The following is a 57,671-nucleotide window of genomic DNA, read 5'->3' as shown; positions in this document are numbered from 1 at the left end:
TCAGCAGGATGTACACCAGGTTTTTGGTAGGTGTGATTTTTTTGTCCTGCATGGTGACTACATCGCTGTGTGTAACTTTGGTGGCGGGTTCGGTTACCACTTTACCATTTACAGTTACTTTTCCTTCTTTGATGAGGTCTACCGCTTTTCTGCGGGAACATAAACCACAATGCGCCACAAATTTGTTCAGCGGCATTTCACCCGGGCCAAAAATGCTTTCTTTGGGTTCTTTATTATTTTTCGTTGACTCGTATTCGTTAGTATCTCTTACTTTGCCACCTTTTTTTCTGTCTTGTTTATCCGCGAAACGTTCATTTGTTTTGTCAAAGAACTTTTTGCGGTTAAAGCCACTGGGGGTTTCTTTCCCACCTTTTTTCTTCTCGCCGTGGAAGTGGAAGGCACTATCGTCGCTTTTTTTGGTAGCGCCGTAGGTACGTTTACGTAACGGTTTTTCGCCGTCTCTGTTTTCTTTATCAAAGCTGCGCGTACGTTCAGGGCGTTCGTCATCTTTTCTGAAGGCACTGAAAGAGCGTTCGCCGGCTGGTTTGTCTTTTTTATCTTTATCAAAGCCACCACGTTTGGAAGCCGGTTTTTCGTCACTGTCAAAGCGTTTGCGGGCGCCGGGTTTGTCATCACGTTTGTGACCGCCGAAAGAACGTTTTTCGTCGTTGTCACCGAAGCTACGCTTAGGTCTGTCTTCACTGTTACCGAAGCTACGCTTAGGTCTGTCTTCGCTGTTACCGAAGCTACGCTTAGGTCTGTCTTCACTGTTACCGAAGCTACGCTTAGGTCTGTCTTCACTGTTACCGAAGCTACGCTTAGGTCTGTCTTCGCTGTTACCGAAGCTACGCTTAGGTTTATCTTCACTATTGCCGCCGAAAGAACGTTTGCGCTGTGGTTTATCATTGCCAAAGCTGTCGGTAGCCGGTCCGTGTTTACGGGCTGGTCTGCCGTTACTGTCGAAGGTGCGTTTACGGAAAGCTGGTTGCTCATCGCCCGTTTTTCCACGGGAAAATGGTTTATCATCTCCGCTGCGGTTATCTTTTGCAGATGCTCTTCCTGGCCTTTCGCCATCGGCGGAGGAGCGAGTGCGGGGGCCTGCTGGTTTGTCGCTTTTACCAAACTTATTATCCCTTGATGGGCCAAACCCTTTTTTAGCAGGTTGTTTTTTCTTCATAAATTATTATTGATTGATGACCATGCGTACATGATCAATAGATATATTGTTTTGTAATGATCAGCCTTTATTAGCGAGTTGTCCACATGCAGCATCGATATCTTTACCGCGACTACGGCGCAGTCTTGCATTCACGCGATTTTTTGCAAGATATTCCATGAACTCTTCTGCAGTCTGCGAATCCGGTTTCTGGAAGCGGGCTGCATCAATGGGATTGTATTCGATAATGTTCACCAGGTCGGCAGGTACCTGCCGGTAAATTTTAATGAGTTCGTCCGCATCTTCTTTGGAGTCATTAAAATCTTTGAAGAGAATATATTCGAAAGAAATTTCATTTTCGGTAGCCTTGTAGAAGTAATTCAGTGCGGCGATCAATTCCTTCAGGTTATTGGAATCATTGATCGGCATGATTTCGCTGCGCTTTTTATCAGTAGCAGCGTGTAGGGACAGGGCCAGGTTAAAGCGTACTTTATCATCGCCCAGTTGCCGGATCATTTTGGCTACACCGGCAGTAGAAACGGTAATACGTTTAGGCGACATACCCAGACCATCCGGAGAGGTGATCTTTTCAATGGCCTGTAATACGTTTTTATAGTTCAACAGGGGTTCACCCATGCCCATAAACACAATATTGCTCAGTTTTTTGCCATAGGCTTCCTGGGCTTGTTGGTTGATCAGCGCTACTTCGTCATAAATTTCATCGTAATCGAGGTTACGGGCGCGGTCCATGTAGCCGGTAGCACAGAATTTACAACTCAGGCTGCAGCCTACCTGTGAAGACACACAGGCAGTTTGGCGGGAATCTGTGGGAATCAGTACACCTTCCACCAGGTGGTTATCATGCAGGCGGAAGCGGCTCTTAATGGTACCATCATTGCTCTGCTGTACGGTATCCACCTTTACGGCAGGCAGGGTAAAATGTTCTGCCAGTTTGGTTCTTAATTCTTTGGAGAGGTTGGTCATCGCTTCAAAGCTATCCGCATGACGCAGCCATAGCCACTCATACACTTGTTTTGCGCGGAAAGGCTTTTCGCCTATTGACCCGAAATATTCCTGTAAAGCCGGTAAACTTAAATGCCGGATGTTTTTATTGTCAGACTTCATTATTGACCATTAGTTGAGCAAATGGCTGCCTTCCGGCAGTCGAAAAGTAACTGCAAAGATAGGTAATATTGCCGTACTGACAGAATGTACCTTTAAAAGCAATGCCACAGCCGTTTCCAGCTGTGGCATGCGGGTTAGTTATGTATTCGGTTTATTTTGTCCATATGGCCGCAAAGTGGGAAGAGTTGTCGTATCCCTGTATGCGAAACAGTTGATAGCCCTGGGCAGTCAGGTCGGAAAATTTGGCCTGATAGTCGGCTGGACTCATATCCATATAGGAATAATATGCTTTGTTTCTGGGCCACCACAGGCCACCTACGCTGTTTTGACTACCGTTTTCCTCAATATTCACATTGATGGTCATTAGTCCGGCTTTATTCATTTCCTCAAATTTCTTAGTGAAATCATTGGTATTCAATCCATAATACATGTAAAAGCCTCCGGGGTTGTTGCTGCCAAACACGCCTGCATGATAGCGTTTACCACCTACATAGTAGGCAACATGCTCGGTTACCCGCATTTTGCCCTGTTCTACATAGGTCTTCCATTTCGCGGCATATACTTCATCTGTAGCGTTATGTACGGCGGCAAAATTCTCGCCTCCGCGTTGTTTCCAGATCACAGTAAAGAGTGGGTTGCCGCTATTATCGTTTGTAACGGAAATCTGGCGGGGAATATATCCTTTGCCGTAATACTCATCAAAGTATTGCTGGTACTGGGTAGCGTTCATATTGATCCGGCAATACCATTGTGACGGCAAGCCATATTGGAAAGAACCGGAAGCCAGGTACTGATTGCCTGATTTGTGTACACTCAGGGTTTGCAAAGCCATACCCATGCCGGTATAATAACCCCAGTAGCGGGTGATATGCTCTACCGGCACATTATGAAACGAAGGATAGAAAGGCGCAAAAAAGCGGTTGAAAGCACTGCTGGCACCTACTTCATAACAACTGGCGTTGCTGTCTTCAGATTTGGCGTATACACCATATGGATCCACTTCCATCCAATCCACGCCCGTAGCAGGATTAGGGGATTTTATCCATAGCATAAAGTGAAGGTGGTTGTTGCCGGTATTGGGGTTCATAGGAGTGCCATCCTGGTTAAGTCCCCAGCCTGCGCCACCAAAACCGGTATTACCAGCCCAGGCAATTTGCTGGCCTGCATATACGGGATCGCCCGCTTTTACTTTCAGCTTTTGGTCGTTGGTTCCCCATAATTGCTTGGAAGGATTGGGAAGATTGGCGAATTTTTTATACTTGGTATCGCGGGCATCTTTATTAGACGGGTCTGCAACCGGGGTGTTTTTGGCATTTTGTACATCATGGTCAAAGCCGCCACGGAGATGGAAGTACCCGGTACGGTACACGGTACCATCGGCAGCCGTGTGCTCAATAATCACCACATTGCCGAAGAAAGGATCCCACATAGCGGTAACTACTTTACCGGGAGCAGAAGCATACACGCCAAAAGTAGGGTCAATGCCGGGGCCATAGGCGTCGGCCGTTTTAAGAAAATCCACAGAGCCATGTCCCGCGCCACTATCATAAATCCAGGCACCTGCCGGGTATACTTTGGAATTTCTGAAGGGCAGGTAGAAAGGTAACTTGGGAGTAAGACTTTCTGCGTACGTCCGGGCATCGGTTTCGTTATTAAATACAGATGCCGGTGAGGCGTACAGTTGATTTTTATTGGCGGATTCGTCTTTGATATTGTAGCTGCAGCAACCGATAGTCACCGTTGGTGGTGTACAGAACGCCGGGGCATTTCCTTTCATCACGGTCATTTTGCCGGCAGGTAACAGCTGCGTATTATCAATACTGATCAGTGGTGTGCTGTTGTCGGCCACCCGGTTCCATTTAGGTGCCGCTCTCAGCGCCCGTACATTGACGTTGCTGCGCAAAGCAGGGTTGGCTACCGGCCTTTGCTGAATAGCCGGCTCTATGCCTTCCATTATCTTAGCGGTAGGTTTAATCGGCCGGTACAATAACTCGGACAGATTTGCATCATTTTCTCCCGGAGGAACTTGTGCTTTGGTAATCATAGTGACTGCGCACAGTAGGGCGGTAAGCCATAGGAGGCTACGTACTTGTTTCATTTTTTTTGGGGTTAATTTTTACAAAATGTGATAAAGATGGATGCAAAGCTAACTAACGGTGTAAATGGATCAAGTACCAATTACTAAAAGGCGGGAATAGGGGTATATCTGGCGGGTTTTGTATTTCCGTCGCAACCGGAGGTTTTAGTCGCTGGGTTACCGGTTATTATCTTTCTGTTGATTTTTCTGTCTGTTTATTATCGCTTGTAATTCTGACAGCAAAGCAGCGGTGGTATTTGTTTCCGGATGTATATCACTCACACGCTTTATTACCTGCCAAATCTCTTTTACATCTTCTGCGGGAACCAGTATATCAGGGTATTCGCCACTTACTTCCTGGTTATCAGATTTCAGGATGAGTTGTTGGGTTTCTTTGATTCTGTTAAATATGCGTTTTATGAGTACGCCTTCACTGCAGACTATCACACATAATTGGTTATCTTTTACATTTGATCTGCTGAGATATTGACAAACAACAGCATCTTTGTCATTGAAGGTAGGCCACATAGAGTCGCCACTCACCTCAAATATTCGATAATCTTTTTCCCTTGGAAGTTGCGGCAGGTGTGCCATTGGGAGGCTCCCAACATATTCGGGGTCGGCAAAGCCACTAAGGTAGCCTGCTCTTGCCTTTGCATTGATATATGCGATATTCTTTTTTTCGTGTTTATCTACTATAATGATAGCAGGTTCTGTTGGTAAATCCTTTAACATGGAACCTGTGCCATAAAGAAGCCAGTTACCATTCAAGGTATCGAAATGCCTAACGGTATTACCTAATATTTTGGACGATATACTTTTCGTTCTATTCGACACAATTTCGGTAATGGCAGAACTACTGACACCAATTTTTTTTGCAAAAGCATTCTGGTTGGCCACTTGGCCAGTTGAAGTGAGATGCTCGAAATATGTTAAAAACCTGGTGGTTAGGTCGTCCATTTAAATGTATACAGAATTCTGTATTTTTATTTTGCAGTTATTACAGAATTCTGTATATTTGTAATAGTTGCAAAAGGATGAATATTTATCAATCTTTTTGATTATAAAATTATCTATTAGATTGAATGATTCTCAAAGCGATATTACTAATAATTCTTTGATTGGGATGATCAATGGATAGAATAATTATTTTCAATTTGAGACTACGAAAAAATATTTCATAGTTTGGTAATCATTTTAGACTTTTGTAACGACAAAAGCACCAGGTAGAAACCCGGTGCCTAATTGCCTCAACTATTACTTCTTCTTCCACAAAGCCAGTAACAGTAGGGTGTTTCGAAACATCAGGGCAACCGCAAAAATAGGCCTTGTTACGTAAGGCCTTTTTTTAATTATTCCCATATATTAATTGCCACAAAGGAATGTTCGCTTTGCAAGCATCTTTCACTTTGCCATCTCGGCAAGGTTTATTGTTTTTAGCGATAAAACTGATGTATCCCAAAAATACTTATTAGGCATATAATTGCCAAATTATAAATGCGCAAAAATGTATAATAGGTAAGCTGAAAATAACTATTTATTATTTCTCTTGTAAACATGCCTGTGTTAAAGCTCTCTCCACTATTGATCATTACACAATACCAGCAGTACTCAAGTGCCTTTGAGATAAGCAACGACTTTTGCTATCCGGGTTACCGGGATGTGTTATATTGCAGATAAACCAAAACATTCTCATGCAAGTTGCTTACATAGTAGATGCGGTACGCACGCCCATAGGCCGCTATGGTGGCGCTCTAAGCACAGTCCGCCCGGACGATTTGCTGGCGCATCTGATTAAAGCATTAATGAAAAGAAATGCGACTTTAGATCCAAACGTTATTGAAGACCTGATTGCCGGCGCTGCTAACCAGGCAGGGGAGGACAACCGGAATGTGGCGCGTATGGCAGCATTACTGGCAGGATTGCCGGTAACGGTAGCCGGTAATACCGTAAATCGTTTATGCGCATCCGGTATGCAGGCGATTATGGATGCTTCCCGGGCAGTGATGTGTGGTGAGGGAGATGTATACCTCGCGGGAGGAGTGGAAAGTATGACCCGTGCGCCATTTGTAATGCCAAAATCAGAGGGTCCTTATAGCCGTAAAGCTGAAATATTTGACACCACTTTGGGGTGGCGGTTTATTAATCAGCGGTTATCGGAAATGTATCACCCGTATTCCATGGGAGAAACTGCGGAAAATGTGGCCAATCAATGGCATATCGGGAGAGAGCAGCAAGACCAGTTCGCCCTGCGTAGTCAAACGCTTTACAAACAAGCCTTAGACGCCGGAAAATGGCAGGATGAAATCATCCCCGTGGAAATAACAGCGAATAAAGACGAGAAAACAATATTTGCAAAGGATGAACATCCCCGGGAAACAACGTATGAAAAGCTTTCCAGCCTTCGCCCTGCGTTTGCAAAAAACGGTTCGGTAACAGCGGGTAATTCATCTGGTATCAATGATGGTGCTGCAGCAGTGTTGATTGTATCTGAAAAAGCATTGAAACGGTTTAATCTGCAGCCATTGGCACAAATAAAAAGTATGGCAGTGGCAGGAGTAGACCCAGCGATTATGGGTATAGGCCCTGTACCTGCTTCCAGGAAGGCTTTACAACGGGCCGGCATCACCGCAGATCAGTTGCACGTGGCCGAATTGAATGAGGCTTTTGCCTCGCAATCATTGGCCTGTATGCAAGACCTGGCATTGAACCCGGATATCGTGAATGTAAACGGGGGAGCGATTGCTATCGGGCATCCGTTGGGTTGTAGCGGGGTACGTATTACTACCACCTTACTGCATGAAATGAAGCGCAGACCTGGTGCGAAATATGGATTAGCTACGATGTGCGTGGGGGTAGGGCAAGGTGCTGCCATGATATTTGAAAAAATATAGACTTGCCCTAAAATAGCGAGCGGTCGGACATTACATCCGGCCGCTCGTTGCTGGCAAGCAAAAAAAAGGGTTCATCATAGACAGATTTGCTTCTCCGTCATCATTTTCCGGAGATTGATCAGACCATAACGCATCCGACCCAATGCTGTATTAATACTCACTTGCGTGAGATCTGCAATTTCTTTAAAACTCAACTCTGCGTAATGACGCAGAATAATTACTTCCCGTTGCTCTTCCGGCAGCATGTCCAACATTCTGCGAACGCGGTCATGGCTTTGACGGGTAATTATTTTTTCTTCCGCACAACTGTCACTGAATCCCAGTACATCAAAGATATCTTTGTCGTCACCAGTTCTGATCATCGGTGTGCGCTTGATCTTTCTGAAATGATCTACACACAGGTTATGTGCAATACGCATCGCCCAGGGTAAAAATTTCCCTTTCTCAGTATAGCGTTCAGCCCTGATGGTATCAATAATTTTAATGAAGGTATCCTGAAAAATATCCTCAGCGAGGAAAGAATCTTTCACCAGTAAAAGGATAGAAGTGAACACCTTGTCTTTGTGACGGTGTACCAACTCTTCTAATGCGGAAGAATGTCCCTTTTTAAAGAGAGTAATCAACTGCTCATCGCACAATTTGTACATTACTTGCATAAACTTCTACAACTAGGCGGGTTAGTAAATAAATTACAGAAATACAGCCAGTTTGGTTGTTTTTGTTAAGTAAAGTTTATGCGATATCGAACAGTTTAAGTTAAAGATAAATGTTGGTAAATCCAGCGAGATAGATCTGGTCTTATGCAAATATAAAAGAATTGTTCAATAAAACAAATAATAAAAAATAGCTTTTAGCCCATAGCTATTAGCTTATAGCGTATCCGGGACACCTAAAAAAAGGGATCTGCTCAACTAACATCTTTTCCCTTAAATTTGTTCTGTCATGGCAACAAAAGTAAAGAAACAAACGACTATTATTGATCCTCAGGAAGTTAGCCCGCAGGACCATATTTTTATAAAAGGCGCCAGGGTCCACAATCTCAAAAATGTAAGCGTATCTATCCCCCGTAGCAAACTGGTAGTAGTTACCGGTGTGTCCGGTTCCGGGAAGTCGTCGCTTACCATGGATACCCTCTATGCAGAAGGACAACGCAGATACGCGGAAAGTTTAAGTTCATATGCCCGTCAGTTCCTGATGCGTATGAATAAACCCGATGTAGATTATATCAAAGGTATTTGTCCGGCAATCGCTATAGAACAGAAAGTCATTACCCGTACGCCCCGTTCAACCGTGGGATCTATGACGGAAATTTATGACTATCTCCGGTTACTCTTTGGAAGAGTGGGTAAAACCTATTCTCCCATCTCCGGAAAACTGGTAAAAAAACATGAAGTAAGCGATGTAGTAGACTATATCACGAAACTGAAACATGGCGCCAAAGTATTGCTGCTGGCTCCTTTTCGCCGGCACGCAAAAAGAGAGGTAAAAGAGGAACTGAATATTCTCCTGCAAAAAGGCTTTTCCCGGTTATACGTACCCGGTGGCGAAGGCGCAGGCCTGCTACGTATCGAGGAATTGCTGGAACAGAAGAAAATAACCGTACCAGCTAATGCCTGGGTACTAATAGACCGCCTCGTAGTAAAGGATTTTGAGGAAGATGATAAACACCGGATTGCGGATAGCGTACAAACCGCATTTTATGAAAGTGAAGGCGACTGTTATGTAGAAGTAGACGGAAAAGAAAACATTCATTTCGCCAATCGCTTTGAACTGGATGGCATCACTTTCGAAGAACCGGTTCCCAATCTCTTCTCTTTCAACAACCCTTATGGCGCTTGTCCTACCTGTGAAGGATTTGGACAAACATTAGGTATTGATGCGGACCTGGTAATTCCAGATAAACGCCTCAGTGTTTTTGAAGGAGCCATCGCACCCTGGCGCGGAGAAAAAATGGGCGAATACAAAGAGGCGCTCATCAAAACTGCACGTAAATTTGGTTTCCCGGTACATAAGCCTGTTGCAGAACTCACCGACGAACAGGTGCAACTGCTCTGGACCGGAAATGAACATTTCTACGGTTTGAATGAGTTCTTCAAAATGGTGGAACAAAACCTGTACAAAGTACAATACCGTGTACTGCAGGCCCGCTACCGTGGCCGTACTACCTGCCCTGAATGTGGTGGTGGACGCCTGCGTAAAGAAGCGCTGTATATCAAAGTAGGAGAGCGCAACATCGCTCAACTGGTAGACTTACCAGTATCAGACCTGAAACAATGGTTCGATGAACTGCAACTCACTGAATACGAACAACAAATTGGGAAACGTATTCTCATTGAAATAAATCACCGTCTTAAAACCTTGCTGGACGTAGGTTTGGGGTATCTTACCCTCAACAGGGTGGCCAATACCCTCAGTGGCGGGGAAAGTCAGCGTATCCAACTGACCCGTACCCTGGGAAGTAACCTGACCAACTCCATGTACATCCTGGATGAGCCAAGCATCGGTTTGCATGCACGGGATACACACCGCCTGATTGCCGTGCTGAAAGAGTTGCGCGACCTGGGTAATACCGTGGTGGTAGTTGAGCACGACGAGCAGATGATGGAAGAAGCAGATTACATCATTGACATGGGCCCCCTGGCTAGTCACCTGGGAGGAGAAGTGATTTTTGCGGGTACTTATCCGCAGATTTTGAAAGATCCTAACAGCCTGACCGGCAAGTATCTCAGCGGTCAGTTTGCCATTGACCCGCCAGTGAAAGTGCGCAAGTGGAAAAAAGCAATTACCGTAGAAGGCGCCCGCCAGCATAATCTGAAAGATATCACTGTTGATTTTCCATTACAGGTATTAACCGTGATCAGTGGAGTGAGTGGGTCTGGTAAAACCACGCTGGTAAAGCAAATTCTGTATCCTGCGCTGATGAAGCTCAAAGGCGAATTTGCAGAAAGGGTAGGTAACCACAAAGCGCTTAAAGGTGCCCTGGATGATGTTACCCAGGTAGAAATGATTGACCAGAATCCTATCGGTAAATCATCCCGTTCCAACCCGGTTACTTATATCAAAGCGTACGATGAAATCAGGGACCTGTATTCCAGGCAGCCATTGAGTAAAATGCGCGGTTTCCAGCCTAAACATTTTTCTTTCAACGTAGATGGTGGACGCTGTGATGCATGTAAAGGAGAAGGGGAAGTAATTGTAGAAATGCAGTTCCTGGCCGATGTACATCTCACCTGCGAAAGCTGCGGTGGTAAAAGGTTTAAAGATGAAGTGCTGGAAGTTACCTACAAGAATAAAAATATCTACGAAGTATTGGAAATGGGAGTAGATGAAGCACTGGATTTCTTCAAAGAAGAAAAAGATGTGTGCAATAAAATACGTCCATTGAGTAGTGTAGGTTTAGGGTATGTGAAACTTGGACAAAGCAGTGATACCCTCAGTGGTGGAGAGGCGCAACGTGTAAAGCTGGCATCTTTCCTCGGTAAAGGAAAAGCGCAGGGACATATTTTGTTCATCTTCGATGAACCTACCACTGGTCTGCATTTCCATGATATCAAAAAGCTACTGGATTCCTTTAATGCGCTCATTGAACAAGGGCATACGGTGTTGGTGATTGAACACAACCTGGATGTGATTAAGAGTGCCGACTGGGTAATAGACCTGGGACCGGAAGGTGGTGTTGGCGGCGGTAATTTGTTATACGCCGGTGTGCCGGATGGATTGAAAAAAGTAAAAGAAAGTTATACAGGAAAGTACCTGTAAGGATATTAAAAGAACGGGCCGGAGTTGACTCCGGCCCGTTTAGTATTTTACGGTGCGTATGTATCCGTGCGGGTGCATAAATTCGGAATGCCTTCCCACCACCAGTCGTCCTTTACATCGTTATAAGATGTAAAAGTTACGTACTTATCTCAGCCTGTCCAGTGACTTGATCAGTTTCTCGTCTTTATAAATACCCCTTACCGCCAGGAATAAAAGGATGATAACGACAATAGGCAGGAAAGAGGCCGGCAGATAGGATGCCGAAACAATAGCTACTCCGCCGGTGCTCCATTTATTAGCGGTTTGCTGCACCACGTAGTATTGCCAAGCCAGTGCGGCAAAACCAAAAAGAATGTTAAAAATAGTCAGACGAAACTGGAGTTTACGCTTCTTAAAAAGGAAAATAGTAGCCAGCGAAACCAGTATAATGATGATATACAGTACGAACAGCAGGTAGTTGCTCGAGGCGTTTACATATTGAGGAGCGGGGTTATTGGTCAGCGTAGCTTTCCACAGATCGAAGGACAGGGCGGCAGCGCCTGCGGCGGCAGCCAATAGCAGATAGAGACTCTGGATGCGTTGTATCATGATATTTATGAATGTTTAACGCTGTAAAAGTAAGTAATTTTAATGGTTAGAATGCTTAATTATAGGTAGGAATCACACTATTTGGGTGGACGGCTTTAATACAATACTTCGTATATTGCACGCCCAATAACAATCTTAATATTTATATGGCAAAGAAACTGAATAAGCAGGATGCGTTAGACTATCATGCAAAGGGCAGGCCGGGTAAAATTGAAGTCATACCTACAAAAAACACTAAATCGCAATGGGATCTTTCATTGGCTTACTCTCCCGGAGTAGCAGAGCCATGCAAAGAAATTTTTAATGATGTAGAAAACGTTTATAAATATACCGCAAAAGGTAACCTGGTGGGCGTTATCAGCAATGGTACCGCTGTATTGGGTTTAGGAGATATAGGTCCGGAAGCCGGCAAACCGGTGATGGAAGGAAAAGCGGTATTGTTTAAGATATTCGCCGACATTGATGTTTTTGATATAGAACTGGATGCAAAAGATCCGGATACCTTCGTGGCAGCTGTAAAGGCCCTGGAGCCTACGTTTGGTGGTATTAACCTGGAAGATATCAAAAGCCCGGAGTGCTTTGAAATAGAAGAAAGGCTGCGGAAAGAGTTGAAAATTCCGATCATGCACGATGATCAGCATGGTACCGCCATCATTTCTTCTGCCGCGTTGTTGAACGCATTAGAGCTGGTAAAGAAAAAAATAGAGAAAGTAAAGATCGTAGTAAATGGCGCAGGAGCTGCTGCCATGGCCTGTGTAAAATTATATGTGGCGTTAGGCGCCAGGCCTGAAAACTTTATCATGTTTGATAAAGACGGCGTTTTAAACAAAGATCGTAAAGACCTTTCCGACAGACATAAACAGTTTGTTACCAATACCAAAATAACTACGCTGGCAGAAGCCATGAAAGGTGCAGATGTATTCCTGGGCCTTTCCGTAGGAAACGTAGTATCAGCAGAAATGGTGAAGAGCATGGCCAAGAACCCGATTGTATTCGCCATGGCTAACCCTGACCCTGAAATTGCCTACGATACAGCGATTGCTGCCCGTCCGGATATCATTATGGCCACCGGTCGTTCTGATTATCCTAACCAGGTAAACAACGTATTGGGTTTTCCTTACATTTTCCGTGGCGCCCTCGATGTGAGAGCTACCCAAATCAACGAGGAAATGAAGCTGGCAGCCGTAAGAGCATTGGCGGAAATGGCCAAGTCTCCGGTACCTGATATCGTGAACCTGGCCTATAACGAAAGAAATATTTTCTTCGGACCTAAATATATCATTCCAAAGCCGTTGGATCCACGCTTATTGAGCACCGTGGCGCCGGCGGTGGCTAAAGCAGCTATGGATAGCGGAGTAGCTCACCGTCCGATAACCGATTGGGAAGCCTACCGCAATGAGCTGAATCATCGTCTGGGACTGGATAACCAGTTATTCCGCGTAATAGGTACCAAAGCCCGCCGCGATCCAAGGAAAGTGGTGTTTGCGGAAGCCGACAACCTGAAGGTATTGAAAGCCGCACAGGTAGTGAATGACGAAGGAATCGCCTATCCGATCCTGTTGGGTAATGAAACACGTATCCGCGAACTGATGCTGGAAAATGCGATCGAAATTGATGATGTAAAAATCATTGATCCGAAAAGCGAAGAAATGAAAGAAATGCGTCATCGCTTCGGTGACCTGTTCTTCGAAAAGCGCAAGCGTAAAGGCCTGAACCTGTATGAAGCCCGTAAAATTATGCGGGAACGTAACTACTTCGGCTGTATGATGGTGGAAACCGGTGAAGCAGATGCCCTGATTTCGGGCCTGACCCGCAAATATCCTGATACCATTCGCCCTGCCCTGCAGGTAATTGGTATGGAAGAGGGAGCCAAACGTGTAGCGGGTATGTATATTATTGAAACCAAGCGCGGACCATTATTCCTGGCCGATACAACGGTTAACTTCAATCCTACTGCAGAAGAACTGGCAGATATTACCATGATGGTAGCGAAAGAAGTGAAGCACTTTAATATTACGCCACGTATTGCCATGCTGTCGTATTCCAACTTTGGCAGCAGCCAGACGCCGGAAGCACAAACCATGAGCAAGGCACGTGAAATTGTGAAGCAACGTGATCCTTCCCTCATTGTAGATGGCGAAATACAAGCAGCCATGGCCTTCAATAAGGAGATCCTGAAAGACAACTATCCGTTTACGGAACTGCTGGACGAAGAGGTAAATACCCTCATCTTCCCTAACCTGGCAGCTGGTAATATTGCCTATAACCTGTTACAGGAAGTTGCTGGTTTTGATGCCATCGGACCTATTTTGTTAGGTATGAAAAAGCCGGTACACATCCTGCAATTGGGTAGTACGGTAAGACAGATTGTTAACATGGTGAATATCGCCGTAGTAGATGCCCAGGAGAAATGCTGCAGAAATGCAGAAGAGAAAGGAAAGAAAAAGAAGAAAAAATAAGCGAAAAGCATAAAGGATAAAGCACAAAGCTATTTTAGCGAATGCCTGCTGCGGATATTGTATACGCGGTGATCATTCGCTAAAATAGCTTTGTGCTTTATCCTTTATGCTTTCCGCTTTTTCCATATATTTATCCTATGCAAACTATTTCCCGTAAGAAGATATTCTTTCCGATTAATGCTGCTTTCCGCAACTATCTCAAAATGTATGAGCGGGAAGTGAAATTGCCTTTATCTTATGAGGAGCTGCGGTATTATGATCAGTCTATTGCCGTGTATGATAAAGAAGGAAAAGATACTTTGTGGGAAACGGTGTTTTATCCCCAAAGCATGGTAGGATCTATTCATGCCGGCCTAAAGCGGGTGTATTCTATTCTGAAAGCAGGAGGAGATCAGGCCGCAGAGGAGCATCTGCATATTGAGCGGATCGACTATTGCACCTTTGGAAATTCTCATCCTTTTCGCATTAAAATTGTCAATAATTACAACGAGGTATACGACTATTTTTATATTAAGATAGCTGATGCATCCCGTATTTATGGCCTGGAACTGGAGCATATCCTGTCTCCCTACTGGATGACCTTCCTGGTAGATGGTAATACACTGGTAGAGGAACATATTGCCGGGGTACCTGGAGATCAGTTCATTTTACATTACCTGAACCGGCCGGAATTTAATCCCAAACGTATTGCCAAGGAATTTGTAAAATTCAACGAGCGCTGTTTTGTGCGACTGTTGGGAGATATGCGTTCCTACAATTTCATTTTTGACATTACGCCTGATTTTGATGATGTGCAGTTCCGTATCCGTGCCATCGATTTTGATCAGCAATTTTATGAGGGGCGGCGTACCTTGTATATGCCACAATATTTTAAAGAGAACCGGATATTTGTGGACCTGGCGATTAAACATCTCAACGCAGAGGTGGTGAAACAATATCAGCAGGAAGAGCGTGCGGTCATTGCACGGCGCTTAAAAGTGCAGCGGCATCGTATCAAAGACTTACGGGATGTGATTATGACCGACCGGGTTTCTTTTCCTGAAAAGATACAGCAGTTGGGCAATGAACTGGCTGAATATTATCATGATCCGGTTTTTGCCCGTTGTAAAACGATGGGGGAAATTATAGAACGCAGTTTAAAACGTTTGTTGGTAAGTAGTTTACGTTAACGCCTGTATTAAATCTTAATTTAGGATCTGATTGCAAAAATCCTTCCTATCTTTGATCAGTTATGGAGTTCAAATTCTTCTATCATTTCGGAAACTTCCTGCTCATGCTTAAAGGCATGTTTTCCCGCCCGGAGAACATGAAGATGTATTGGAAGCAGTTTATGCAGCAATGTGTGGATATCGGCGTAGGGTCGTTTGGGATAGTGTTTATTATTTCCCTGTTTATGGGAGGGGTAACTACTTTGCAAACAGCTTATCAGCTGGTAAGTCCTATCATACCTAAGAGTACCATCGCACAGGTGGTGCGTGATACCATTATCCTGGAATTTGCACCCACACTGACCTGTATCGTACTGGCCGGTGTAGTGGGTTCTAAAATAGCATCCGAACTGGGTAATATGCGGATATCTGAACAAATTGATGCCCTTGAAATTATGGGTATCAATACTAAAGGATACCTGATTGCGCCCAAGATCATGGCCGCTATATTAATGATACCTGTATTGGTAGCTATTGCCGGGTTCCTCGGTATTTACGGCGGTAAGGCAGCAGGCGAACTGTCTGGTGTTATTTCCGGCGAACAGTTCATGCAGGGGCTGCGACAACAATTCAGGGCTTACAACGTATTTTTTGCGATGGCCAAATCCTATACATTCGGATTTATTATTGCCAGTGTATCGGCCTATTACGGCTATAATGTGTCCGGTGGGGCACTGGAAATTGGTAAGGCCAGCACTACTTCCGTGGTAGTAAGTTGTGTGCTGATATTATTCATGGACTATGCGTTAACGGCGATATTACTGTAATCATGATTGAACTGCAAGACATAAGAAAGAGCTTTGGCGAAAAGGAAATACTCAAGGGCGTATCTACGGTTATGGAGCCCGGAAAAGTAAACCTGATCATCGGTTCCAGCGGTAGCGGTAAAACCGTGATGATGAAATGTATCGTAGGACTGATGGGCGTAGATAAAGGAAAAGTACTGTACGACAACCAGGACTTTACCGCCATGGACGAAAAAGAAAAGAAAATTATCCGCCAGGAAATAGGCATGCTGTTCCAGGGATCCGCCCTGTTCGATAGTATGACAGTAGAGCAAAACGTAATGTTTCCCCTGGAAATGTTTGGTACCGGTACCCTCAGAGAAAAGAAAGCCCGCGTGGCAGAGTGCCTGGAAAGGGTACAGCTGAAAGAAGCCGCCAAAAAATTTCCTGCTGAAATCAGCGGTGGTATGAAGAAAAGGGTGGGTATTGCCCGTGCCATTGTCCTCAATCCCAAGTACCTTTTCTGTGATGAACCTAACTCCGGTCTGGATCCGCAAACTTCCCTGCTCATCGATAAACTCATTACTGAGCTCACCAAAGAATACAATATCACCACCGTTATCAATACCCACGATATGAACACCGTAATGGAAAGCGGCGACCATATTGTATATATGTACCAGGGCCAAAAGCAATGGGAGGGTAGTAATAAAGACATCGTATTCTCAAAGGATCAAAAGTTAAACGACTTCATTTTTGCCTCTGAATTCCTCCGGGAAGCCAAGGAGATGCGTCAGCTGGAGATGTTTAAAGACGGTAAATGGCGGGATCAGTTGAAAAAGGAGCAGGACAGTGCTAAAAAGTAGCTCTTTTTTCAATGTGTTTCTGTGAAATGTATTGAAAATGAGTTTCTTATGATGTGAAGTGTGCCGAAAGTGGGATAGTCATGTATTTTGGTAGCTTTATCTTAAAGGTGCTAAATTGCAGAATTATAGAAATCGGCTTATTTTTGCCGTCCAGAAGAATCAGATATATAATATTAAACCAATAAAACAAGCGCGATGAGTGTTTTAGTTAATAAGGATAGCAAAGTGATTGTTCAGGGATTTACCGGTACTGAAGGTACATTCCATGCTACGCAGATGATTGAATATGGTACCCAGGTAGTGGGTGGTGTTACACCAGGAAAAGGTGGCAGCACGCACCTGGAGCGTCCGGTATTTAATACAGTGGCTGACGCGGTGAAAGCAACCGGTGCAAATGTTTCTATCATTTTTGTGCCTCCGGCTTTTGCAGCTGATGCAATCATGGAAGCTACCGAAGCAGGTATTGCGCTGGTGGTATGTATCACAGAAGGTATTCCTGTGCAGGATATGATTAAAGCAAAGAACTTCCTGCAAGGTACAACTACCCGTCTGATCGGACCAAACTGTCCGGGTGTAATCACTGCAGACGAAGCTAAAGTAGGTATCATGCCAGGCTTTATCTTCAAAAAAGGTAAAATCGGTATCGTTTCTAAATCAGGTACTTTAACTTACGAAGCTGCTGACCAGGTAGTTAAAGCTGGTTTAGGTGTTTCTACCGCTATCGGTATCGGTGGTGATCCAATCATCGGAACCCCTACTAAAGACGCAGTGGAACTGTTGATGAACGATCCTGAAACAGAAGGTATTATCATGATCGGTGAAATTGGTGGTAGCATGGAAGCGGATGCTGCTAAATGGATCAAAGAACACGGTACTAAACCTGTGGTAGGTTTCATCGCTGGCCAAACTGCTCCTCCGGGACGTCGTATGGGTCACGCAGGTGCCATCATTGGTGGTGCAGAAGATACTGCTGCCGCGAAAATGAAAATTATGGCTGAATGCGGCGTTACTGTTGTAGAAAGCCCGGCTAACATTGGTAAAACAATGGCGGAAGTACTGAGCAAGAAAGCTGCCCTGGTATAATTATCTGTCAGTAAAAGATATAAAGGTGAAAAGTGAAGCGGAGCCATTCCATCACTTTTCACCTTTTTTTGTACCCTGATTTATGGAAACCATGCGAAGGTCTGCATCCTCCCTAAAAGAAGTAACTTAATGTAAATAAATGATCCTATATGCGTTTATTCATCGGAATATTCATTGTTTTAATCTTTAGTAGCAACAAGATGATGGCCCAGTTTAATTATGATAACTCCTGGAAGAAAATAGCGGCACTGGAAGAAAAAGGATTGCCTAAGTCGGCCCTGGAGATCGCGAACGACATCTATGCACATGCTGTGAAAGACAAGGCTACAACCCAACAAATCAAAGCCCTGATCTATCAGCTGAAGTATAATGCGGAGATCAACGACAGCAGCACCCTGCAGAATATAGCTAAAATGGAGCAGCAGATTGCTGCGGCCTCCGGTGCCCAGAAGGCCATATTACAAAGTATCCGCGCAGAAATGCTGCTCCGGTATTTTGATGCCAACCGCTACCGGTTCTATAACCGTACCGCCATCGCCAACGATCAAAGTACGGATATCACCACCTGGACGGCAGACCGACTGCACCAGGAACTGATCCATGCTTATGGGGCGTCGCTGTCCGACAAAGCACTGCTGCAAAAAACAAGTCTCAGCGAGTTTGATCCCATTATCGTTAAAGGAAATACCCGTGCCTTACGAGGTACGCTATACGATTTGTTAGCGCACCGTGCACTGGAGTATTTCAAATCCGGTGAAGCAGGGATAACTAATCCGGCCAACCAGTTTGAATTGACCGATCCCGCCGCTTTTGCTCCCGCCAATACTTTTGCAGGACATTCATTTACTACCACCGACAGCACCTCCCTGCAATATCAGGCCCTGCTCATTCTCCAGGAACTGATCCGTCTGCATGCTGCTGATAAAGCTGCTTTGCTGGATATAGATGTAGAAAGAGTGTCGTACATGAACCAGGTGGCAGTAATGGAAAATAAAGAAGCCCTTTACCTGCAAGCCCTTGAACAGATGGAGCTGGCATATAACGGCCAGCCTGCTGTAACAGATGTATTGCAGTTGCAGGCCGACTATTACCTCCAGGAGGGTCGATCAGAAAAAGAAGGAAAGGGTGATGCCCTGAAAAAGGCGAAGGCCATCTGCGAAAAAGCCATACAACTGGCGCCCAAATCTCCCGGAGGCGCTGCCTGCGCTTACATACTGGACCAGATCAAAGAAATGTCGCTGGAACTGACAACAGAAGGGGTGAATGTGCCCGGACTTCCGTTCCGCGCCCTGGTGAAGTATCAGAACATTAATAAAATATACCTGCGCCTGGTAAAGGTGGACGAAGCATTTCTGCTGTCCTTACAGAAGGCGCAGAATGACTACACTGCCAGGGAAAATGCGTATTGGAAAATGGTGGTCGCCCGCCCGGCCTTAAAAGCATGGGAACAGGCTTTACCGGATCTTAAAGATTATATCACTCACAAGGCTGAAATCAAAATAGATGCCCTGCCAGCAGGGCATTACATGCTGCTGTCGAGCGTGGATCCGAAGTTTGCGTTGAAAGAGAATTTGATGGCCATGCAACTGACCTGGGTATCTGGTATCAGTTATATAGAAAATGACAGCACTTATTATGCCCTGGATCGTAGCAGCGGTAAGCCATTGAGCGGCGTGAAGGTAGACGTCATGAAGCAAAAAAGCGGTAACGAATATGATGCATGGACACTACATCAATCGCTGGTAACCGCGAAAGATGGCAGTGTGAGCATAACACCAACTAAAAATGGTGGCCGCTTGCGCCTGTACTGGAAAAAAGAGGGAGATGAACTGTATATCGATGAATACAAGTACTTCTATCGTTACAATAGCGAGAAGCCAACAGAACCCAAACCCGAAACCTTCCTTTTCGCAGACAGAAGCATTTATCGCCCCGGCCAAATCATCTACTTTAAAGGGATTGTACTGAGAAAACGTATGATGGGCACACAAAGTAACCCATTGCCCAACTTCCAGACCACCCTGTGTTTATATGATGTAAACGGTACTAAAGTAGACTCTGTTAAATTAACGACCAATGAGTACGGATCTTATTCCGGAAAATTTGTACTGCCGGAAGGCCGTATGAATGGTAGTTTTTCCCTGAGAGACGATAACGCCAATGCACACCTTTACTTCAAAGTAGAAGAATACAAGCGCCCTAAATTTTATGTAGCCTTTGATACCATCAAGAGCAGTTATCGTTTAGGCGATACCGTTACTGCCGCAGCTAAAGCACTGGCCTACGCCGGTAATAATATAGATGGTGCCAAAGTAAAATACCGGGTAGAGCGCCGGGTACGTTACCCTTACCCTTGGTTATTTTATAAGATAGCCATCCCATACGGTTCTTCCCGTGAAATCATCCATGGAGAAACCACTACAGATGCGAATGGCGCTTTTACCGTGAAATTCCCGGCAATAGCAGACAAATCCGTAAGCCCGGCTAACAAACCGATTTTTACTTACGTAGTACATGCGGATGTAACGGATCTGAATGGTGAAACCCGCAGCAGTGACCAATCTGTGAGCGTAGGTTACCAGTCCATGGAAATTGCAGTGACTGCACCGGATCGCATGGAACAAAAAGACCTGGCAGATATAAAGATCTTTTCTAAAAACCTCAATGGGGCTTATGAACCGGCTAATTTACAGGTACAGCTGAAACCATTGCAACCTAACAAACGTCTGCTGCGCCACCGCTTCTGGGAAGTGCCGGACCAGTTTGTAATGGAGGAAGCCAGTTACATAGAGGCGTTCCCGGTAGATGTATATAAGGCAGAAGATGATATCAAGAACTGGCCCCGTTTAGCGGCGGTAGTCAACGAAACCCTTGCCAGCAAGGCAGATGGTAAAGTGGCTTTCAACACCAGTAAATTAACGCCCGGATTCTACGAACTGGAAGTAAGTACAACCGATAAAAACAATGAACCCGTTATACAAAAAACGGTGTTCGAATTGATTGATGTAAAGGCGAAAAACCTGTCGGCGCCCAGCTATTTCTGGTTATATCAGCCAACAGGGGAATCAGCGCCGGGGAAAACAGCAGAGATTTTGTTAGGTACATCTGCCAAAGATCTCCACATTATTCAATCCAGTATCACAGCGGTTACTAAAGAAGAACGTTCGGAACTGTCGTTGTCAGACATTAAAAAACTGGAATATCCCGTTACAGAAAACAGTCGCGGAGGTATACAGGTAGCCTATGTGTTTGTAAAAGACAACCGCGTGTATAATGCGCAGATGGATATTGCGGTGCCATGGGATAACAAGGACCTGAAAGTAACGCTGGGTACCCATCGTGATAAATTACTGCCAGGTGAAAAAGAGAAATGGACCGCACAGATTGCCGGCTACAAAAATGAAAAAGTAGCGGCAGAAATGTTGGCATCTATGTACGATGCTTCTTTAGATGCCTTTGTGCCGCATCACTGGAATATTCCAGGTATTTACCCAAATGCCTATGGCATTAGGCAGTTTCAGGGGAATGAAAACTTCAAAATGGAAGTATCCTCTTACATATATGACCATGCAACGCCTGATCATATTAGTGAAGCCAAAGCGTATGATATGCTGAATCTGTTTGGCTGGGTAATGGAAGATGGCAGACATATGGTGTATCGTGCTTTAGCTGGCCGTGCTCCTGGAATTGTTTTGAGTAAAAGTGGACAGGCACTAAGAATAAAAGGATCGAAAACGGTAGAGGCAGATGCTAATGGCGTAGACCCAATGCTGTTGGAAGATGCCAAAGCTGCAGGTGCAGTAGTGCCACCCGCAGCTGCTCCATTGGCGTACGCTGTGCAAGCGAAAGACAAGGAGAACAAACCGGGCGGAAATGAGACACCCACTGCTTCTGTTCGCACCAACTTCCAGGAAACCGCCTTCTTCTTCCCGGATCTGCGCACAGACAAAGATGGCAACATCACTTTCGAATTCACTATGCCGGAAGCCCTCACCAAATGGAACTTCCAGGCATTAGCCCATACCAAAGACCTGGCCTTCGGCATGACCAACGCCAGCATTGTAACGCAGAAAGTGTTGATGGTGCAGCCTAACACCCCCCGCTTTGTACGCGAGGGCGACAAAATGGAATTCACCGCCAAAGTGAGCAACCTCTCGGATACCTTGCTGATCGGACAAGCACACCTGGAATTACTGGATGCCAACACCATGCAGCCGGTAGATGGATGGTTCCAGAACATGTTCCCACTGCAACACTTCACTGCCAAGGCGGGACAAAGCACCCTGGTGAGCTTCCCCATCCAGATTCCTCACGGTTTCCAGAGCGCGCTCATTTACCGGGTTACTGCACAGGCGGGCAACTTCAGCGATGGAGAAGAAAATGCACTGCCCGTACTCACCAACCGTATGCTGGTAACAGAGGCCCTGCCGCTGCCAGTTAGAGGCGATGGTAAACATAATTTTACTTTCGGAAAACTGCTGCATAGCGATAGTTCCCAAACATTGGTACAACACGCCGTAACAGTAGAATATACCAGCAATCCCGCCTGGTACGCCGTACAGGCATTGCCTTACCTGATGGAGTATCCGTATGACTGTGCAGAACAGGTGTTTAACCGTTACTACGCTAACGCACTGGCTACGCATATCACCAATGCAACACCTGGTCTGAAAGACATCTTCCAGAAATGGAAAATTTCTGATACCGCTGCGCTGCAAAGCAACCTGCAAAAGAACGAGGAGTTGAAAGCGGTATTACTGCAACAAACACCGTGGGTGCTGGAAGCGAAGAATGAAGCACAACAGAAAAAGAACGTTGCGTTGCTGTTCGACCTGCAACGTATGCAGGCAGAAAGAAAGAGGGCCCTGGAGCAGCTGGCGGCTAAACAACAGCCTAACGGTGCTTTCTCCTGGTTCACCGGCATGTGGGAAGACCGCTACATTACCCAATATATATTGGCGGGTATTGGTCACCTGCAACAGCTGGCAAAAATTGACGACGACGCAGCAATGACAATGGCGAACAAAGCCATCGACTACCTGGATAAAAAACTGGACAAAGATTACTACGACCTGGTGCATGCCAAAGCAAATCTGAAAGGTGAGGTGATCAATGCCCAGCAGATCCATTATCTGTATGCCCGTAGTTTCTTTAACAAACCGGTGCCTGCTGCCATGAAAAAATCATTTGATTTCTTCTATGCACAGGCCCGTCAATACTGGACTAAACAGAACAAGTATTCACAGGGAATGATTGCGCTGCTCCTGTTCAAAAAAGACGACGCTGTAACGCCGAAAGCGATACTGAAATCGCTGAAAGAAACGGCGATGAACAGCCCGGAAATGGGTATGTACTGGAAAGATGTAACAGGTGGTTACCGCTGGGAGCAGGCGCCTATTGAAACACAGGCGTTGCTGATAGAAGCATTCCAAACGGTAGGCAAAGACGATGCAGCTGTAGCAGACCTGAAAACCTGGTTACTGAAAAACAAACAAACCAATAACTGGCATACCACCAAAGCTACTGCAGATGCTTGTTACGCAATGTTGCTGCAGGGAAGCAACTGGTTGGCCGCCAATCCGGAGGTAACCCTGCAATTAGGAAATACCACGGTTAAACCTGCTGCCACAGAAGCTGGTACCGGGTATTTCAAAGAAAAAATAGACGGTAAATCAGTGAAGGCTGACATGGGTAATATCAGTGTTACCGTAAACGACAGTAAAGGACAACCTTCCTGGGGCGCGGTGTACTGGCAGTATTTCGAAGAACTGGATAAGATCACGTCTGCCCAAACACCGCTGGTGCTGGAAAAAGAATTGTATAAAGAAGTTAACAGCGACAAAGGGCCGGTACTCACTAAAATTGAAGATGGCAATGAACTGAAAGTGGGCGACAAGGTGAAAGTAAGGATCGTATTGCGCGCTGATCGTACAATGGAATACATTCATCTGAAAGACATGCGGGCAGCTTGTTTTGAGCCTACCAATGTTATCAGCAGCAGCAAATGGCAGGATGGACTGAGCTATTATGAAAGCACCAAAGATGCTTCTACTGATTTCTTCTTCAGCTATTTACCGAAAGGCACTTACGTATTCGAATATACGCTGTTTGTGACCCATCAGGGTAAGTTCTCTAATGGAATCAGCACTGCACAGTGTATGTATGCACCGGAGTTTACTGCACACAGCAGTGGATTAAACGTGAAAGTGACAGAATAGAAAGCATTACGAATTAGGCATTACGAATTACGGATTTGTGGGTAGATGGTAAACGCGGATATTGTTCGCTTTTATCTACTTACAAATCCGTAATTCGTAATTCCTAATTCGTAATTTATCTTTGTCTTTCATGAAAAAAGTGGATTACCTTATTATAGGGCAGGGAATTGCGGGTACCATGCTGAGTTGGTTCCTGCTTCAGGCGGGGAAAAGTGTGATCGTAATGGATGACGCCAAACCCAACAGTGCATCAAGGGTGGCTGCCGGGATTATAAATCCCGTGTCTGGTCGCCGTTTTGAGCCAGCCTGGATGTATGATACTATTTATCCGTTTGCAAAAGATACCTATCTGCAGCTTTCGGCTTTGCTGCAGGTGCCGGTTTTCACAGAACGTCAGCTATGGACCGTGTTCCCGTCTGCCCAAATGAGAGATGCCTTTCTGCACAAAACTACCGGTAATGACTACACGGAATTACCGGCCACGTTAAAGTACGAGGCATTCCTGGACCAGCCCTTCGGGGCAGCTATCGTGCATGGCGCTACCGTGAACCTGCCCGCGCTGCTACCCGCCTACCGGAATTATTTAAAAAACCGGGAGGCATTGTTGGAAACACATTTCGATAGGAATGCCCTGGAAATAACACCTGCCGGGGTTATTTATGAAGATATACAGGCGGATAAGCTTATTTTTTGTGACGGAGTAGCCACTACGGCGCTTTCTTTTTTTAAGCGGGTTAAATTTTTGCCCAATAAAGGAGAGGTGCTGTTGATAAAAGTGCCGGGACTGGACACGACAGATATTATCAAGAAGGGGATTACCCTGGTACCCCAGGAAAATGGGGTATTCTGGGCGGGATCTTCTTTTGTATGGGATTATGAAGATGATCATCCTACCACCCGGCAGCGGGAGGTATTGGAACAGCGGCTTTCGCAATTGCTGACGGCTCCTTATGAGGTGGTAGGGCATTTGTCAGCCGTGCGGCCTTCGGGGAATGATAGGCGCCCTATTGTGGGCTTTCATCCTGAGTATCCCGCTATCGGTATATTCAACGGGCTTGGCACCAAAGGGTGCTCGTTAGCTCCTTTTATGGCGGCCCATTTCAGGGATGTGCTTGTTGCTAATGCCCCACTGATGCCGGAAATAGCCTTGCAACGATATTTTTAACATACTACGGGGAGAAAATGCCCGATGCAAACCGTATCTTTGCCCCCCTTATGGGTATAAGTGAACAACTGGATAGTGGTTGCCATTTGATGACAGCTTTTCCCGTATTTCAACCATAAAACTCACTAAATCAATTATTTACGCATGTACAGGACGCACACTTGCGGGGAATTAAGAATGGAACAGGTGGGCCAGGAAGTAACTTTGGCCGGATGGATTCAGACAGTAAGAAAGTTTGGCAGCATCAATTTCTTTGATCTGCGAGACCGCTACGGTATTACGCAATTGTTGTTCGGCGAAAGCCTGAATGCCAAGCTGGATGCGCAGCCTCTGGGCCGTGAATTCGTTGTCCAGGTGAAAGGTACCGTAACCGAGCGTTCCAATAAAAATAAAAACATCCCTACCGGTGATATCGAAATCACCGTAAGCGAATTTACCATCCTCAATGCGGCTAAAACACCGCCCTTCACCATCCAGGATGATACAGATGGTGGCGATGAGCTGCGGATGAAATACCGTTTCCTGGATCTGCGTCGTAATGCCGTTAGACAAAACCTGGAGTTGCGTTATAATATAGGACGTGTAGCACGGAACTATCTGCATAGCGCCGGCTTTATGGATATAGAAACGCCTTTCCTGATAAACTCTACACCGGAAGGCGCCCGCGATTTCGTGGTACCCAGCCGTATGAACCCTAACCAGTTCTATGGTTTGCCTCAGTCGCCACAAACTTTCAAGCAATTGCTGATGGTTAGTGGTTATGACCGGTACTACCAGATCGTAAAATGTTTCCGTGATGAAGATTTGCGTGCAGATCGCCAGCCGGAGTTTACACAGATCGACTGTGAGATGAGCTTCGTGGAGCAGGAAGATATCCTGACCACCTTTGAGCATATGCTGAAGCACATCTTCAGAGAAATAAAAGGACTCGAGTTTCCGGATGCCTTTCCCAGAATGACATTCGACGACGCGATGGAATATTATGGTAACGATAAACCAGATATCCGCTTCGAGATGAAGCTGGTAAATATGAACGATACCGTAAAAAACAAAGGCTTTAAGGTATTTGACGATGCAGAATTGGTGGTAGCGATTGCTGCAACAGGCTGTGCCGAATATACCCGTAAGCAGCTGGATGAACTGACAGATTGGGTAAAACGTCCACAAATAGGTATGAGCGGGCTGGTGTATGTGCGTTACAACACAGATGGCACGTTGAAGAGCTCTGTGGATAAATTTTATGACGAAGCACAATTAAAGTTGTGGGCGCAAAAATGTCAGGCGCAACCTGGAGATTTGATCCTGGTGCTGGCTGGCAAGGAAGAGCGCACTAGAAAAGCTACCAGCGAACTCCGCCTTGAAATGGGTGAACGTCTTGGTTTACGCAACAAAAACGAGTTTAAACCGTTGTGGGTAATAGACTTTCCGTTATTTGAGTACGCCGAAGAAGAGAATCGCTGGGTGGCCCGTCACCATCCATTTACGTCGCCCAAACCTGAGCAGATAGGCCTGATGGATGACCCTTCCCAATATGGTAAAATTAAGGCGAATGCGTACGATATCGTATTAAATGGTACAGAGATCGGTGGTGGCTCCATTCGTATTTTCCAGCGCGATTTGCAGCAGAAAATGTTTGCGGCCCTGGGTATGTCGAAAGAAGAAGCAGAACACAAATTTGGCTTCCTGTTAGGCGCATTTGAATATGGTGCACCGCCACATGGAGGTATCGCACTCGGATTTGACCGTTTGTGTTCGCTACTGGGTGGCAGTGAAAGTATCCGTGACTTTATCGCGTTCCCGAAAAACAATTCAGGTCGTGATGTAATGATGGATGCGCCCGCTGAAATCAGTCAGGCACAACTTAACGAGTTGAAAATCAGTCTGGTGAAATAGCGATATAGCTATTAACCAATTACCGTTTAGCTATTAGTAATCATCTTAATAAGATACTAAAGGCTAATGGCTGAAAACTAACAGCTGATGTTGGTATAGTCTTTGCAAGAAGCAAGGCGCTTGTAGTAAAAATCCCCTTTGGTATGGCAAATTGCCGCATCAAAGGGGATTGGCACTAATATAAGGTACAATATTTTTAACAAACGATTAACGGGATAGATAAGAAAACGAAGAGACGTATTATTTAAATTTTTAAAGTAATATTGCGGTGTGATCATCGTTGATATGTGAGGAGAAAAGTGATGCTGAAAACACAGAGAAAACTATCACCTGATACAAAAAATACTACCATGAGAATTTCAACATTCTTTAAGAGGACAGTATGGTTATGTGCGGTGTTATTATTGCTAATGCTCAGCAATGTTGGGTTTGCACAACAATCCACAAACAATTATCTGAAGAAATTTAAACCAGTATCTGTAGAATTAATGCAGGAAACTGGTATTCCAGCCAGTGTTATTCTCGGAATAGCCATGCTGGAATCTGGTACCGGAACCAGTAGAAATGCTAAATTGCTGCATAATCACTTCGGTATTGTGGGCAAGAATAACATTTCACAAATCAAGCCCGGACACCGGTCCGTGTACAAACAATATGTTACCGATGTGGCTTCCTACGAGCATTTCGTGGAGCTGCTGGCCAGCAAAAAATGGTTTGGACAAATGAAAGGCAACCCGGAATTTTCCGTATGGCTCAAGAAAATGAATCATAGTGGTTATTCCTCTGCCGGTCATGAATGGATCAGAAGAGTGACGAACATTATTAACCGCTATAAACTGTATAAGCTGGACGCAAGCATGGATAGCGTGGCAACGGACTCCAAACAATGGTTAACCGTAGGCATGCCGGCAGCGGGCGACCGGTGATATGCTAACCGATTTTAAACTATGTCCGGCAAAAATAAGTCTGCCTATCCGTTCTATATCATTTTAGGAACATTAGTATGCCTGGTTGGGCTGTCACAGCTTAATTACAGCTTTTCATATAAAGACTTTCAATTCCGGAAAGTGGATATGTTGTCAGACCTGAGAACAAATCCGTCTTCCCCGGACAATCAAAAGCTTACTGCTACCGGAAAGGACAGCAGTAAGCTTTCTGGTTTAGACAGCACTGGCATTGCTGCTAACCCACACGTACCTAATCCGGACCATAGCCACGACTTTATGTCGTATGATGGGATCCTGGAATACGCCTCCCCCGTAGCCGGTGATACCATTGTGGGGATGAAGCAATTCCTCGCCGCCCTGAGAGAGCTGAAAGCCGGTAAACGCCGTAAAGTACGCATCGCCTATTTTGGTGACTCTATGATTGAAGGTGACCTTATCACCGGTGATTTGCGCGACAGCCTGCAACATTTCTTCGGCGGTGCAGGTGTTGGTTTTGTACCAGTAACCTCTGTGGTGGCATCTTTCAGAACTACCATCACCCATACCTTTTCTACTGACTGGAAAGATTATCACTACAAAAATTCACCCCCCTCCAATATTACGCTCGGTTTATCCGGACATACCTTTTATCCTGGTGGCAACAGCTGGGTGAAGTATTCACCTGTGAAAAAGCCACTGCTGGATAAGTTCCAGGAAATATCCCTGTTGTATGGCCCTGCTGCTGCCGGTACTGTTACCATTAACGATAAAGCCTATACGCTTTCCGGTAGTGCAGAAGTAAACAGGCTGGATTTGCAACAGGATACCGCACAACCTTCCCTGATGCTGCGTTATTCCGGTAGCGCCATGCCTTTTTATGGTGTTTGTTTTGAAAGCGGCAATGGGATTTATGTAGATAACTATTCCTTCAGAGGTATTAGTGGCGTAGAATTGGGTCACTTGTCTGCTGATATGGTTCGCCGTATGCAACAGGAAAGACCTTATGACCTGGTAGTAATGCACTACGGCGCCAACGTATTGTTCCGCCCGGAACTAACCGACTATAGCTGGTACGAACGTCCTATGAAGAAAGTAATGGATTCCCTGAAGCAGGATTTGCCGGGAACCTCTTTCCTGATGATTGGTACCGCCGATAAATCTTACAGAAAAGCCGATAAATATATTACCGCACCAGGCGTAGAAGCATTGCTGAAAGTACAGCATGACCTGGCTGCCGGGCACGGTACCGCGTATTGGAATCTTTATGCCGCAATGGGCGGCGAAGGGTCCATGGTAAAGTGGGTAGAGGGAGATACAGTGATGGCCAACAAGGACTATACACACTTTAACAGAACCGGAGCAGCCAAAGTAGGAGCGCTGCTTTACAAAGCTATTATGAATGAATACAGGCTGGCACAACAACCTTAGTAAAAGATGGGTGGCAGTGTTTTCATTGTTACTCGCCGGTATTACCACCTATGCACAACAGGTCAATGTCAACAACATTCAGCAGGACACTGCATTGTACAATGTTTTTCATTCCTTCGCTGCAGCAGATAGTAATGTAATATCCATCCTTCACCTGGGAGATTCCCACGTGCAGGCGGGCTATTTCCCATTGGCAACCGCTTCTTTGTTGCAGCAACAATTAGGCTACGCAGGCAGGGGATATGTTTTCCCCTATAACCTGGCTGGTACCAATGGTCCGGAAGATTTCCGGTGGAACAGCACTGTCAGGTGGTCATCCGAGAGAGTAGTAGACCGGAATAAATCCGACGTACTTGGGCCTGGTGGTATTGTGATCAGTTCACAAAACGAGGCGCCTACCCTTTCTTTTGCCGGTAAGCCGGATGGCGCCATGGATAATAACTTCCGTAAAGTACAATTGCTGTACGATGCTGGGAATACCAACAATACTGTGGTGGCGCCAGATGCAACGGTAACCGTTACACCTGCCCCTTTCCCCGGATCGCCTACCATGAGTATGGCGACGCTTGATTTCCTACAAACATCACAGTCGTTCCAGGTAAGATGGGAAGGTACCGGCACCGGTTCTTTCCGCTTTTATGGCGCCGTGATGCAAAACGGTCGTAACGGTATCCTTTATCATAGCATTGGGATCAATGGGGCACAGTATCAGCAGTACAATGAAATCAGTAATATCCTCCTGGCGCAGATGGCCGTGTTGAAACCACAATTAGTGATCATCTCCCTGGGAACAAATGAAGCCTATGGCCGACTGGACCCGCTGGCCTTCAGAGACGAAATAGATAAAGCCGTAACACTCATCCGGCAACAAAATCCTTCCGTAAATATTCTGCTGACCACACCTCCGGATTGTATGCGTGCCGTAAGAAGAGGAGTGAGGAAGAAAGTAGGAAAGAGAAAATACAGGACAATATACCACACGGCGTATTATCCAAACCCATATATCTCCATGGTGACACAGCAAATCATGGGATATTCCAGACAGCATGGTATTGCGTGCTGGAATTTTAATGCCGTAAATAAAGCGCAGAAGGAGAGATTTGCAGGAGCATGGGCGCCAGATCATATTCATTTTAATGTGAGAGGATACCAGGTGCAGGGACAACTATTGTACGAAGCCCTGCAACAGTCATACTCACAATATTTACAGCAAATAAAGAAAAATACAGTTATCTCCAATGATCAACGTTAATGAACTGCTTTCAGAGCTGTTGTACGATGAGAAAAATCCAGTGCTCTTTAACAGCGGCTTCTTCTTTTATTTCTTTGCATTGTTCATGTTTTGCTATTTGCTTGCGAGCAGAAGTAAAACGGCCAGGGTGTGGATTTATACCATATTTTCCCTGTATTTCTTTTACAAGGCATGTGGCTACTATGTGGGCCTGGTGATCCTTTCCGCTATTGTAGACTTTAACCTGTCGCGATGGATTCATCAAAGCCAGGATAAGAAAGTAAAAAAATCATTACTGATATTCAGCATCCTGCTTAATATCGGATTGCTGTTTTATTTCAAGTATACCAACTTCTTTATAGGCATCATCAACGACTTTACAGCGGGACATATTTCGTTCCTGAAGTTAATACTGCCTATCGGTATCTCTTTCTACACGTTCGAGAACCTGAGCTATACCATTGATGTGTACCGGGATGAAATTAAGCCGGTAAGCAACTTCATGGATTACCTGTTTTTCCTTTCCTTCTTCCCGAAACTGATGATGGGCCCTATTGTGCGTGCGGCGGATTTTATACCGCAGATTTCACAGCCTTATCGTTTGACTTCCGAAGATATTGGCAAAGGAATGTACCTGATCATGGCTGGGTTGTTCAAGAAAATTGTGATATCGGATTTTATCTATCAGAACTTTGTTCAATATATTTTTGATGATCCGAGCAAGCATACCGGCCTGGAATGTTTACTGGGTGTGTATGGATATGCGTTGGTGATTTATTGCGATTTCTCCGGTTATTCCGATATGGCACTGGGTATTGCCCGCTGGACCGGCTTCAAGATTCCGCCTAACTTCGATTCTCCTTACCAAAGCTCCTCTATTACAGAGTTCTGGCGCCGCTGGCATATTTCTTTGTCCAGTTGGTTAAGAGATTACATCTATATCCCGTTGGGAGGTAACCGTAAAGGCAAGGTACGTCAGTATATCAACCTGGCGGCTACCATGCTGATTGGAGGTTTCTGGCATGGTGCCAGCTGGAACTTTATCTTCTGGGGAGCCTTACATGGCGGTGCATTGGCGATTGATAAGGTGCGTATCGATGGGCTGAAGAAAAGCAAAAAAGTATTCACCGGTGCAAAAGGTACCTTCTTTAAGATCATTGGTATCCTGGTGACCTTCCATTTTGTATGTTTCTGTTGGGTATTTTTCAAAGCTGCTACTTTCCACGATGCGTGGTCGCTTATACACCAGGTATGCTATGATTTCCAGCCGGAAATAGCGATGGAGTTGTACAATGGTTATACCGCAGTGTTCTGGGTAATGGTGATGGGCTTTGTGCTGCATTTCCTGCCTGCCAAAGCAGAGTTTTCCATGGAAAGCATTTTGGGACGCATACCGGTTGCCGGCAGCGTAGCCATTATGGTGGTATTTATGTGGTTGCTGGTGCAGGTAAAGAGCACGCAGCCAATGATTCCGATTTATTTCCAGTTCTAATATCGACGCTGCCAGGGAATGAAAATGTCACATTTCTCTGCGCCCGTCAATGAAATAAAGAAGTGGTTCCCACTCATTTTGAAATAGCCTGCCCGGCAGCTTTTGTTGATGAATTCATACATGGGTAACCCGGCTGCTACAAAGCTCATGGGGACTGGCAACTTTTTATAGTATCCTCCGGGAATGTGTTTGGTAAATAAGCCAAACGCTTCCTGGAAGGACAACCGGATCTGCAGATGGGCCATATCATACGCTTTCGTAACGGGCACCATAATTCCCACATACATCATCATTTTAGTGTAATTGGTTACCGGTACTACATCCAGTGTACCGGTGATGACCATAGCACCTGGTAGCATCAAAGAGGTTCTGATAGCATATAATTGCTGTTGGTAGATGCTCATATACTCCACCATACTTCTTACAGGATCATTATTGCGGGGAAGGATATTATAATACAATACATAATCGGGTAATCGCAGGTCTTCCGTTCTATCTGGCGAAAAAATGAGGCTGCTGGGGTCATTGTGTGGTGTAGTAGCTATTTTGGTACGGGCCAGGGTATGTTCTTCATTAGGCAGGTAGATCCGGTCGCGGAAGCTGATAGGTGCTTCGTTATATATTTCCCGGAATGCTTTGGTGAAGCTGGAATGGGTATACCCACACATTTCACTGATTTGGCCGATGCTGAAGTCGCTGTGGCGGAGATAGCCGGCACCAGCTTCCAGCCGGCGTCTTTTGGTAAAATGGATATATGATTCGCCGTAAAACTCCACAAATTTGTGAGAGAAGTTGTCCAGCGATTCGCCCACCATATTGGCGACTGTTTTGAGATCCCGCTCGCCAAACGGGTCGTCGTGAGATAATGCAATGGCCAGTTGTATCTTTTTCTCCCAATGGTTAATAGTGGATGCTTTCATAGCGGCATATTTTGGTATTTTCGAGGTGATCCTAATCTACTCATTATGATCTTCTGAAGATCCTTGATCGCCGGAATAGGGCCGGATTAACAACCGTTTAACAATTGTTCCGGGTTCTTGAGATTAAATAATTGCTAATTCTATACTTTTGCGCAATAATTAAACTTACTGATGCGCATCGCCAGAATCTTTCCAATCGTTGTTTTGATATTGTTTTCTTCAATGGCCGTTCGTGCGCAGTTCCTGATGGACATGATTGACACTACCACTGAATTGGGAAAGGGGATGATATCTATGTATCAGAAGTATGATGCATTGCGCTTCAGTGGTTATATTCAGCCGCAGTTCCAGATGGCACAGTCCAGGGGGGCGGCCAGCTATGCGGGTGGCGACTTTGGCGCGGCAGTAGATAATCGTTTTACCCTGCGCAGAGGACGTATCCGCATGGATTATGAGCGTTTCAACAAATACGATATGCCGGTGGTGCAGTTTGCCTTCCAGTTTGATGGTAGCGAGCGGGGGGTATTTATCCGTGACTTCTATGGACGTTTTTTTGAGAACAAGTTCAATGTATTATCGCTTGTGGGGGGGATGTTTGCCCGTCCCTTTGGTTATGAGGTGAACCTTTCGTCTGCCGACAGGGAAACGCCGGAAAGGGGTCGTATGTCGCAAATACTGATGAAAACGGAGCGTGATCTGGGAGCGATGATCACTTTTGAACCGCGGCGTAAAGATCATCCCCTGCGTTTTCTGCGAATAGATGCAGGGGCGTTTAATGGACAGGGACTTACTGCCACCACCGACTTTGACAGCCATAAAGACTTTATTGGCAGAATTGCCGTAAAACCCCGGAAAATCATGAATGCCCGCGCGCTGTTATCAGGTGGTGTATCTGTGTTATATGGAGGCATGCAGCAGTTTACCAACACAATTTATACCATGGGTACGGTGAATGGAAAGCCGGGCTACCTGGTAGACTCGTCGGCCGCGAATAAAGGGAAAATTGCACCAAGGCATTATTATGGTGCGGATATACAATTGAAAATTCCCAATGGTCCGGGTAAGGGCAGTACCCAGTTCCGGGCAGAATATATCCGTGGGCAACAAACCGCAACTGCGCTTACAACAGAAACACCGGGCGTTATACCGGTTGATGCACAGGGGAAGCCACAGTCTTTATATATCCGCAGTTTTGATGGTGCTTACTTGTATTTTATCCAGAACCTGGGCAGCGATCAGCACCAGGTGGTAGTAAAATATGATTGGTATGATCCCAATAAGAAAGTATCCGGAAAGCAGATTGGAGCGCCCGGCGCCGGACTTACGGCAGCGGATATACGCTATAATACGCTGGGATTGGGTTATTTATATTATGCCAACGAACACCTGAAATTTATGTTCTACTATGATTGGGTGACTAGTGAAAGTACAGAGCTGGAAGGATATAAGCAGGATTTGAAAGATAATGTGCTCACCTGCAGGATGCAGTACCGGTTTTAGAAGCAGCTATTAGCTATTAGCTGTTAGCAGTTAGTCTAGCAGCTAACAGCTAACTGCTAATAGCTCTTTCTTACGCGTCTCTCCCGGACTCCATGGTAAATCCAAACGTGCTGCCTATTTCAGGTTTGCTACGTACGGTGATGGATTGATCGTGGGCTTCTACAATATGTTTTACGATAGCCAGGCCAAGACCAGTACCGCCAATATCGCGGCTGCGGGCTCTGTCTGTACGATAAAAGCGTTCAAATACGCGGGGAAGGTGTTCTTCCGCCATTCCAATACCATCATCTGATATTTCTACCAATACCCTTTTGCCGTCCATGCTGTAAATGCTGGCAATGGTATGTCCATCCGGTTTGCCGTATTTGATGGAGTTGTCTACCAGGTTGATGAGTACCTGCCTGATTTTTTCTTTATCAGCAAACACCGTTTGTGGTGCTTCACAACCTTTCTTGATATGGAATTTAATGCCTTTGGTATTTGCTTTCAGTGACAAGGTATCAAACACATCTTTGATCAGGTCCTGAATCACAAATACTTCTGCATTTACGGTCATTTCGCCACTTTCCAGTTTGGATATTTCATCCAGGTCATCAATCAGCCGGCAAAGGCGATCAATGTTTTTGGTAGCATTTTTCAGGAAGAGCTTATTTACATTGGGATCTTCCAGTGCGCCATCCAGCAGGGTGTGGATATAGCCCTGTACTGCGAAGATGGGTGTCTTCAATTCATGGGAAAGGTTTAACAGGAATTCTTTCCGGAACTCTTCATTCCGGCGGAGGTTTTCCAGTTCTTCTTTCTTCTGACTGGCCCATTTTTCCACATCTTCACTTACTTCTTCAATGGTTTTCAGGGGGAGAATATTTTTCTGAAAAAACTCTTCCCGTTTAGAGGCCTTCGTTTGATAAATGAATTTGTAAATCAGCTTTATTTTCCTGTAAATGAAGTTCTGTAAAGTATACAGATACAGATAATAGGATACAAGAAAGGTTAGCACGAAAGCGCCCACTACTACTTGCCACTTGCCGTCCACCAGAAGGCTGCCCAATGCGATGATAGCTGATATCACGAGGGCGGTAAATCCCGCTAACTTTTGCGGGGACAGGTTTTTTGCTTTAAACATACTCCAAAGTGAGTAATTAGTATAATAATGGGAAATTACTTTAAATTTCTTACTTACCATAGAAAAGCTGTTAGCCAGTAGCTTTTAGCTATTAGCCAACGAGTGTTTTGGTGGAAAATTTTTCAGAAAACTGAATTCAGGTGGAGCTGTCAGGGTCACCTGTTTAGCCTTTAAGGCTAACAGGTAACAGCTAAAAGCTATGCATGCTTACATCTCGAATTTATATCCTACTCCTTTTACGGTAGTAATCAAATCGATGCCTATTTTCTGGCGTATTTTGCGGATATGCACATCGATGGTGCGATCGCCTACAATGACTTCTGTACCCCATACCTGGTTCAGAATTTCGTTACGCAGAAATACACGACCGGGTTTGGAGGCGAGTAACTGCAGTAATTCGAATTCTTTCTTGGCCAGGATAATTTCCTGTCCTTTGTAGGTAACGGTAAATTTTTCGCGGTCAATGATGAGGTCACCGAGGGTAACACGTGTTTCTTCCGGCTTGTGTAAACGGCGGAAGAGCGCGTTGATTCTGCTTACCAGCAGTTTGGGTTTGATGGGCTTGGCAATGTAGTCATCCGCTCCCATGTTCAGACCATCTACTTCAGATTTTTCGTCGTTCAGGGCGGTTAAAAATAATACCATCGTGTCTTTGAACTCAGGGATTTTCCTGATTTCGCGGCAGGTATCAATGCCGTTTTTGTTGGGCATCATGATATCCAGCATAATCAGATCCGGTCTGAATATTTTTGCTTTCTGGATAGCCTCGCTGCCGTCTTTCGCTGTTACGGTGTCGTAACCTGCTGTTTTTAGATTGTAACTGATAATTTCCAGAATATCCAATTCGTCATCTACAACCAGAATTTTTCCTGCAACCGCTTGGTCTATCATAAATTTTGCTTTTAAAAAGACGGGACAAAATTATAAAGCCATTCCCGTGATTAATGGAAAATTAACATTATGAAATTGTTAATTCAATATCAGCTTGGTTTTCCGAGGACCAATGGCAAGGTACGCCAAATAACAATATGCCTGCGATATGGTAAATATTCGCTATTCATAGGAGCATGATTGTTAAAGAAACGACGTTTGGGCAATTTTTAAACCGATAAGGAGGCGCAAATAAGGGTGCAAAAATGGCAATAATGGTCATAGATGTAATTATTATATGTATTTGAGCCTTAAAAACAGCAGATAGCAACACAACACTGGCAAACTCTGTATTTTGGTTGTAAATTTGCTACCTGGGTCTCGGGAAAAGATCATTTAGTATGAGAAGATTTCTATTGATATTATCGCTGATTGTATTAGCAGTCAGCCAGCTACAGGCACAAGGCAGCAGTCATCATCCAATTCCGATCAGCAGACAGGGATTTCATGATAACATAGACAAAGAGCAGGCAGCAGCCGCCAAATTCGATGGTAAAGCAGATGACCTGGTAAAGGTATCGGACGATCAAACCATCAACCTGCAGGTCACTAACGCCCTTCTGAAGGAAGTGGACGATATGCAGCAGGAAATTGAAGACAACGATGCTTTAGACCACCGGCTTAAAGTAAAGTACCTCTCCGGCATCTATATGCTGCTGAAAGATTACAATCAAAAGCGCGCCCACCGCAACATTGATCCGGAAGAGGCCCCCGCTATGGTGCAGGCATACCGCAATATGATGCACGCCGATATCAAAGGCCAAAGCATATTGCCCTATATACAGCATCTGTCTTATGAAGGCTCTGAAAAACTCATAGAATGTTTCCAGGATAACTCCGGCTATAAAGATGCGAGGGGACAAGTGTTTACCAAATTCGCTTTCAACAACCTGGAAACGGTGATGCCTAAACTGTCGGAATACCTGAACTACCCGGGTACCGATTCTATCATCGCAGCAGTAGCACGTAAATACCCTAACCAGGTATTGACTTATGCTACCTCCTTTACGCCCATGGCGAATGTAATAAAGCGTAACCAGGATCCGATTGTACAAACCATTGTACGCATCGGGCAATCGCCGCAAAGCACCAAAATATTGCCTTTTATAGACGAAATACTGGCCGGCAGTACTACCGTGGATAAGCTGGAAGGTATCGTAGACAACGATTACCAGTATTATAAGCAAATGGTGAAATCCACCATCGCTTTACAACGGCTGAAAAACGAAGGGAAGAATCCATTCGGACTGAAAGCCATGATGGAAAATATGCAGGCTAAATCACTGCTGTATATCCGCGATGTGAACGATTTGCATGAAGAACCGGCACCGGTTCGCTTTGCCAGCGTTAAAAACTTTACACCAGAAGAACTGTATTACCTGATCGTTAATGGCCAGGAAGAATTGTATACATCCAGCTATACCAATCACAACAACGCCGGTTTATACGACCAGATGATGATCCGTATGAAGCCTCCCCGCGGCGACAGCTTACTGATGATGGTGAATTTTGACCGCTTCAAGAAGTTCATCGCAATGGCGGCCGGCTTCAACACCCTGGATAACTTCCTGAAGTCCATGGCACCGGAAAACTCCAACTATCTCATGCAGAAGTATGTGCAGAACCTGGAGAAAACAGAAGACCTGGAAGATGCGGTAGACGTAGCAAACTCCTTTGGTAGCATCCGGGATGAAAAACTACTGGACTTCCTGCGGGTAGAGGTAAAAAAGAACTTGGCCTACGTAAAAAAACACGATGATAGACGCGGTACGGTTATTTACCAGTTGCTGAGCAGCCTGTTTGAAACAGAGTCGAAAGATGAGAACGATTCTTCCAAAGCAACAGACATGGCTAGCAAGCTGCAGTTGCCTCCTATCAATTTCGTGTCTTCCGCAGCACTGGAAAGTGATAGCGGCAGAATTTACCAGCAGGTATTTTTCTATGGAGACAAAGACGGACAGGAATCTTTCGCCAGCTTCATGACTAATTTCCCTGCTGCCGACTGGAGAGTCAGTAAAAATAAGTATTGGGTAACGATTACTGCTACCAAAGGAAAACCCACCACTATTTTTGCGAATCTGCCCACCGACGAGCCAGCAGATAAAGAAGCGATTTCCAAACTCTCTGAATTCCTGGATGAACGCGATATTCATCCCACTATTTTCATTCACCGTGGCCACAGTTATCATATCAACACCACCCTCGAAAACCTCCAAAGCTCTGCTAAAATTGTAGTGCTGGGTTCCTGCGGCGGTTATCATAACCTGGCTACCGTATTGGAAAAATCACCGGAAGCGCATATCATCTCTTCTAAACAGGTGGGTACCCGTTTCGTGAATGAACCAATCATCCATACACTAGAAGACCAGGTACGTGCAGGTAAGAATGTAGACTGGGTAGTGATGTGGGCACAACTCACAAAAAGATTTGCCGGAGACGCCCGTAACAAAGACCTCTTCAGCGACTACGTACCACCTCATAAAAACCTCGGCGCGATCTTCATCAAAGCTTATAAGCAAATCATGAAGGACGAGAAAAAATAGTTAGCAGAAAGCATAAAGCAAAAAGCTATTGAGGCGATTGACCATTGCGGATATTAATTCGCTTTGATTAATCGCCTCAATAGCTTTTTGCTTTTTGCTTTATGCTTTCTGCTTTCTGCTATTTATCGTAGGTTTGTTGTATAATACAAATAAACCTCCTGGCACATTGGAAAATCTTGCGGTAAAGAAAGTATTCGATTTTAGTTTATTACGGCGCATATTCTCATTCGCAGCCCCCTACAAACGCTCCTTCTACATATCGATGGTATTAACGGTTATTTTAGCCGCTATATCTCCCTTACGCCCTTACCTGATACAAGTAACGGTAGATAAATATATCGCTAGCCAGTTGATGCAGATGTTGCTGTTGGTAACAGTCATCCAGGTAGTATTACTGGTATTGGAAACCATTGTACGCTTCTTCTTTTCTTATCTCACCAACTGGCTGGGTCAGTCGGTGGTAAAAGACCTTCGGGTAACCGTGTATAAAAAGATTGTACACCTGAACCTGGCCTTTTTTGATAAAACGCCCATAGGTACACTCACTACCCGTACCATCAATGATATTGAAGCCATTAACGATGTTTTTTCTGAAGGAATTATCTCTATCGTAGCGGATTTACTGATGATTGTGGCCATATTGGTGGTGATGTTTATAGAAGACTGGCGTCTGACGCTGATTAGCTTGTCGCCCTTCCCCATATTGATTTTCGCGACTTATATTTTTAAAGAAAGTGTCAATAAATCCTTTTACCGGGTACGTAACGCTGTTTCTGCACTCAATGCCTTTGTGCAGGAACATCTTACCGGTATGGTAGTAGTACAGGCATTTACAGCAGAGAAAAGAGAATTTGCACGGTTTAAACACATCAATAAAGATCATCGTAAAGCCAATATAGACGCCATTTTTGCCTACTCCGTATTTTTTCCGGTAGTGGAAATTATCCTGGCTATCTCCCTGGGTTTAATGGTATGGTGGGGCGCCAATAAGGTATTGAACTACGAGGTGACTCAAGGCGTGATGATCGCATTTATTATGTACCTGAATATGCTGTTCAGGCCGCTGCGTATGCTGGCTGATAAATTCAATACACTGCAAATGGGTATGGTAGCCAGTGAACGCGTTTTTAAAGTGCTGGATAACCAGGATTATATCCCAGACAGAGGCCACGAAAGCGCTGAAAACATGAAAGGTGCTATCACATTTGATAACGTATGTTTTGCCTATGTGGATGACCGTTATGTACTGAAAAATATCAGCTTCCATGCTAACCCAGGTGATACCATCGCCATAGTAGGACATACCGGTTCCGGTAAAACCACTATTATCAGTATCCTGAACCGGCTATACGAAATTCAGCAGGGAAGTATCAAAATCGATGGGATTGATTTACCGGCATATTCCCTGGAATCCCTGCGCAGCAAAATAGGCGTGGTGTTACAGGATGTATTCCTGTTTGCCGGATCTATTTATGATAATATTACCCTGCATAACAGCAATATCACCCCGGAACAGGTGGAGAGCGCGTCTAAACTCATCGGTATCCACGATTTCATTATGCAGTTGCCCGGTGGTTACAATTACCAGGTAATGGAGCGCGGCAGTACTTTATCGCTCGGACAACGGCAGTTGATTTCCTTTGTACGGGCGCTCCTGTACAACCCGGCAATCCTGGTACTGGATGAAGCTACCTCTTCAGTTGATACAGAATCAGAAATGATGATTCAACAGGCCATCGATAAACTGATAGCAGACCGTACTGCCATCATCATTGCACACCGGTTATCGACCATCAGCAAGGCCGACAAGATTATAGTGCTGGATAAAGGCGAAATTAAAGAAATGGGTAACCACGAAGAGCTGTTGAAACTGGAAGGGTTTTACTACAAACTGCATAGTATGCAATTCAACGTCAGCAAAGTATAATTGCATACCTCGTAAGTTGGATATAACTGAGATAAAATTATTTGTACATTTATTGCAGTTAAATCCTATACCTGATGAAAAGAGTTGTTAACGCTATTCTTATCTTGTTACTGTGCCCTGCTTTACTATTTGCAGGCGACTATGAAAAAGCCTGGGAAGCTATCCACAGGAACGATCTGAAACTGGCGGTTACTTATTTGCAGAAAGTTATTAAATCCGGCGGCCCGCAGAAAAACAGCGCTATTAGTACGCTGGTGCTCCTGCATGGTGTATCCGATTATTCAGAAGACTTTACCACTACTTATTTCAATCCAGTGGCCGGTTTTACGGATCCGGCCCCATATGTGTATGCGCTTTGGTTCAATGGTGCTATCCTGGGTGATTATGGATTTAAGAAAGGCGCCCAGTTGGAGAATATAGACCGGATCATCACAGATTCTGTACATTTCAATGGCTCTATGCGTGCAGCTGCCCGTTATGTTAAAACGCATCACTTTGTAGGCGGTAACCAGGCATCCCTGGCTACACCGTTGTACAAGCAGATGGGCTGCCTGCAGGACTGGGCCTATGTAGGACCTTTTGATAATATCATGGGCAGCGGCTTTGATAAGGACTATGGCCCTATAAAACAACCCAACGGCAAGAATTTTATTTCTAGTAATAATAACCCGGTAAACTGGTTTGTGCCACTTTTTACCGATCGGCAGGGATGGTGTTTTGTGGGCTCTGCCTTCAATTCCGGAAATGCGATCGGTTACCTGCAAACTTTTGTTAAGCCCACGGCAGCAATAGATGCGTTGCTTTGCCTGGGTAGTTGCGGTTCCATAAAAGTATGGGTAAACGATAAGTTGGTCATCACCCAACCAGAGGAACAGGTGACGGAGCTGGACTGGTGGAAAACGAAAGTGCATCTCAATGACGGGTACAATCGTATCCTGGTGCAGGTGGGCTATACAGAAGGAAATAATATTCCCAATTTCATTATCCGTTTAACAGATAATAATTACACACCCATTGCAGGAATAGCTACGAAGATACAACCGGAAGCCTATCAACCGGATGATTCGAAAACGGAAGTGACGCTGATTCCCCACTTCGCGGAAGACTATTTTAAAAAGGCTTTGCAGCTCCATCCGGCAGATCCTGTAAATGCGATACTGCTCAGTAAAGTATACCAACGTAACCAGGAATGGGATAAGGCCAAGGCGGTGATGCATCAGTTGCAAAAAGATTATCCGAAAGATATGTTGTTACAGAATTATTATGTGGATTGCCTGTCCAGTGAAAATGATGTAACAGAAATTACAGAGCGTATGGAGGCCATTAAAGCCCTGACCCCGGATAATTACTGGATCCTGGCCCGCAAAGTAAACCAGTTGGAAGAGGAGAAAAATTACACGGAAGCAATGGGTGTATTGGAGCAGATGATTGCTATGAAAGGAGAGCAGCGCTATACCACTTACCGGAAATTGCAGCTGTTGGTTAAGCAGGAGAAAATGGACAGCGCCGTGCAGGTGTTGAAATTTGCCTATGAAAAGTATCCTTTCTCTTCAGATATAGTGGGGATGATGTACTTTTTTGAAGCAAAAGGCAACAACGATCCTGCGAAGGCGTTGGCGGTGCTGGAGAAATATTGCGAGAGCAGGTCTGTTTATTCCATGCAGGAATTACTGATTGAAGAATATCTTAACCAGGGGAAAACGGCAGCAGCCGTGGCCTTGATGCAAAAAGTAAAAGATCTGAATAACTATATGGCTGATAGTTACAGTAAGCTGATCAAGTTTTATTATGGAAGACAGGAATACGATTCAGCCTTGCATTATCTCCACATTACACGACAAATGCAGCCCTATAGCCACTCACCGCTGGGGGATATTGCCAACTGTTTTTTGCAGCAAAAGCAAAATGATTCGGCCATACACTATTATAAACAGGCATTGACGATGTATGCCGGCGGATTTGGTTACCGGGAAAAAGTGCGTACACTGGAAAAGAAACAGCCTTTGGAGAAGTATTTCCCGGTATTGGATTATTATAAAGAGATAGCTACCGCATTGAAAGCTCCCCGCGATTCATCACAGTCCTATGCGTATGTTTTTGATGAAAAAAATGTGATCGTTTACCCGGAGGGAGCTGGCGAACAAACAATCAATACCGCTATCAGCATCAATAATAAGAAGGGTATTTCCCGCTGGAAGGAGATTTCTATTCCCTACAATACGGTGTACCAGGATGTGATGATTGTGAAAGCGGAAGTGATCAAAGCGAATGGTTCTAAAATACCGGCAGAAACCAACAATAATGAGATCGTATTTACCAAACTGGATGAGGGGGATGTGATTTATTTCAATTACAAAATCAACAGTTATGGACGCGGGCGTTTAGGCAGGGAGTTTTGGGACAAGGTGTATTTTTCTTCTTATGTGCCAAAGCATATATGCAGTTACAATGTGTTAATATCAGACAGTATTCCGTTGTATTATGAGTATGTAAAAGGAGGGGATGTAAAGCCTAAGATCAGCCAGTATGAACAGTTCAGGATGTATAGCTGGAGAGAAGAAAATATCCCGGCGCTGCGCAATGAGTCTTATATGCCCAGTGTGAATGATATCGGTAAGGTGTTGCATTTGTCTACCGTGAAAGACTGGGATGTAATAGGTGAGTGGTACAGCGATATTACCAGGGTGCAGTCGAAAGAAGACTTTGAAATTAACGAGGCCTGGAAAGAAATTTTCCCATCCGGAGTGGACAAGCTGGATGACATCACTAAAGCAAGAAAGATATACGAGTACATCGAAAAGAATATTGCTTATAGTTCAGTATCGTTCCGTCAGGGTGCTTATGTACCGCAGCGTGCCGGTAAAACGTTGGTAACGCGGCTGGGAGATTGTAAGGATTTATCAACGCTGTTCCTGGCGTTTGCACGGAAGTCGGGGTTGGAAGCCAACCTGATACTGGTGAGCACCCAGGATTATGGGGAGCATAATATGCAACTACCTTCTATGGACTTTAACCATTGTATTGTGCGGTATAAAGCCGGTAGTGAATATCGTTACCTGGAATTAACAGATAATGCGTTGCCATTTAATTCGTTGTCGTCTGCCCTGGCGGGTGCGCAGATCCTGAATATTCCCTACAATTATAAAGGCGGTGAGAAGATAGGTGTACTGTCTGCTGCTAACTTTGCCCCTAAATCAATTCACCGTCGCCTGCAGGTGGATTTAACCGGCAGTGATCAACGGATTATTTCCGATTGTGCGTATAGTGGTGAGCTGGCCTCACAGATCAGGCATACCTATCAGCATAAAACGGCAGAAGAAACGAAGGATGCGGTACAACGGGGTATTAGCGGGTTGTTTAAGAACCAGGTAGTATTGGATAGTTTCTCTTTTCGCAATTTGGATAACCTGGAGGATACGGTGTGGCTGCGAACTACATTTACGGTCAAGAATGACGTGATCAATGTGGGGGACTTTAGTATGATTAAGCCTGCGTTTATGGATGTAGTTGCCACGGCGGATATTTTTACACCGGAAGCGCGTCAGCATCCTTTTCTGTATGGCAATTATGAAAACACGGATGACTACAGTACAGAAATTCGTGTTCGTTTGCCGGCAGGAAAGCAGTTCGATCAGGTGCCGGGTAATGCCAGTTTGCAATTGGATGAGATGAATTATGCGCTGGCTTTCAAAAAGGAGGGAGATGACCAATTGGTAATTAACCGGCACTTTAAAACAAACTGTAATAAGACAGTAGCGCCGGTAGCCTTTAAGCAGCTGGAAACATTTTTCAATGGGATTATAAAAGCGGAGCAGAAGTATGTTTCGTTTAAATAGCGGGATGGGGGAACGGATTGGTCAATAAAGATGACCAGGAAGTATCCATCTCCATAAAATTATAAAAGGGCAATGGCTGAGAAATTATTTCAACGTAACCAACTTGCCATGGTTACGGGAAATAATTTAAAGCCTTGCCCTTTTGTTACATTTATACATATATAATTATTTTACTATAAAAAATATCTCTTGTTCTGCTGTATGGAATGCATGCTTACCTGGTTGGGGAAAGTTTGTCTGGCTGCGTCCGGTAGTAGCCGATAAATGATGAAAATATTAATATGAATTACATCTAGAGATGGTTGATTTCAACCATCTTTTTTAATCCTAAAAAATGATATTTTTTAACTACAAGTGGCTGTTTATCAATATAATTAGAATATATCGTTCTTTTTTTTCGTAGTCGCTTAATTTTGAAGATAAAAACGAGTATCTTTGCGCAAAATTTCAGAAAACGGTGATTTCTTTCAATTGGTTCAAACATAGAATGGTAGCACTTGTGATGGTTTTAGGCCTTCACGGTATTAGTAATTTTTCCTTTGCACAGGACAGTCATCATGAGAAAGCAGCGGCAACCGCTGTAGAAGGTGAGGCGACGAAACAGGGAGGAGAGGCTGAACCTAAGAAATTGGATATTAAGGAAACAATTTTCGGCCACGTAAAAGATGCCCATGACTGGCATCTGCTGGAGATTGGTGAAACACATGTAACGTTGCCGTTACCGGTGATTATCCACAATCCAACCCGTGGAACTTCTGTATTCCTGTCTTCTGCGTTCCATCATCGTCATGAGGCGCACGATGGTTACCGTATCGTAACAGACCACTACCGTAAGGAGAAAGGACTGGATGCGGCCAAATACCCGGATGAAGAAATAATTGCGGTAGATGCCAATGACAATCCAACCGGCGAAAAGATCTATGATCTGTCTATCACCAAGAATATCACTTCTATGCTCATTGCTGCTATCCTGTTGATAGTGATTATGACCAATGTAGCAAAAGCTTACAAAACACGTGGTTCCAAGAAAGCGCCTAAAGGTTTCCAGAGCGTAATTGAGCCGGTGATTATATTTATGCGCGACGAAGTAGTGAAGCCTAATATTCCTGGTAAGGGCGCTGCAAAGTATACTCCTTTTATTCTGACTATATTCTTTTTCATCCTGATCAACAACTTATTGGGTCTGTTACCTGGTTCTGCCAACGTAACCGGTAACCTGGCAGTAACTTTTGCCCTGGCGGTGATCAGCTTCCTGGCGATTTTGTTTGCCAGCAACAAGCATTTCTGGGGGCACATTTTCAATCCTCCGGTACCTTTCGGTGTAAAAATCATCCTGGTTCCGGTAGAGTTGATTGGTGTATTTACTAAGCCAGTATCCCTGATGATCCGGTTGTTTGCCAACATTCTGGCGGGTCACATCATTATCCTGAGCATTATCTGCCTGGTATTTATATTCGGTGCTATGAGCCCGATTGCTGGTTTTGGTTTCATGCCGGTAACTATCCTGTTCAACATCGTAATGATGATGCTGGAGTTGCTGGTAGCCTTTATCCAGGCGTTCATTTTTGCTAACCTGACGGCTGTATTTATTGGCCAGGCGATGGAAGGTGGACACGATGATGCACACGCACATCACTAAAAGCTAACCTGTATAACTGGTAGCTTCCAACATTAGAAATAACTTTTTTAATAATTCAAATACATATTCATTATGGCACTTTTGTCTATTTTATTGCAGGCTGCTGCTGCATCTGGTCTGGCTAAAGCTGGTGGTGCTGTTGGTGCTGGTATCGCTGCTATCGCAGCTGGTATTGGTGTTGGTAACATCGGTAAGAGCGCTCTGGAGTCTATCGCTCGTCAACCAGAAGCTGCTAACGACATCCGTGCAAACATGATCCTGGCTGCTGCGCTGGTTGAGGGTGTTGCCCTCTTCGGTGTAATCGCTGGTCTGTTGGCGGTAGTTATGTAAGCCGAACTTTTTACTGCATCCGGCGCACAGGGCAATGGATGCAGTAATCTTTATGCCAATTTTGAAATTAGTAAGAATCAACATAACAACAACAATATAAAATTCTAATTATATGGATCTGTTACAACCCGCGTTAGGCTTGTTTCTTTTTTCATTTATCATTTTCGTCATCGTTTTCCTGATCCTGAAGAAATTCGCCTGGGTTCCGATCCTCGCTGTTTTGAAGGAAAGAGAAGACTCCATCACTGATTCCATTACTACAGCAGAAAGAGTGAAGGAAGAGATGGCTCAGATGAAAGCAGAACATGAACACGTGCTGGCAGAAGCTAAGGCTGAAAGAAGTAAGATCCTGAAAGAAGCGAAAGACGCGAAAGATCTAATCATCAGCGAAGCTAAAGCGCAAGCGCAGGCAGAAGCTAAAAAGATCATCAGCGAAGCTTACACCGCTATCGAAAACCAGAAAATGGCTGCGTTAACGGATGTTAAGAACCAGGTAGGTAACCTTGTGATTGAAGTGGCGGAGAAAGTGTTAAGAAGAGAACTGGCTGATAAAACAGCGCAGGAAGGTTACGTTAAACAACTGGCAGGAGAAATCAAATTAAATTAAGAGATTAACTTTTGACCTTTGGCTTAACCGCTGAAGGCCGGAAGCTAAAAGCTAAAAGCTATATGCAGAATCCCCGTTTAGCATCCCGGTATGCAAAATCATTGATAGATCTGGCGCAGGAACTGAACCAGCTCGAAGCGGTGCATACTGACATGTTGTTTTTACAACAGGTGATGAAAAGCAATCCTGATGTGGTGAGTTTGCTGAAAAGCCCGATTATTAAGGCTGATAAAAAGCAAAAAATACTAGCCGCTATCCTGGATGGCCGTGTAAGCGCTACTACCATTTCCTTTGTGAACCTGCTGGTTAGCAAAGGTCGTGAAAGCGCCCTGGCAGAAATGTCTACTGAGTTTGCACGTCAATACATGGTGCTGAAAAATATCAGCCCGGTTAAAATCACCACTGCTGTTGCACTCGATAACGCCACTTTGGATGTTATTAAACAGAAGATTGCCAGCGAAACACCACAACAAATCCAGCTGGAAACAGCCGTGAATGCGGATTTGATTGGTGGTTTCGTACTGGAAGCAAATGATCAGCTGTTTGATGCGTCTATCCTGCGTGATCTGAAAGACATCAAACAACAGTTTAACAAGAACATTTACGTATCTGACATACGTTAATCAATACAGCAGCCGCTGCGTACACGCAAAGCTGTTGTCGTTATACTAAATTTCTTTAACGACTTTTTTTTAAAATCATAATTATGGTTGATATTAAACCTGATGAAATTTCGGCGATATTACGCCAGCAGTTAAGCAACTTCAATGCTTCTGCCGACCTGGAAGAGGTAGGTACAGTATTGTCGGTGGGTGATGGTATTGCCCGCATTTACGGTTTAGGTAACGTAGGTTACGGTGAACTGGTTGAATTTAGCAACGGCGTTAAAGCTATTGCACTGAACCTGGAAGAAGATAACGTGGGTGTGGTATTGATGGGTCAGTCAGCAGGTATTAAAGAAGGTGATAAAGTACGTCGTACCAAACAAATCGCATCCATTAAAGTGGGTGAAGGTGTAGTTGGTCGCGTTATCAATACACTGGGTGAGCCAATAGATGGTAAAGGCCCATTGAAAGGTGAACTGTACGAAATGCCACTGGAGCGTAAAGCACCAGGTGTATTGTACCGTGAGCCAGTAAAAGAACCACTGCAAACAGGTGTAAAAGCAATTGATGCGATGATTCCTGTTGGTCGTGGTCAGCGTGAGCTGGTAATTGGTGACCGTCAAACAGGTAAAACAGCTATCTGTATTGATACTATCATCAACCAGAAAGAATTTTATGAAGCAGGTAAACCTGTTTATTGCATATACGTAGCGATTGGTCAGAAAGCATCCACTGTTGCTGGTGTAATGAAAACATTACAGGAAGCAGGTGCAATGGCTTACACTACTATCGTTGCGGCTAACGCTGCTGATCCGGCTCCGCTGCAGTTCTACGCTCCATTTGCGGGTGCTGCTATCGGTGAATTCTTCCGTGACTCAGGTCGTCCGGCCCTGATCGTTTATGATGATCTGTCTAAACAAGCGGTGGCTTACCGTGAGGTATCCCTGTTGCTGAAACGTCCTCCAGGCCGTGAAGCTTATCCAGGTGACGTATTCTACCTGCATAGCCGTTTGCTCGAGCGTGCTGCGAAAATCATCAGCAACGATGAAATCGCAAAACAGATGAACGACTTACCTGAATCTATCAGACACCTGGTAAAAGGTGGTGGTTCCCTGACAGCATTGCCTATCATCGAAACTCAGGCGAGTGACGTATCAGCTTACATCCCTACCAACGTAATCTCCATCACTGATGGTCAGATCTTCCTGGAAGGTAACCTGTTCAACGCCGGTATCCGTCCTGCGATCAACGTAGGTATCTCTGTAAGCCGTGTGGGTGGTAACGCTCAGATCAAATCCATGAAGAAAGTATCTGGTACCCTGAAGCTCGATCAGGCACAATACCGTGAAATGGAGGCCTTCTCCAAATTCGGTGGTGACCTGGATGCTGCTACCAAAGCAGTTATCGACAAAGGTGCCCGTAACGTGGAAATCCTGAAACAAGCTCAGTTTAGCCCATACGCCGTAGAAAAACAAGTAGCTATGATCTACCTGGGTACTAACGGTCTGCTGCGCGACGTGCCTGTTAAACAAGTGCGTGCTTTCGAAGAAGCGTTCCTGAATGAAATGCAGGTACGTTTACCAGAAGTACTGACTGAGTTCAAAAAAGGTAACCTGCCAGAAGATGGTATCAAGAAAATGGTTACACTGGCGAACGAACTGAAACCAAGATTCGCATAATAGCGTTCTATCGCTTACTATAAAAAAAGCACCCTTTGCTGAAAAGCAAAGGGTGCTTTTTTTATAGGTATAATGTACATTTTTGATATAAAATTATATTTATATAATTGATAATAAATCTTTTAAAAAAGAAAATATAAGGCGATTGCTTTTTATATGGACAGTCCGCTATACATTTGCGACAGACCGTGTATCCACAAACTAGTACAACGGGTTCTCATATTTCCGCATAATCTTTCCCAACGGAGTCGTTCATAGCCACCTACATCAGAGTAAATATCACCAAAATTACACCCGTAGTTCGTCAGTTTTAGATTGGCTTTTATTAACTATTGCTTCTTTTAATTCATTTCAGAAAACTCCGATACGCTTGTCTGAACCCCCAGGACAACAGTGCGATGAGATGTGTTTGTTCAGCAATGGTCTGAGGCGCAAAACGCTTGTATGAAAAGACTTTTTACCCTTTGTTTAATTGCGTTGTTCTTCCTGTTCCCTATTCTATGTTGCCAGGCAGAAGGTAGTAAAGACATGTATCCGGCGGGGGCATTAGGGAACCGTGCTTACATGACCAGTTCTTCTACTGCTACCAGTGCTCTTATTGGGAACATCTACAATCCTGGTAGAATGTTCGTATATGCCAAGGCAGGAGAAGTAATTTATGTTGGATCAAGTGCACAAGGCATCGGCACCGGGACTACGCGGCTAATAGCGCCTAACGGGAATGCCTATAACACGAGCAACTCCACCACGATAGGACGTATTAATAATCGTGCGGAAGAGCTATTGGGACCTGCCGCCCTCGCACCAGGTGGTTACAACGGGTATTCCCGAACTGTACAAGCAGGTGAACAAGGCGTATGGACCATAGAATTTGATCCCCCCAATACATCAGCTACAGCATTAGGTACCGGATTTAGTCCTCCGGCAGCAAATGCTGCCTGGACGATCGCAAATCAGAATGCGGTAAATACACTAGCGCTGATTGTAGCCTGGGATGTCACCGTAGCCAGCGGAGGAATTCCACAATCCGGTCGTACCTTCCTCAATATATTTACCGGCAATGCCGGCACCGCCAATTCTGCTTTTTATGGCAAGTTTAATGTGCTGACCAAAGACGGATTCACCTATACTGCAGCCAGCAATGGTATACAACCATTTCTCTTTGCCTTCTTTGTAAATAATAAAGGTACCCGTGACAGAGCTACTGGTGTGCCTGTATATAAAAGCGTAGACCTGAATGCTGTTGTTTCTGCCAATGGCGCTTATTCCGTCCATAACCCCACCGTACCGGATGATGCCACCAATATTACGCAGAAACTATTTTACAACGCGCCGGACAATACACTACCTGCCAGCGCATCTGTTTGGGTGAACGGCGCTGCTTCCAGTACCTGGTTAATCAGTACACCAGTTACTCCTGTTGTATCACAGGTATTTTTTACGGGTAGAGAAGGTACACCGGGGCGTGCTGGTACACCACCACTGAATGGAGGTTACGTACATTTTACAGCTAATCAGAATGGCAATTTTAAAATATCAATAGACGTTAATAATAATGGGAGCACTAATGATCCGATAGACCGCATTATTACAGGATCTTCTGTAACAGGAGACAATGCTATTTTATGGGACGGAAAAGACGGGCTTGGCGCCGACGTTGCTAATGGCGCTCAAATCAATATTTCTGTTATCCTCTATTCAGGCGAGGTACATTTTCCCTACCTGGATGTGGAGAATAATGCTAACGGTATTATTATAACCCGTACCAATGGCTCCAATGCTCCTGATCCTACTGTATACTGGAATGATCAATTGCTTGGTAGTGGTGGTGGGGCTCCCGTTCCGGTGAATGCATCGGCGAGTCCGGGCATAAACAGCACTACTAACGGGCATAAATATACGAATAGCTATGGCGACAATAGTTTGCTGGATACCTGGGCGTATATTTTTAGCGCACCGCAGACTGCCAATGTAACCGTAAAGCAATACCAGGCAGACCTGGAAGTAGTTAATAATATTCCTGCGCTGACAGCTATTTGTGCCGGTCGGCAAATTACTTATACTACGACAGTACGGAACAATGGGCCAGACTCGGCCAACGGCGCACGCTATAGCTTTACCTTTCCTTCTCAGTTTACGCCAGCCAATGTTACCAGCAGCGGAAATGGTATTATTGTGTCTGGCGGATTTTCCGGCAATGCATACACAGCGGTGCTTAACCTCGCCAATGGGGCGGTAGTCAACTACACCTTTACCGGTACCATCACCGATGTACCGGCAGGAGGGAACCTCGTCACCAAATCAAGTGTGATGCGCCCGCCAGACGTAACCGATCCTGATGCTACGAGCGTTGCCAGCGGGAATCCAACTGATCCTGACGTGGAATGTAATGGCGCCCCTTCCGGAGCAGGATGTAATAATATTAAAACCAGCAGCATTCCTGTTTCTGCAGTTATCGCTAATAACACCGTTAGTGCGGCGCAGTCGGTGTGCATTGGTAATGCGCCTGCACCACTTACCGGCACTACTATTGCGGGGACGCCGCAATACCTGTGGCAATCCAGCATAATCAGTGGCACGGCTGGTTTTACGGCTGCTACCGGCACTAATAACGGTAAAGACTATACGCCACCGGTTTTGCCGCAATCCACCTGGTATAGAAGAATTGTTAATGCCGGTAGTTGCAGTGATACCAGCGCTGCCATTATGATTACAATTAATCCATTGTTGACCCCGGGCTCCGTGGCGGGTAACCAAAGCTTTTGTAATAGCGGCGATCCGGTGATATTCACACAAACTGCCGCGGCAACGGGTGGAAATGGTATCTATACCTATCGTTGGCAATCCTCACCGGATAATATTTCCTTTAATGATATTTTTGGGGCGGGACAGGCCACCTATGACGCGCCGGCAGTTTCGCAGACTATCTATTTCCGTCGTATTGTGAGCAGTAGCAGTTCTGGCTGCGCCGACATGATCAGTGATACGTTGACCGTGCAAATCAGTACTACGCCTACCACGGCTAATGCAGGCAGCGATCAAAACCTATGTAATGTTACTTCGGCGACCTTATCAGGCAACACGCCGGTAACTGGCAATGGTACCTGGCAGCAGACAGGAGGTCCCGTAACTGCCGTGATAGCAGATACTACATTGCCTAATACCGGCATCAGTGGATTAACCAACGGAACCTTCACTTTTGTGTGGACTATCCGGAGTGGTAATTGTCCACCATCTAAAGACACCGTTGTTATAAATGTGAGTCCACTCGCATCTACCGCCAATGCTGGCCCCGATCAACCATTGTGTAATATGACCAGCGCTACACTGGCAGGTAACACGCCAACAGCAGGAACCGGTCAGTGGTCGCAGATAGCAGGACCTAACAATGCCTCCTTTGTGAATGCTACACAACCCAATACGGTTGTTCAGAATCTGCAGCCTGGCACTTATTCGCTGGTGTGGACGATCAGCAGTGGTACCTGTGCGCCTTCCGCAGATACTATGCAGGTACTTGTTTCTGCTGCGCCTACTACTGCCAATGCTGGTCCTGATCAAACAAAATATAACAACGGGCAATTCTCCATTGGTGGTAATACACCCAGCAACGGGCAAGGCGCCTGGGCGGTGGTGAGTGGCAACGCTGTTATAGACAACGCTGCTTCGCCAGCCACTACAGCTACCCTTCAACCAAATAGTACTGCCACACTCACATGGACGATCACCAGTGGCAGCTGTCCGCCGAGTATTGATACGGTAATATTAACCTACACTTCCCAGGCAGATCTGAAAGTGACTAAATCTGACGCAGGCAACACCTATAAAACCAATAGCGCGTTAACGTATACCATTACGATTGAAAATGCCGGTCCTTCAGATATCTATGGGTTCACCCTGCAGGATACACTTCCCGTAAAGATGACAGGTGCTTCCTGGACATCTGTAGTTACGGGCACCAACGTGGCATTACGTCCACTTTCCGGTGCAGGTAATGTGATTGTTGCCAATGGAGATATCCCGTTTGCAGCAGGCAATAAAATAGTAATTACGGTTACCGGTACAGTGGCGGCCAATGCTGTTGGTGGCAACGTTATTACTAACACGGCCACCGTTAGTAATCCTGCCGGACTCCCGGATCCGGCAACTGGAAATAATACCTCTACAGTTGCTGGCACTGTACCCAACAATCCTCCTGTGGCAGTGGATGATAATTATACTACCATCAGGGATGTGCCGGTAAGTGGTAATGTACTAACCAACGACAGTGATCCGGAGAACCAACCTATAACGGTGTCGGCTACACTGGTTACGCCACCAGCTAACGGTGGTGTGATACAGAATGCTGATGGTACTTTTACGTATACACCGGGGCCTGGTTTTGTTGGCACAGACACTTATGTATACCAGGTGTGCGATAATCAAGGTGCCTGCACCCAGGCCACTGTAACTATTCTGGTTAAGAAAGGAATGGCCCATCTTACGATTACCAAAATAGCAACTCCGAATACTGCCAGTGCAGGAGGGCCACTGACTTATACCCTGACAGTTACCAATAATGGTCCGTCTACGATATTAAATACTGAAACTTTTTCAGTAGCAGATACTTTGCCAGCTGGATTCATTGCCAATACCTATACTCCTTCTGCAGGAAGTTATAACAACGGCAACTGGACCGGTGTAACATTGAAGCCGGGTGCTGCTGTAACATTAACGATTGCCGGCAATGTGGCGTCTTCATTTGCCGGTACCAGTCTTAGGAATACGGCGAGTGCTACGCCACCGGGAGCCATACCAGATTCTACACCTGCCACTGCTACCCTGGTAACGCCTGTTACCAAATCGGTAGAAGTGGTAGTGACGAAAACGGATAACACCACTACCTACGTTCCGGGAACTACTACCCAGTATAAGATTACTATTGTAAATAAAGGTCCGGCAGATCTTATCGGGGCTACCTTCCAGGATCCATTGCCTGCAGGCATTGCCACCGCTTCCTGGACAGCAGCATCCGCTGGTGGCGGGCAGACAAAAGATTCCGGGACCGGACCTATTAATGAGCCTGTCAATCTTTCCGCCGGTAGTACTATCGTTTATACGTTAACGATAGCTATTCCATCCAATTATACGGGGCCATTGACCAATACCGCCAGCATAGTGGTACCGGCGGGTTATAATAATATTAACCCTTCGGGTAACAGTGCTACGGATACGGATACCCCCAATCCGCAGTATGGTCTTGTAGTAAGTAAAAGTGGCCCTGCGAGTGCTGCTGCAGGTACACCACTGAGTTATGATGTAACGGTGGTGAACAATGGACCGTCTGATGTTACGGGTGCAGCAGTGGTAGATCATTTGCCTGCACCTCTTCAGAATCCGGTGTGGACAGTGACTACTGCTGGCAGCGCCACTGCTTCGCAAGCCAATGGTAGCGGAGATATTAGCTTCACTGCTAACCTGCCTGCCGGTGCTGGTAATACCATTACCATTCATATCAGTGGTACCATAGATCCGGCCGCTACTGGTGCCTTTGTAAATACCGCCAGCGTTACCCCTCCGGGATCTGCACCCGTATTTTCCAATACCGTGAATACCGTGATAGTAAGTACTACTGGTCTTACACTGGTAAAACAAGGTCCTGCCAATGGCCATATTGCAGCAGGGCAGCCTATTAGCTATCAACTGAAACTCACAAATGCAGGCCCGTCCAATGCCAATGGTATTGTATTGTCAGACGTGGTGCCTGCCGCTATTACCAATGTCAGCTGGTCTGTAAGTACCGCTGGATCGGCAGCAGTGGCTGCGGGCAGCGCCAGCACCGGTACGGGTAATAATATCAGCACTACCGTGAACATTCCTGCCGGATTAGCCAATGTGGTAACCATGCAAATTAATGGAACCGTTAGCTCAGCGGCTAAGGATACTTTATTGAATACCGCTACTGCCACACATCCGGGCGATACGACCATTACCGCATCTCACAAAACAGTGGTGGACAACAAACCCGGCCTGCAGATTGTGAAGGCCGGCCCGGCAACTGCAGATGCGGGAACAAATATTACTTACACGATTACCGTGAATAACAGCGGTCCTTCTGATGCCTTACAGGCCGTCATTTCAGATGTGGTTGGTCCTACCACTATGACCAACGTAAGCTGGACGGCCACTGCTGCCGGTAATGCCGTTATTAATACAGGTGCTAACGGCAACGGCAACACGTTATCTGTAAATGCCAATATCCCGGCCGGAAGTAATAACAGCGTAACGATTGTAGTACAGGGGACTATTTTTTCCGGGGCAACAGGGAATATTCGTAATACAGCTACTGTAGCGGTGACCGGACAACAGCCGGTGGTTTCCAATGAAGTGATTACACAAATTACCAATCATACAACGTTGGTAGTGACCAAAACAGGACCGGCTACTGCTACTGCCGGCGGGCCTATGTTGTACCTGCTGAAGATTACTAATTCGGGACCTTCAGACGCTGTAAATGCGACCTTACTGGATACACTGGGTACTATGATACAAAACCCAGGTATTTCCACTATTAAGCACGGCACTGCTACAGTGGCTTCTTACCAGGTTGTCAATGGTATAGCGCAGGTAGTAGGAAATATACCAGCCGGAGACAGCAATTCTATTGATGTTATAATTTTAGGAAAAATAGATCCTGCATTTACGGGTCAGATTACCAACCATGGGGTTATCAGTACCAATAATGAACCTGTTGTGAACTCTAATGTGGTAACAACTACCGTGACGAGCAAACCGGTACTAACGATCACTAAAGCAGGTAAAGATACCGCCGTCGCCGGCCAGTCGCTGAACTATAGCATCTCCGTGGGCAATACCGGTTTATCTAATGCGGTAAATGTAAATATCCTGGATGCGGTGCCAACTGGCTTATCGAATGTGAGCTGGACTACCTCGCTGGTAAATGGCGCCACTATTTCCAGTGGGGCTACCGGTACGGGTAGTAGCGTCAATGTTACGGGTACTATTCCTGCCGGAAACCAGGCATTTATAACCATTAATGTAACCGGAACGATCACGCCGTCTTTTAGTGGTAACCTGTCTAATTTTGCTACGGCTGCGGTCAATGGAGGAACACCATTGCCATCAGATACGGTAGTTACACATGTGATCAGCAAACCATCCCTACAGATTACAAAATCAGGACCCGACCACGTTTCGGCGGGTGATTTTATCCGGTACACTTTACAAATCACCAATGCCGGACCATCAGATGCAGTGAATGTAAATATTTCGGATACAGTAAACGGAGCGATACAAGCTACCAGCTGGCTGGCGTCTGCCAGTGGTGGCGCCACTATCAGCAGCGGTGCATCGGGCAACGGTAATAATGTGGCTATTGTAGCGAATATACCAGCGGGTACCGGTAATATAACCGTGTATGTAGATGGAACAGTGAGCGCAGGTGCAGCCGGAACGGTTAATAACAGTGCCACTGCAGGTGTTACGGGAATGCCGCCGGTAAGTGCCACTACTTCAGCAGTGGTGACTAATGATCCGGTAGTGAGCATTAATAAAACAGGACCGTCACAAGCCAATGCGGGAGAGTCTATCAGCTATACGTTGGTGGTCACCAATTATGGAAAATCAGATGCAAAAAATGTCAATATTGGCGACCAGGTGCCACCACAGCTAACCAATGTCAGCTGGACTACTACCACTGCCGGTAATATTACCGTAAATGCCGGTGGTACCGGAACAGGTAA

33 protein-coding genes (2 of these 33 only partly in view) are annotated in these 57,671 nt (G+C 45.3%); 24 read left to right on the top strand and 9 right to left on the bottom strand.

The window, feature by feature from the left end; genetic code table 11:
• From AC5ZC7_RS27060 to AC5ZC7_RS27045, 4 genes are all read right to left on the bottom strand, one after another.
• A protein-coding gene (locus AC5ZC7_RS27060) for a pseudouridine synthase (protein WP_496162160.1) crosses the window boundary here: on the bottom strand, window positions 1-1,177 show its 5' portion. 518 nt of this gene lie to the left of the window's left edge; the window shows 1,177 of its 1,695 coding nt (coding positions 1-1,177); it begins with the start codon at window positions 1,175-1,177; its stop codon lies off the left edge, out of view.
• A gap of 60 nt (window positions 1,178-1,237) precedes the next feature.
• Window positions 1,238-2,281: a dual-specificity RNA methyltransferase RlmN gene (gene rlmN, locus AC5ZC7_RS27055; RefSeq protein ID WP_496162159.1), complete on the bottom strand. Its 1,044-nt coding sequence runs from the start codon at window positions 2,279-2,281 to the stop codon at window positions 1,238-1,240.
• A gap of 151 nt (window positions 2,282-2,432) precedes the next feature.
• Entirely contained in the window at window positions 2,433-4,379 is a 1,947-nt protein-coding gene (locus tag AC5ZC7_RS27050) for a hypothetical protein (protein WP_496162158.1), read from the bottom strand.
• Window positions 4,380-4,535: 156 nt separating this feature from the next.
• A complete protein-coding gene (locus tag AC5ZC7_RS27045) occupies window positions 4,536-5,318 on the bottom strand; it encodes a S24 family peptidase (RefSeq protein WP_496162157.1) in 783 nt (260 codons plus the stop codon).
• Window positions 5,319-6,052: 734 nt separating this feature from the next.
• On the opposite strand from AC5ZC7_RS27045, the gene AC5ZC7_RS27040 reads away from it, so the two are divergent.
• Complete coding sequence (locus AC5ZC7_RS27040) at window positions 6,053-7,252, top strand: acetyl-CoA C-acyltransferase (protein WP_496162156.1); 1,200 nt, start codon at window positions 6,053-6,055, stop codon at window positions 7,250-7,252.
• A 74-nt stretch (window positions 7,253-7,326) separates the two neighbouring features.
• On the opposite strand, the gene AC5ZC7_RS27035 is transcribed toward AC5ZC7_RS27040, so the two are convergent.
• Window positions 7,327-7,908, bottom strand: a complete 582-nt coding sequence (locus tag AC5ZC7_RS27035; protein WP_477077112.1) for an RNA polymerase sigma factor — start codon at window positions 7,906-7,908, stop codon at window positions 7,327-7,329.
• A gap of 286 nt (window positions 7,909-8,194) precedes the next feature.
• Between AC5ZC7_RS27035 and uvrA the strand changes: the two genes are divergently transcribed.
• On the top strand, window positions 8,195-11,011 hold the full coding sequence (uvrA, locus tag AC5ZC7_RS27030) for an excinuclease ABC subunit UvrA (protein WP_496162155.1): 2,817 nt from the start codon (window positions 8,195-8,197) through the stop codon (window positions 11,009-11,011).
• A 144-nt stretch (window positions 11,012-11,155) separates the two neighbouring features.
• Here uvrA and AC5ZC7_RS27025 read toward each other — a convergent pair whose 3' ends face one another.
• Window positions 11,156-11,599 (bottom strand): DUF4293 family protein, encoded by a 444-nt coding sequence (locus AC5ZC7_RS27025; protein ID WP_496162154.1) that lies wholly within the window; start codon window positions 11,597-11,599, stop codon window positions 11,156-11,158.
• Between the two features lie 146 nt (window positions 11,600-11,745).
• Between AC5ZC7_RS27025 and AC5ZC7_RS27020 the strand changes: the two genes are divergently transcribed.
• The 12 genes from AC5ZC7_RS27020 (at window position 11,746) to AC5ZC7_RS26965 (ending at window position 32,293) form a co-directional block, all read left to right on the top strand.
• Window positions 11,746-14,058, top strand: coding sequence for a phosphate acyltransferase (locus AC5ZC7_RS27020; protein WP_496162153.1), 2,313 nt, complete (start codon window positions 11,746-11,748; stop codon window positions 14,056-14,058).
• A 137-nt stretch (window positions 14,059-14,195) separates the two neighbouring features.
• Window positions 14,196-15,227, top strand: coding sequence for a hypothetical protein (locus AC5ZC7_RS27015; protein ID WP_496162152.1), 1,032 nt, complete (start codon window positions 14,196-14,198; stop codon window positions 15,225-15,227).
• A 62-nt stretch (window positions 15,228-15,289) separates the two neighbouring features.
• Window positions 15,290-16,033: an MlaE family ABC transporter permease gene (locus tag AC5ZC7_RS27010; protein WP_477077101.1), complete on the top strand. Its 744-nt coding sequence runs from the start codon at window positions 15,290-15,292 to the stop codon at window positions 16,031-16,033.
• Window positions 16,034-16,035: 2 nt separating this feature from the next.
• Window positions 16,036-16,857, top strand: a complete 822-nt coding sequence (locus AC5ZC7_RS27005; protein ID WP_496162151.1) for an ATP-binding cassette domain-containing protein — start codon at window positions 16,036-16,038, stop codon at window positions 16,855-16,857.
• Window positions 16,858-17,052: 195 nt separating this feature from the next.
• On the top strand, window positions 17,053-17,940 hold the full coding sequence (gene sucD / locus AC5ZC7_RS27000; RefSeq protein WP_291924929.1) for a succinate--CoA ligase subunit alpha: 888 nt from the start codon (window positions 17,053-17,055) through the stop codon (window positions 17,938-17,940).
• Between the two features lie 149 nt (window positions 17,941-18,089).
• Window positions 18,090-24,158, top strand: coding sequence for an alpha-2-macroglobulin family protein (locus AC5ZC7_RS26995; protein WP_496162150.1), 6,069 nt, complete (start codon window positions 18,090-18,092; stop codon window positions 24,156-24,158).
• Window positions 24,159-24,288: 130 nt separating this feature from the next.
• Complete coding sequence (locus AC5ZC7_RS26990; protein ID WP_496162149.1) at window positions 24,289-25,323, top strand: FAD-dependent oxidoreductase; 1,035 nt, start codon at window positions 24,289-24,291, stop codon at window positions 25,321-25,323.
• A gap of 144 nt (window positions 25,324-25,467) precedes the next feature.
• Window positions 25,468-27,216 (top strand): aspartate--tRNA ligase, encoded by a 1,749-nt coding sequence (aspS, locus tag AC5ZC7_RS26985; protein ID WP_496162148.1) that lies wholly within the window; start codon window positions 25,468-25,470, stop codon window positions 27,214-27,216.
• Between the two features lie 350 nt (window positions 27,217-27,566).
• Complete coding sequence (locus AC5ZC7_RS26980; RefSeq protein ID WP_496162147.1) at window positions 27,567-28,142, top strand: glucosaminidase domain-containing protein; 576 nt, start codon at window positions 27,567-27,569, stop codon at window positions 28,140-28,142.
• Window positions 28,143-28,163: 21 nt separating this feature from the next.
• A complete protein-coding gene (locus AC5ZC7_RS26975) occupies window positions 28,164-29,570 on the top strand; it encodes an SGNH/GDSL hydrolase family protein (RefSeq protein ID WP_496162146.1) in 1,407 nt (468 codons plus the stop codon).
• The gene (locus AC5ZC7_RS26970) at window positions 29,542-30,822 is read left to right on the top strand and encodes a GDSL-type esterase/lipase family protein (protein WP_496162145.1); all 1,281 of its coding nucleotides are present in this window, start codon (window positions 29,542-29,544) and stop codon (window positions 30,820-30,822) included. The genes AC5ZC7_RS26975 and AC5ZC7_RS26970 overlap by 29 nt, the downstream gene beginning before the upstream one ends.
• Entirely contained in the window at window positions 30,809-32,293 is a 1,485-nt protein-coding gene (locus tag AC5ZC7_RS26965; protein ID WP_496162144.1) for an MBOAT family O-acyltransferase, read from the top strand. The genes AC5ZC7_RS26970 and AC5ZC7_RS26965 overlap by 14 nt, the downstream gene beginning before the upstream one ends.
• Here the strand turns inward: AC5ZC7_RS26965 and AC5ZC7_RS26960 are convergent.
• Complete coding sequence (locus AC5ZC7_RS26960) at window positions 32,290-33,213, bottom strand: helix-turn-helix domain-containing protein (RefSeq protein ID WP_496162143.1); 924 nt, start codon at window positions 33,211-33,213, stop codon at window positions 32,290-32,292. The genes AC5ZC7_RS26965 and AC5ZC7_RS26960 overlap by 4 nt on opposite strands.
• A gap of 171 nt (window positions 33,214-33,384) precedes the next feature.
• Between AC5ZC7_RS26960 and AC5ZC7_RS26955 the strand changes: the two genes are divergently transcribed.
• Complete coding sequence (locus AC5ZC7_RS26955) at window positions 33,385-34,713, top strand: porin (protein WP_496162142.1); 1,329 nt, start codon at window positions 33,385-33,387, stop codon at window positions 34,711-34,713.
• Between the two features lie 70 nt (window positions 34,714-34,783).
• Here the strand turns inward: AC5ZC7_RS26955 and AC5ZC7_RS26950 are convergent, their stop codons facing one another.
• Both AC5ZC7_RS26950 and AC5ZC7_RS26945 read right to left on the bottom strand, forming a co-directional pair.
• Window positions 34,784-35,836 carry an ATP-binding protein gene (locus AC5ZC7_RS26950; protein WP_496162141.1) on the bottom strand — a complete coding sequence of 351 codons (1,053 nt, stop codon included), beginning with the start codon at window positions 35,834-35,836 and terminating at the stop codon, window positions 34,784-34,786.
• A gap of 207 nt (window positions 35,837-36,043) precedes the next feature.
• Window positions 36,044-36,727: a response regulator transcription factor gene (locus AC5ZC7_RS26945; RefSeq protein WP_079471020.1), complete on the bottom strand. Its 684-nt coding sequence runs from the start codon at window positions 36,725-36,727 to the stop codon at window positions 36,044-36,046.
• A 380-nt stretch (window positions 36,728-37,107) separates the two neighbouring features.
• Between AC5ZC7_RS26945 and AC5ZC7_RS26940 the strand changes: the two genes are divergently transcribed.
• The 9 genes from AC5ZC7_RS26940 to AC5ZC7_RS26900 all read left to right on the top strand — a co-directional run.
• Window positions 37,108-39,309, top strand: a complete 2,202-nt coding sequence (locus AC5ZC7_RS26940; protein ID WP_496162140.1) for a hypothetical protein — start codon at window positions 37,108-37,110, stop codon at window positions 39,307-39,309.
• Window positions 39,310-39,475: 166 nt separating this feature from the next.
• The gene (locus AC5ZC7_RS26935) at window positions 39,476-41,236 is read left to right on the top strand and encodes an ABC transporter transmembrane domain-containing protein (protein WP_496162139.1); all 1,761 of its coding nucleotides are present in this window, start codon (window positions 39,476-39,478) and stop codon (window positions 41,234-41,236) included.
• 74 nt (window positions 41,237-41,310) lie between these two features.
• Window positions 41,311-45,072: a DUF3857 domain-containing protein gene (locus tag AC5ZC7_RS26930; protein ID WP_496162138.1), complete on the top strand. Its 3,762-nt coding sequence runs from the start codon at window positions 41,311-41,313 to the stop codon at window positions 45,070-45,072.
• 487 nt (window positions 45,073-45,559) lie between these two features.
• Entirely contained in the window at window positions 45,560-46,711 is a 1,152-nt protein-coding gene (gene atpB / locus AC5ZC7_RS26925) for a F0F1 ATP synthase subunit A (protein WP_496162137.1), read from the top strand.
• Window positions 46,712-46,783: 72 nt separating this feature from the next.
• Window positions 46,784-47,041, top strand: coding sequence for an ATP synthase F0 subunit C (atpE, locus tag AC5ZC7_RS26920; protein ID WP_089758700.1), 258 nt, complete (start codon window positions 46,784-46,786; stop codon window positions 47,039-47,041).
• Between the two features lie 112 nt (window positions 47,042-47,153).
• Complete coding sequence (gene atpF, locus AC5ZC7_RS26915) at window positions 47,154-47,648, top strand: F0F1 ATP synthase subunit B (RefSeq protein WP_496162136.1); 495 nt, start codon at window positions 47,154-47,156, stop codon at window positions 47,646-47,648.
• A 62-nt stretch (window positions 47,649-47,710) separates the two neighbouring features.
• Window positions 47,711-48,271: an ATP synthase F1 subunit delta gene (gene atpH, locus AC5ZC7_RS26910; protein ID WP_496162135.1), complete on the top strand. Its 561-nt coding sequence runs from the start codon at window positions 47,711-47,713 to the stop codon at window positions 48,269-48,271.
• Between the two features lie 83 nt (window positions 48,272-48,354).
• Complete coding sequence (gene atpA, locus AC5ZC7_RS26905; RefSeq protein WP_496162134.1) at window positions 48,355-49,932, top strand: F0F1 ATP synthase subunit alpha; 1,578 nt, start codon at window positions 48,355-48,357, stop codon at window positions 49,930-49,932.
• A gap of 444 nt (window positions 49,933-50,376) precedes the next feature.
• Window positions 50,377-57,671, top strand: the 5' portion of a protein-coding gene (locus AC5ZC7_RS26900; protein ID WP_511911280.1) for a DUF8696 domain-containing protein. It continues 11,893 nt past the right edge of the window; only the first 7,295 of its 19,188 coding nucleotides appear in the window; its start codon is at window positions 50,377-50,379; the stop codon falls past the right edge of the window.

The organism is Chitinophaga sp. 9-1-y (assembly GCF_059511905.2).
This window is presented reverse-complemented; position numbering and strand designations above follow the sequence as displayed.

Bases quoted from the DNA above. Each gene is read 5' to 3' on its own strand.
- rlmN (WP_496162159.1), bottom strand. From the start codon at position 2,281: ATGAAGTCTGACAATAAAAACATCCGGCATTTAAGTTTACCGGCTTTA.
- AC5ZC7_RS27050 (WP_496162158.1), bottom strand. From the start codon at position 4,379: ATGAAACAAGTACGTAGCCTCCTATGGCTTACCGCCCTACTGTGCGCA.
- AC5ZC7_RS27045 (WP_496162157.1), bottom strand. From the start codon at position 5,318: ATGGACGACCTAACCACCAGGTTTTTAACATATTTCGAGCATCTCACT.
- AC5ZC7_RS27040 (WP_496162156.1), top strand. From the start codon at position 6,053: ATGCAAGTTGCTTACATAGTAGATGCGGTACGCACGCCCATAGGCCGC.
- AC5ZC7_RS27035 (WP_477077112.1), bottom strand. From the start codon at position 7,908: ATGCAAGTAATGTACAAATTGTGCGATGAGCAGTTGATTACTCTCTTT.
- uvrA (WP_496162155.1), top strand. From the start codon at position 8,195: ATGGCAACAAAAGTAAAGAAACAAACGACTATTATTGATCCTCAGGAA.
- AC5ZC7_RS27025 (WP_496162154.1), bottom strand. From the start codon at position 11,599: ATGATACAACGCATCCAGAGTCTCTATCTGCTATTGGCTGCCGCCGCA.
- AC5ZC7_RS27020 (WP_496162153.1), top strand. From the start codon at position 11,746: ATGGCAAAGAAACTGAATAAGCAGGATGCGTTAGACTATCATGCAAAG.
- AC5ZC7_RS27015 (WP_496162152.1), top strand. From the start codon at position 14,196: ATGCAAACTATTTCCCGTAAGAAGATATTCTTTCCGATTAATGCTGCT.
- AC5ZC7_RS27010 (WP_477077101.1), top strand. From the start codon at position 15,290: ATGGAGTTCAAATTCTTCTATCATTTCGGAAACTTCCTGCTCATGCTT.
- AC5ZC7_RS27005 (WP_496162151.1), top strand. From the start codon at position 16,036: ATGATTGAACTGCAAGACATAAGAAAGAGCTTTGGCGAAAAGGAAATA.
- sucD (WP_291924929.1), top strand. From the start codon at position 17,053: ATGAGTGTTTTAGTTAATAAGGATAGCAAAGTGATTGTTCAGGGATTT.
- AC5ZC7_RS26995 (WP_496162150.1), top strand. From the start codon at position 18,090: ATGCGTTTATTCATCGGAATATTCATTGTTTTAATCTTTAGTAGCAAC.
- AC5ZC7_RS26990 (WP_496162149.1), top strand. From the start codon at position 24,289: ATGAAAAAAGTGGATTACCTTATTATAGGGCAGGGAATTGCGGGTACC.
- aspS (WP_496162148.1), top strand. From the start codon at position 25,468: ATGTACAGGACGCACACTTGCGGGGAATTAAGAATGGAACAGGTGGGC.
- AC5ZC7_RS26980 (WP_496162147.1), top strand. From the start codon at position 27,567: ATGAGAATTTCAACATTCTTTAAGAGGACAGTATGGTTATGTGCGGTG.
- AC5ZC7_RS26975 (WP_496162146.1), top strand. From the start codon at position 28,164: ATGTCCGGCAAAAATAAGTCTGCCTATCCGTTCTATATCATTTTAGGA.
- AC5ZC7_RS26970 (WP_496162145.1), top strand. From the start codon at position 29,542: ATGAATACAGGCTGGCACAACAACCTTAGTAAAAGATGGGTGGCAGTG.
- AC5ZC7_RS26965 (WP_496162144.1), top strand. From the start codon at position 30,809: ATGATCAACGTTAATGAACTGCTTTCAGAGCTGTTGTACGATGAGAAA.
- AC5ZC7_RS26960 (WP_496162143.1), bottom strand. From the start codon at position 33,213: ATGAAAGCATCCACTATTAACCATTGGGAGAAAAAGATACAACTGGCC.
- AC5ZC7_RS26955 (WP_496162142.1), top strand. From the start codon at position 33,385: ATGCGCATCGCCAGAATCTTTCCAATCGTTGTTTTGATATTGTTTTCT.
- AC5ZC7_RS26950 (WP_496162141.1), bottom strand. From the start codon at position 35,836: ATGTTTAAAGCAAAAAACCTGTCCCCGCAAAAGTTAGCGGGATTTACC.
- AC5ZC7_RS26945 (WP_079471020.1), bottom strand. From the start codon at position 36,727: ATGATAGACCAAGCGGTTGCAGGAAAAATTCTGGTTGTAGATGACGAA.
- AC5ZC7_RS26940 (WP_496162140.1), top strand. From the start codon at position 37,108: ATGAGAAGATTTCTATTGATATTATCGCTGATTGTATTAGCAGTCAGC.
- AC5ZC7_RS26930 (WP_496162138.1), top strand. From the start codon at position 41,311: ATGAAAAGAGTTGTTAACGCTATTCTTATCTTGTTACTGTGCCCTGCT.
- atpB (WP_496162137.1), top strand. From the start codon at position 45,560: ATGGTAGCACTTGTGATGGTTTTAGGCCTTCACGGTATTAGTAATTTT.
- atpE (WP_089758700.1), top strand. From the start codon at position 46,784: ATGGCACTTTTGTCTATTTTATTGCAGGCTGCTGCTGCATCTGGTCTG.
- atpF (WP_496162136.1), top strand. From the start codon at position 47,154: ATGGATCTGTTACAACCCGCGTTAGGCTTGTTTCTTTTTTCATTTATC.
- atpH (WP_496162135.1), top strand. From the start codon at position 47,711: ATGCAGAATCCCCGTTTAGCATCCCGGTATGCAAAATCATTGATAGAT.
- atpA (WP_496162134.1), top strand. From the start codon at position 48,355: ATGGTTGATATTAAACCTGATGAAATTTCGGCGATATTACGCCAGCAG.